This is a genomic window from Stenotrophomonas sp. Steno-C15, assembly GCF_056393265.1.
This window is the reverse complement of record NZ_JBWJPF010000019.1, coordinates 1-55788: the sequence shown is the minus strand read 5'-3', so window position 1 is coordinate 55788 and position 55788 is coordinate 1. Positions and strand designations below refer to the sequence as shown.

51 protein-coding genes, 13 tRNA genes and 1 other RNA gene (1 of these 65 only partly in view) are annotated in these 55788 nt (G+C 66.5%); 44 read left to right on the top strand and 21 right to left on the bottom strand.

The window, feature by feature from the left end; genetic code table 11:
• The 7 genes from AC06FB_RS14305 to AC06FB_RS14275 all read right to left on the bottom strand — a co-directional run.
• Window positions 1–697: the 5' portion of a glycosyltransferase family 4 protein gene (locus AC06FB_RS14305; RefSeq protein WP_478053803.1), read on the bottom strand. It extends 449 nt beyond the left edge of the window; only the first 697 of its 1146 coding nucleotides appear in the window; its start codon is at window positions 695–697; its stop codon lies beyond the left edge, outside the window.
• A gap of 166 nt (window positions 698–863) precedes the next feature.
• Window positions 864–3794 carry a TonB-dependent receptor domain-containing protein gene (locus AC06FB_RS14300; RefSeq protein ID WP_111186885.1) on the bottom strand — a complete coding sequence of 977 codons (2931 nt, stop codon included), beginning with the start codon at window positions 3792–3794 and terminating at the stop codon, window positions 864–866.
• Between the two features lie 292 nt (window positions 3795–4086).
• Window positions 4087–5613: an exopolyphosphatase gene (ppx, locus tag AC06FB_RS14295; RefSeq protein ID WP_053519439.1), complete on the bottom strand. Its 1527-nt coding sequence runs from the start codon at window positions 5611–5613 to the stop codon at window positions 4087–4089.
• Between the two features lie 365 nt (window positions 5614–5978).
• The gene (gene ppk1 / locus AC06FB_RS14290; protein ID WP_053519438.1) at window positions 5979–8066 is read right to left on the bottom strand and encodes a polyphosphate kinase 1; all 2088 of its coding nucleotides are present in this window, start codon (window positions 8064–8066) and stop codon (window positions 5979–5981) included.
• Between the two features lie 4 nt (window positions 8067–8070).
• Complete coding sequence (phoR, locus tag AC06FB_RS14285; protein ID WP_053519437.1) at window positions 8071–9399, bottom strand: phosphate regulon sensor histidine kinase PhoR; 1329 nt, start codon at window positions 9397–9399, stop codon at window positions 8071–8073.
• A gap of 106 nt (window positions 9400–9505) precedes the next feature.
• Complete coding sequence (gene phoB, locus AC06FB_RS14280; protein ID WP_053519436.1) at window positions 9506–10195, bottom strand: phosphate regulon transcriptional regulator PhoB; 690 nt, start codon at window positions 10193–10195, stop codon at window positions 9506–9508.
• Window positions 10196–10311: 116 nt separating this feature from the next.
• On the bottom strand, window positions 10312–11958 hold the full coding sequence (locus tag AC06FB_RS14275) for a M48 family metalloprotease (RefSeq protein ID WP_053519435.1): 1647 nt from the start codon (window positions 11956–11958) through the stop codon (window positions 10312–10314).
• Between the two features lie 142 nt (window positions 11959–12100).
• Between AC06FB_RS14275 and grxC the strand changes: the two genes are divergently transcribed.
• The 4 genes from grxC (at window position 12101) to AC06FB_RS14255 (ending at window position 14971) form a co-directional block, all read left to right on the top strand.
• Window positions 12101–12391 (top strand): glutaredoxin 3, encoded by a 291-nt coding sequence (gene grxC, locus AC06FB_RS14270; protein WP_004154541.1) that lies wholly within the window; start codon window positions 12101–12103, stop codon window positions 12389–12391.
• Window positions 12388–12780: a carboxymuconolactone decarboxylase family protein gene (locus AC06FB_RS14265; protein ID WP_053519434.1), complete on the top strand. Its 393-nt coding sequence runs from the start codon at window positions 12388–12390 to the stop codon at window positions 12778–12780. Before grxC ends, AC06FB_RS14265 begins: the two co-directional genes overlap by 4 nt.
• Before the next feature lie 227 nt (window positions 12781–13007).
• Window positions 13008–14012, top strand: coding sequence for an isocitrate dehydrogenase (locus AC06FB_RS14260; RefSeq protein WP_053520418.1), 1005 nt, complete (start codon window positions 13008–13010; stop codon window positions 14010–14012).
• Window positions 14013–14209: 197 nt separating this feature from the next.
• Window positions 14210–14971 (top strand): sulfite exporter TauE/SafE family protein, encoded by a 762-nt coding sequence (locus tag AC06FB_RS14255; protein ID WP_283219323.1) that lies wholly within the window; start codon window positions 14210–14212, stop codon window positions 14969–14971.
• 3 nt (window positions 14972–14974) lie between these two features.
• Here AC06FB_RS14255 and AC06FB_RS14250 read toward each other — a convergent pair whose 3' ends face one another.
• Window positions 14975–15595: a flavin reductase family protein gene (locus AC06FB_RS14250; protein ID WP_053520417.1), complete on the bottom strand. Its 621-nt coding sequence runs from the start codon at window positions 15593–15595 to the stop codon at window positions 14975–14977.
• A 75-nt stretch (window positions 15596–15670) separates the two neighbouring features.
• Window positions 15671–16426 (bottom strand): Bax inhibitor-1/YccA family protein, encoded by a 756-nt coding sequence (locus tag AC06FB_RS14245; protein ID WP_053520416.1) that lies wholly within the window; start codon window positions 16424–16426, stop codon window positions 15671–15673.
• A gap of 181 nt (window positions 16427–16607) precedes the next feature.
• Here AC06FB_RS14245 and AC06FB_RS14240 point away from each other — a divergent pair.
• From AC06FB_RS14240 to AC06FB_RS14220, 5 genes are all read left to right on the top strand, one after another.
• Window positions 16608–16684, top strand: a tRNA-Pro gene (locus tag AC06FB_RS14240).
• A gap of 39 nt (window positions 16685–16723) precedes the next feature.
• Window positions 16724–16800, top strand: a tRNA-Arg gene (locus tag AC06FB_RS14235).
• Between the two features lie 173 nt (window positions 16801–16973).
• Window positions 16974–17050, top strand: a tRNA-His gene (locus AC06FB_RS14230).
• 79 nt (window positions 17051–17129) lie between these two features.
• Window positions 17130–17205 (top strand) — tRNA-Lys (locus AC06FB_RS14225).
• Window positions 17206–17369: 164 nt separating this feature from the next.
• Window positions 17370–17445 (top strand) — tRNA-Lys (locus tag AC06FB_RS14220).
• A 44-nt stretch (window positions 17446–17489) separates the two neighbouring features.
• Here AC06FB_RS14220 and AC06FB_RS14215 read toward each other — a convergent pair.
• Window positions 17490–18149 (bottom strand): DUF2306 domain-containing protein, encoded by a 660-nt coding sequence (locus AC06FB_RS14215; protein WP_478053802.1) that lies wholly within the window; start codon window positions 18147–18149, stop codon window positions 17490–17492.
• Between the two features lie 144 nt (window positions 18150–18293).
• Between AC06FB_RS14215 and AC06FB_RS14210 the strand changes: the two genes are divergently transcribed.
• The 12 genes from AC06FB_RS14210 (at window position 18294) to AC06FB_RS14155 (ending at window position 27849) form a co-directional block, all read left to right on the top strand.
• Window positions 18294–18378: transfer RNA gene (locus tag AC06FB_RS14210), tRNA-Leu, on the top strand.
• Between the two features lie 189 nt (window positions 18379–18567).
• Window positions 18568–19863 (top strand): trigger factor, encoded by a 1296-nt coding sequence (tig, locus tag AC06FB_RS14205; RefSeq protein WP_053520350.1) that lies wholly within the window; start codon window positions 18568–18570, stop codon window positions 19861–19863.
• Window positions 19864–19939: 76 nt separating this feature from the next.
• Window positions 19940–20566, top strand: coding sequence for an ATP-dependent Clp endopeptidase proteolytic subunit ClpP (gene clpP, locus AC06FB_RS14200; protein WP_053520351.1), 627 nt, complete (start codon window positions 19940–19942; stop codon window positions 20564–20566).
• Window positions 20567–20692: 126 nt separating this feature from the next.
• Window positions 20693–21982 carry an ATP-dependent Clp protease ATP-binding subunit ClpX gene (gene clpX / locus AC06FB_RS14195; RefSeq protein WP_053520352.1) on the top strand — a complete coding sequence of 430 codons (1290 nt, stop codon included), beginning with the start codon at window positions 20693–20695 and terminating at the stop codon, window positions 21980–21982.
• Between the two features lie 142 nt (window positions 21983–22124).
• The gene (lon, locus tag AC06FB_RS14190) at window positions 22125–24575 is read left to right on the top strand and encodes an endopeptidase La (protein ID WP_053520353.1); all 2451 of its coding nucleotides are present in this window, start codon (window positions 22125–22127) and stop codon (window positions 24573–24575) included.
• Between the two features lie 217 nt (window positions 24576–24792).
• The gene (locus tag AC06FB_RS14185; protein ID WP_005408270.1) at window positions 24793–25065 is read left to right on the top strand and encodes an HU family DNA-binding protein; all 273 of its coding nucleotides are present in this window, start codon (window positions 24793–24795) and stop codon (window positions 25063–25065) included.
• Between the two features lie 11 nt (window positions 25066–25076).
• Window positions 25077–25151, top strand: a tRNA-Val gene (locus AC06FB_RS14180).
• 26 nt (window positions 25152–25177) lie between these two features.
• Window positions 25178–25254 (top strand) — tRNA-Asp (locus AC06FB_RS14175).
• A gap of 84 nt (window positions 25255–25338) precedes the next feature.
• A tRNA-Asp gene (locus AC06FB_RS14170) sits at window positions 25339–25415 on the top strand.
• Window positions 25416–25502: 87 nt separating this feature from the next.
• Window positions 25503–25579: transfer RNA gene (locus tag AC06FB_RS14165), tRNA-Asp, on the top strand.
• A 107-nt stretch (window positions 25580–25686) separates the two neighbouring features.
• Window positions 25687–25763, top strand: a tRNA-Asp gene (locus AC06FB_RS14160).
• 130 nt (window positions 25764–25893) lie between these two features.
• Window positions 25894–27849 carry a peptidyl-prolyl cis-trans isomerase gene (locus tag AC06FB_RS14155; protein ID WP_053519048.1) on the top strand — a complete coding sequence of 652 codons (1956 nt, stop codon included), beginning with the start codon at window positions 25894–25896 and terminating at the stop codon, window positions 27847–27849.
• 99 nt (window positions 27850–27948) lie between these two features.
• On the opposite strand, the gene AC06FB_RS14150 is transcribed toward AC06FB_RS14155, so the two are convergent.
• Window positions 27949–29154, bottom strand: a complete 1206-nt coding sequence (locus AC06FB_RS14150) for a lytic transglycosylase domain-containing protein (RefSeq protein WP_111187163.1) — start codon at window positions 29152–29154, stop codon at window positions 27949–27951.
• Window positions 29151–29915 carry a hydroxyacylglutathione hydrolase gene (gene gloB, locus AC06FB_RS14145; RefSeq protein ID WP_053519052.1) on the bottom strand — a complete coding sequence of 255 codons (765 nt, stop codon included), beginning with the start codon at window positions 29913–29915 and terminating at the stop codon, window positions 29151–29153. Before gloB ends, AC06FB_RS14150 begins: the two co-directional genes overlap by 4 nt.
• Before the next feature lie 11 nt (window positions 29916–29926).
• On the opposite strand from gloB, the gene AC06FB_RS14140 reads away from it, so the two are divergent.
• The 3 genes from AC06FB_RS14140 to dnaQ are packed head-to-tail and all read left to right on the top strand — an operon-like array spanning window position 29927 to window position 31773.
• Entirely contained in the window at window positions 29927–30571 is a 645-nt protein-coding gene (locus AC06FB_RS14140; protein ID WP_164152163.1) for a methyltransferase domain-containing protein, read from the top strand.
• A gap of 13 nt (window positions 30572–30584) precedes the next feature.
• The gene (gene rnhA, locus AC06FB_RS14135) at window positions 30585–31037 is read left to right on the top strand and encodes a ribonuclease HI (protein ID WP_053519056.1); all 453 of its coding nucleotides are present in this window, start codon (window positions 30585–30587) and stop codon (window positions 31035–31037) included.
• A gap of 4 nt (window positions 31038–31041) precedes the next feature.
• Window positions 31042–31773: a DNA polymerase III subunit epsilon gene (dnaQ, locus tag AC06FB_RS14130; RefSeq protein ID WP_053519058.1), complete on the top strand. Its 732-nt coding sequence runs from the start codon at window positions 31042–31044 to the stop codon at window positions 31771–31773.
• A 35-nt stretch (window positions 31774–31808) separates the two neighbouring features.
• Here the strand turns inward: dnaQ and AC06FB_RS14125 are convergent, their stop codons facing one another.
• On the bottom strand, window positions 31809–32513 hold the full coding sequence (locus AC06FB_RS14125; protein WP_053519060.1) for a PP2C family protein-serine/threonine phosphatase: 705 nt from the start codon (window positions 32511–32513) through the stop codon (window positions 31809–31811).
• A gap of 162 nt (window positions 32514–32675) precedes the next feature.
• Here AC06FB_RS14125 and AC06FB_RS14120 point away from each other — a divergent pair.
• Window positions 32676–32766: transfer RNA gene (locus tag AC06FB_RS14120), tRNA-Ser, on the top strand.
• A 133-nt stretch (window positions 32767–32899) separates the two neighbouring features.
• Window positions 32900–33304: a DUF6165 family protein gene (locus tag AC06FB_RS14115; RefSeq protein ID WP_053519062.1), complete on the top strand. Its 405-nt coding sequence runs from the start codon at window positions 32900–32902 to the stop codon at window positions 33302–33304.
• Between the two features lie 46 nt (window positions 33305–33350).
• Here the strand turns inward: AC06FB_RS14115 and AC06FB_RS14110 are convergent, their stop codons facing one another.
• A complete protein-coding gene (locus AC06FB_RS14110; RefSeq protein ID WP_478053801.1) occupies window positions 33351–34397 on the bottom strand; it encodes a glycosyltransferase family 9 protein in 1047 nt (348 codons plus the stop codon).
• A 20-nt stretch (window positions 34398–34417) separates the two neighbouring features.
• Here AC06FB_RS14110 and AC06FB_RS14105 point away from each other — a divergent pair, with 20 nt between their 5' ends.
• From AC06FB_RS14105 to AC06FB_RS14095, 3 genes are read left to right on the top strand one after another with little or no spacing between them, the layout of a single operon-like run.
• Entirely contained in the window at window positions 34418–35167 is a 750-nt protein-coding gene (locus AC06FB_RS14105; protein ID WP_263177706.1) for a 3-deoxy-D-manno-octulosonic acid kinase, read from the top strand.
• Entirely contained in the window at window positions 35167–35934 is a 768-nt protein-coding gene (locus AC06FB_RS14100; protein WP_065175949.1) for an MBL fold metallo-hydrolase, read from the top strand. Before AC06FB_RS14105 ends, AC06FB_RS14100 begins: the two co-directional genes overlap by 1 nt.
• Entirely contained in the window at window positions 35931–36320 is a 390-nt protein-coding gene (locus AC06FB_RS14095) for a nuclear transport factor 2 family protein (protein ID WP_053519070.1), read from the top strand. Before AC06FB_RS14100 ends, AC06FB_RS14095 begins: the two co-directional genes overlap by 4 nt.
• A 65-nt stretch (window positions 36321–36385) precedes the next feature.
• Here the strand turns inward: AC06FB_RS14095 and ffs are convergent.
• Window positions 36386–36482, bottom strand: an RNA gene (ffs, locus tag AC06FB_RS14090) — signal recognition particle sRNA small type.
• Between the two features lie 300 nt (window positions 36483–36782).
• On the opposite strand from ffs, the gene AC06FB_RS14085 reads away from it, so the two are divergent.
• Entirely contained in the window at window positions 36783–37100 is a 318-nt protein-coding gene (locus AC06FB_RS14085) for a DMT family transporter (RefSeq protein WP_053519073.1), read from the top strand.
• Between the two features lie 77 nt (window positions 37101–37177).
• Here AC06FB_RS14085 and AC06FB_RS14080 read toward each other — a convergent pair.
• Window positions 37178–37270, bottom strand: a tRNA-Ser gene (locus tag AC06FB_RS14080).
• A gap of 132 nt (window positions 37271–37402) precedes the next feature.
• On the opposite strand from AC06FB_RS14080, the gene dnaX reads away from it, so the two are divergent.
• The 4 genes from dnaX (at window position 37403) to AC06FB_RS14060 (ending at window position 40829) form a co-directional block, all read left to right on the top strand.
• Entirely contained in the window at window positions 37403–39418 is a 2016-nt protein-coding gene (gene dnaX / locus AC06FB_RS14075; RefSeq protein WP_478053800.1) for a DNA polymerase III subunit gamma/tau, read from the top strand.
• A gap of 6 nt (window positions 39419–39424) precedes the next feature.
• A complete protein-coding gene (locus tag AC06FB_RS14070) occupies window positions 39425–39745 on the top strand; it encodes a YbaB/EbfC family nucleoid-associated protein (protein ID WP_010483846.1) in 321 nt (106 codons plus the stop codon).
• A 60-nt stretch (window positions 39746–39805) separates the two neighbouring features.
• On the top strand, window positions 39806–40405 hold the full coding sequence (gene recR, locus AC06FB_RS14065; protein WP_053519077.1) for a recombination mediator RecR: 600 nt from the start codon (window positions 39806–39808) through the stop codon (window positions 40403–40405).
• A gap of 64 nt (window positions 40406–40469) precedes the next feature.
• Entirely contained in the window at window positions 40470–40829 is a 360-nt protein-coding gene (locus tag AC06FB_RS14060) for a histidine triad nucleotide-binding protein (protein WP_128989833.1), read from the top strand.
• Window positions 40830–40907: 78 nt separating this feature from the next.
• On the opposite strand, the gene AC06FB_RS14055 is transcribed toward AC06FB_RS14060, so the two are convergent.
• Genes AC06FB_RS14055 through AC06FB_RS14040 form a run of 4 tightly spaced genes read right to left on the bottom strand, consistent with a single transcriptional unit; the run spans window position 40908 to window position 45271 of the window.
• Window positions 40908–41432, bottom strand: coding sequence for a Slp family lipoprotein (locus tag AC06FB_RS14055; protein ID WP_065175952.1), 525 nt, complete (start codon window positions 41430–41432; stop codon window positions 40908–40910).
• Complete coding sequence (locus AC06FB_RS14050; RefSeq protein ID WP_478053799.1) at window positions 41429–43378, bottom strand: transglutaminase TgpA family protein; 1950 nt, start codon at window positions 43376–43378, stop codon at window positions 41429–41431. The genes AC06FB_RS14055 and AC06FB_RS14050 overlap by 4 nt, the downstream gene beginning before the upstream one ends.
• On the bottom strand, window positions 43371–44315 hold the full coding sequence (locus tag AC06FB_RS14045) for a DUF58 domain-containing protein (protein WP_478053798.1): 945 nt from the start codon (window positions 44313–44315) through the stop codon (window positions 43371–43373). Before AC06FB_RS14045 ends, AC06FB_RS14050 begins: the two co-directional genes overlap by 8 nt.
• A gap of 2 nt (window positions 44316–44317) precedes the next feature.
• Entirely contained in the window at window positions 44318–45271 is a 954-nt protein-coding gene (locus AC06FB_RS14040; protein WP_459062711.1) for an AAA family ATPase, read from the bottom strand.
• A 42-nt stretch (window positions 45272–45313) separates the two neighbouring features.
• Here AC06FB_RS14040 and AC06FB_RS14035 point away from each other — a divergent pair, with 42 nt between their 5' ends.
• A complete protein-coding gene (locus AC06FB_RS14035; protein ID WP_478053797.1) occupies window positions 45314–47155 on the top strand; it encodes a glycosyltransferase family 39 protein in 1842 nt (613 codons plus the stop codon).
• Between the two features lie 17 nt (window positions 47156–47172).
• Here the strand turns inward: AC06FB_RS14035 and AC06FB_RS14030 are convergent, their stop codons facing one another.
• Window positions 47173–47742 carry a Maf family protein gene (locus tag AC06FB_RS14030; protein ID WP_053519091.1) on the bottom strand — a complete coding sequence of 190 codons (570 nt, stop codon included), beginning with the start codon at window positions 47740–47742 and terminating at the stop codon, window positions 47173–47175.
• 113 nt (window positions 47743–47855) lie between these two features.
• Here AC06FB_RS14030 and AC06FB_RS14025 point away from each other — a divergent pair, with 113 nt between their 5' ends.
• From AC06FB_RS14025 to AC06FB_RS13985, 9 genes are all read left to right on the top strand, one after another.
• Window positions 47856–48365, top strand: a complete 510-nt coding sequence (locus tag AC06FB_RS14025) for a YceD family protein (protein WP_049404889.1) — start codon at window positions 47856–47858, stop codon at window positions 48363–48365.
• Window positions 48366–48472: 107 nt separating this feature from the next.
• Window positions 48473–48667, top strand: coding sequence for a 50S ribosomal protein L32 (gene rpmF, locus AC06FB_RS14020; protein ID WP_005408308.1), 195 nt, complete (start codon window positions 48473–48475; stop codon window positions 48665–48667).
• A gap of 93 nt (window positions 48668–48760) precedes the next feature.
• Complete coding sequence (locus AC06FB_RS14015) at window positions 48761–49738, top strand: beta-ketoacyl-ACP synthase III (RefSeq protein WP_478053796.1); 978 nt, start codon at window positions 48761–48763, stop codon at window positions 49736–49738.
• Between the two features lie 75 nt (window positions 49739–49813).
• On the top strand, window positions 49814–50596 hold the full coding sequence (locus AC06FB_RS14010) for a BUD32 family EKC/KEOPS complex subunit (RefSeq protein WP_065182460.1): 783 nt from the start codon (window positions 49814–49816) through the stop codon (window positions 50594–50596).
• A gap of 188 nt (window positions 50597–50784) precedes the next feature.
• Window positions 50785–51729 (top strand): ACP S-malonyltransferase, encoded by a 945-nt coding sequence (gene fabD, locus AC06FB_RS14005; protein WP_053519097.1) that lies wholly within the window; start codon window positions 50785–50787, stop codon window positions 51727–51729.
• A gap of 82 nt (window positions 51730–51811) precedes the next feature.
• On the top strand, window positions 51812–52555 hold the full coding sequence (fabG, locus tag AC06FB_RS14000; protein ID WP_053519099.1) for a 3-oxoacyl-ACP reductase FabG: 744 nt from the start codon (window positions 51812–51814) through the stop codon (window positions 52553–52555).
• 152 nt (window positions 52556–52707) lie between these two features.
• Window positions 52708–52947, top strand: a complete 240-nt coding sequence (acpP, locus tag AC06FB_RS13995) for an acyl carrier protein (RefSeq protein ID WP_053519101.1) — start codon at window positions 52708–52710, stop codon at window positions 52945–52947.
• Window positions 52948–53089: 142 nt separating this feature from the next.
• Window positions 53090–54352, top strand: coding sequence for a beta-ketoacyl-ACP synthase II (gene fabF, locus AC06FB_RS13990; protein WP_053519103.1), 1263 nt, complete (start codon window positions 53090–53092; stop codon window positions 54350–54352).
• Window positions 54353–54453: 101 nt separating this feature from the next.
• Window positions 54454–55788: aminodeoxychorismate synthase component I (locus tag AC06FB_RS13985; protein WP_478053795.1), on the top strand; the 1335-nt coding region annotated here is incomplete at its 3' end.

Here is a 55788-nt window from a genome sequence, read left to right as displayed (position 1 = left end):
GTGCCTTCGGCCGTATCTGCTGCAGGCGGCGGAACGCCTTCACGGCCAGTCCGAGGTTCTTCTCGGCGGCGATGCGGCCAACGTAGATCGCTGCCAGGCCGTTGCCGTCGATGCCCCATTCCTCGCGCAGGGTGGGGTCACGCCGGCCCGGGTCGAACTGCTGGCTGTCGACCGCGCGGGCCAGCAGCCGGACGCGCTCGAAGCCCTGTTCGGCAAGTAACTGTTGGAGCTCGCGGGTGGGCACGAGGGTGGCGTCGGCCTGGTTGTGGAAGCGGCGCATCCAGCGCATCGCAGCGGCCTGCAGCCAGGCGACCCCGTAGTCGGGCAGATACTCGTCGAAGCGGGTGTGGAAGCCACTGGCTACCGGGATGCCGAGGCGCCGCGCGGTACGCAGCGCCGACCAGCCCAGCGGGCCTTCGGTAGCGACATAGATCGCATCCGGGCGCTGCTGCTGCCAGTGGCGACCGAGCCGGATCGGGGCCGGCAGGCCGAACCGCAACCCGGGATAGCGGGGCAGGGCGGCGCCGGGCACCAGCAGGGTACCGGGAGCGGAATCCAGCGCTTCACTGGCCTGGCGTGGCCGGATCAGGTCGATCTCGTGCCCGGCCGTCCGCAGGCCCTGTTCCAGTCCCTGCACGGTCAGTGCGACGCCGTTGACTTCCGGCGGATACGTCTCGGTGACGATGGCATAGCGCATGGCGGGCCTCCGGTTTCCCGGCATGCTCGGGCCTGGCGATGTAGCCGACATGACGGCTTGGCGACACAGGCATGACAGACGCGCAGGAGTGCCGGCGGCGGGGCCGGGGCCAGAAAAAACCACGGCCCCGAAGGGCCGTGGTCGTGGAGCGTCGCAGTGCGATCGATCAGAAGCGCTGCTGGTACTTCATGTAGATGAAACGACCGATGTCGTAGCCACCGTAGTACGAGAACGCGGAGTTCGGCTTGCTGTACATGATCGGGCCGGACTTCTCGAACACGTTGTTGGCGCCGACGGCGACGGTCGCATCCCACGGCAGGTTGTAGCGGAACTGCACGTCGTGGAAGGTCACCGAACCACGCTCGTTGTAGTTGCGCGAGCCCTTGTACCACGGTGCATACACGCCCGGATCGGAGCACTCGTCCGGATACAGACCGATGTTGGAGCAGGTCTCCTTCACGCCCGAGTAGTAGCGCGCGGTCCAGGTCACCCCGAAGTCACCCAGATCGTAGCCCAGCGCCAGGTTCGAGCGGACGCGGAAGGCGCTGCCGATGCCGTTGGTGACGATCGGAACGATCGAGCTGTCGTTCGAGGTGCGGTAGGTCGCACTGGACACGTAGGTGGTGGCCGAATTCACGTTGAACTTGCCGAACCGGGTGTCCAGACGGTAGCTCACATCCAGGTCGTAACCTTCGGTTTCCATGAAGCCCGCATTGCGGTTGCCGAACTTCAGGTTGGTCACGATGCCCGTCACCGGGTCACGCTGGAAGCGCGTGCAGCGCGAATCGATGCCTGCTTCGTAGCAGTCCTGCAGGATCTGGGTCGGCGTATCGGCAATGATCGTGTTGTCGATGCGGATCTTCCACCAGTCCAGCGAGGCGTTGAAGCCCTGGATGAAGCTCGGGCTCCAGACCAGGCCCAGCGTCTTGCTGGTCGAGGTTTCCGGAGTCAGCAGCGGATTCGAGCCGGAAGTGAACGGCACCGGCGTGGCATCGGTGGAGGTGTTCACCGGAGTGCCGCCCTGGCGCAGCTGGCGGAAGGTATCGGCATTGGCGATGTCGCGGGCGCAACGCGAACGGACTTCGGCGCTGGAGGCCGAGGAACCGAAGCGGGTGTCGCACGGATCGCTGAACTGCGCGAAGGTCTCGGAGCCACCACCGAACAGATCGTTGATGGTCGGGGCGCGGAAGCCCTCCGCCCAGGTGCCACGCACCATCAGCGAGTCGATCGGCTTCCACTTGAAGCCGAACTTGCTGTTGAGGGTGTTGCCGAAGGTGTTGTAGTCCGAGAAACGGGTAGCACCGTTGAAGCTCAGTTCCTTCGCGCCCGGCAGATCGGCCAGCACCGGAACGTTCACTTCCAGGTAGGCTTCATTGACGGTGTAGTCGCCACCGGTCGGGCCAGCCGCGAGGTTGGTGGTGGCGCCGGTCTGGGCCAGGGCATCCGGGGTGTACTTGCCTTCTTCCTTGCGGCTTTCCACGCCGAAGGCGAAGCCGAGGTCACCGGCCGGCAGGGTCACGATGCTGCCCGCGATGCTGGCGAAGAAGTTCTTGGAGGTGGTGCGGCCCTTGGTGATCTCATCCGGGAACAGCCACGCCTGCAGTTCTTCGTTGCCATAGATGCCATCGGCAGCGGTGGTGCCGTACGGAACCAGCGGGTTCCACGGCTTGCAGACGTCGTAGGAGATCGGAGCAGCGGCCGTGCCGCACTGTACCTTGCCGGTGGCGGCGTTGAAGAAGGACGGACCTACGCCGGCCGCGACGCGACCCTTGTGCAGGTTGCCGGTCGCCACCGATTCCAGCTCGTTGCGGTTGTACTGGTAGCCCACTTCCCAGTCGAAGTAACGCTCGCCGATATCGAACGAGCCGTCGAACGACGCCACCGCGCGGTAGGTCTTCAGCTCGCTGGTGGTCACGCGCGGCACTTCCCAGGTGCGGCGGTTCCAGGCCACCGCAGTCGGGGTGGCGAAGCCGTGCTGGTTGCCGAACGGGTTGAAGTAGCTGTCGATCGACATGGAGCCGACACCGGCGGTGCTCGACTGCAGCGGATAGCCCGCGATCTGGCGGGTGGACTCGCGCTGGTTGTAGCCCAGCTCGGTGCGGAAGTTGACGTTGTCGGTGATCTTGAACCGGCCGTCGAAGTAGATCGAGTCGCGCTTGACCGGGTACATCACGTGCATCTGGTCGTTGGCGTTGCTCACGTCACCGGTGAAGGGCGTGGAGTTGGTGAGGTGGTAATTGGCCGGATTGGTCGGGTCCGTGCCACGGTTGAGCGAGTAGCCACAGCCTGCCGGAGGCGTCGCATTGCAGCCAGGACCGCGCACGCCGGTGAACTGGCCGTACTGGCTGATGGTGGTCCAGTTGCTGCTGTCGTTCGGGTGGCGATCGGTCATGCCGTACTGGCTGAAGCCGCGGTCACGTGCCCACACGCCCTTCTCTTCGGCATGCTCGGCCGACAGGGTCAGCGAGATGCGGTCGTTGTTCCAGCCGGCGACCACGTCGAAGCGGTCGCGCGCGCCGTCGCCCTCGCTGTACTGGCCGTGGTAGACGTTGGCGGTCACGCCGGTGACGTTGGAGCGGGTGATGATGTTGACCACGCCGGCCATGGCATCCGAACCATAGATCGCAGAAGCGCCGTCCTTCAGCACCTCGATGCGCTCCACTGCCGACACCGGCAGGGAGGAAACGTCCTGGTAGCCGGACGTGCTGATGCCCAGGCGCTTGCCGTTGACCAGCACCAGCGTGCGCTGCGTGCCCAGGTTGCGCATGTCGATGTAGGTGCCGCCCGCGTTCTCGCCCGCGGTCAGCGCGTTGGCGCGGCTGATTGCCGGGCTGCCCATCGCGGTGACGTTCTGCAGGATGTCGGCAACCGAGCTGAAGCCCTGGCGCTCGATATCGTTGCGGCTGATCGCGAACACCGGCTGGGCGGTTTCCACGTCGACCTGACGGATACGCGAACCGGTGATCTCGATACGGTCCAGGTTGGTCGGCGAAGCAGTGCTTTCGCTCTGGGCGAACGCGGGCAGTGCCGCCAGCGTTGCAGTGGTAGCCAGGGCATAGCGGATCGCCTGCCCCAGGGCGGTGGTGCGTGAAGTCATACGAGCTCTCTCTCTCAGGTCGTGCAACGGACGCCAAAAAGGGCGTCGAAGAAGCCGGAAGGTCGTGCGACCGGACCAGCAACCCGATAGTAGTCTCGTTGGTTAATGCTGTGTAAAGAGGGTGTGTCGAACAAATTAACGCTTTGTCACAAATCCTCACAAAAAAAGAACAAAAGCAATCGCTTACGGTGCCGTCGCGGATGGACCGCCAACGACCGGCTGACGCGATGCAGCAGGAAAAGCCGCCAGATTGCGCAAAGTGTCACCGAATGTAACGCCGAGGCGCGCGTATTCAGGCAACGAAGGGACGGAACTGGATGCCGAGGCCGGCGATGCCGTCGGTCTCGCCGATCAGGTCGGCGCGCAGCAGCGGCCGGGCGTCGATGAACGCCTGCGGCACGATCAGCGACAACCGGTTGTCATCGGCGGTCAGTTCCAGCGGCGGCAGCGGAGCGTCCTCATGGGCACGGTTGAGCAGCACCGCCAGGCGCAGCAGCGCGGCCAGCCGCCGCGCGGTCAGCAGCAGGCGCTCGGGCAGGGCGTCGAACGCGGTCTTGCCCACGCTGCGGCGATGGCTGCGGACCAGGGCCGCCAGCATCTGCTGCTCCTGCCGCGAGAAGCCGGCGATGTCCGAGTGTTCCAGCACGTAGCTGCCATGCACGTGATAGCCGCTGTGGGCGATCATCAGCCCCAGCTCATGCAGGCGTGCCGCCCAGCCGAGCATGCGGGCATCGTCAGCGTCGAGCTTCCAGCGTTCCTGCACCTGCTCCAGCAGCGACAGGGCGGTGTCCTGCACGCGGTCGGCCTGGACGGTGTCGATGCCGTAACGGTGGGTGAGCGCAGCGACCGATTCGTCGCGCAGGTCGTTCTCGCCGGCACGGCCGACGATGTCGTAAAGGATGCCTTCGCGCATCGCGGCCTTGCTGACCAGCAGCTTCTGCAGGCCCAATGCCTGGAAGGCCGCCTCCAGCACCAGGATGCCGCCCGCGATGATCGGGCGGCGATCGCTGGACAGGCCCGGCAGCACGATGTCGTCGATCTTCTTGGCCTTGAGCAGCTCGTCGCGCAGCTGTGGCAGGGCTTCGGCGGTGATCGCCCCCTTGCTCAGCTTCATCGTCGCGCAGATCTCGCTGATCGCCTTGTGGGTGCCCGAAGAACCCAGTGCCTCCTGCCAGCCCAGCGCACGATACTTGCTGGCGAAGGGCTGGAACTCGCGACCGATCTCGGCCAGCGCATCCTTCCAGCGCTTCTTGCTGAGCTTGCCGCCCGGAAAGAAGCGGCGGGTGCTGGCAATGCAGCCGGCCTGCAGGCTCTCGCGCTCGAGGGTCTGCATGCCCATGCCGATGATGAACTCGGTCGAGCCACCGCCGATGTCGATCACCAGCCGGCGCTCGCCCGGTTTGGGCGGCTGGGCATGGGCGACGCCCAGGTAGATCAGGCGCGCCTCCTCGCGGCCGCTCACCACTTCAATGGCATGTCCAAGCGCGGTTTCGGCGGGAACCAGGAAAGACTGCGGTGAACGCAGCTGGCGCACGGTATTGGTGGCCAGTGCACGCACGCGGTGCGACGGGACATTGCGGATGCGCTGGCCGAAGCGGGCCAGGCATTCCAGTGCGCGTTGCCGTGCCGCAGCCGACAGGCCCCCCTTGCCATCCAGACCGTCGGCCATGCGCACGGTTTCGCGCAGGCGGTCGATCACCCGCAGCTGGCCGAGCGTGTAGCGCGCGATGACCATGTGGAAACTGTTGGAGCCAAGGTCGATGGCGGCCAGCAGGTCGCCATCCTGCAATGCGGGCGGAGTCGTGGTGGTATGCGGCATGGGCGAATGTTAGCCGAAGGGGCGGTGTGCTCGTCACCGCATGGCCTTCACATTTTGTCGGGGGGGCGTTCGGTAGTGCCGGCCGCTGGCCGGCAAGGTCAACGTCAACGTCAACGTCAAAAGCGGGTTTTCTGAGGGATGGCGGGGTGGGTCCGGTTGAGGGGGACGCCGTAAACCCATCCATGGGGGCTTGGTCGCGGCATCCATGCCGCTCACACCCCCTCAACCGGACCCACCCTGCCTTCGACAGTTGGCCGCGGTCTGCCGGAACGACACGGGGTCGGATCCCGTTGCTGCGCAACGGGCTCTGACCCCGGTGTTCTACATTGGACGCATTGTGCCGACCAAGGCCGGCACCTACCGGGTCAGAGACCCTGCATCAATGCCATCTGCGCCGAATGCGGGGCCTCGTCGTGGGCCGGGGCACGCTTGTGATAGATGCCATCGGCATCCAGTTCCCAGGCGTTGAGGTTGTCGTCCAGATAGTTCTGCAGGACTTCGCGGTAGACCCGCTTGGCCAGCGTCGGATCCAGGATCGGGAAGCAGGTCTCGACCCGCCGCAGCAGGTTGCGCTCCAGCCAGTCGGCGCTCGCGCAGTACAGTTCGGGCGCACCATCGTTGCCGAACCAGTAGACCCGGCTGTGTTCCAGGAAGCGGCCGACGATGGAGCGGACACGGATGTTGTCGGACACGCCCGGGACGCCGGGACGCAGCGTGCAGGCGCCACGGATGATCAGGTCGATCTGCACTCCGGCCTGCGAGGCGGCGTACAGCGCGCGGATTACCTGGGCCTCGTTGAGGGCGTTCATCTTGGCGATGATGCGTGCCGGGCGGCCCGCGGCCGCGATGCGCGTCTCGCGCTCGATCCGCGCCAGGATGCCGGTATGCAGGGTGAAGGGCGACTGCAGCAGGCGCTTGAGCTTCATCTTCGAGGCCAGCCCGGACAGCTGCTGGAACAGCAGGTGCACATCATTGCCGATGTCCGCATCAGCGGTGATCAGGCTGATGTCGGTGTACGCGCGCGCCGTACCGCTGTGGTAGTTGCCGGTGCCCAGGTGCACGTAACGGCGCAGCTTGCGGCCTTCGCGACGCACGATCAGCAGCATCTTGGCATGGGTCTTGTAGCCGACCACGCCATACACCACCTGTACGCCGGCTTCCTGCAGGCGATCGGCCAGCCCGAGGTTGGCCTCTTCATCGAAGCGTGCGCGCAGCTCGACCACCACGGTCACATCCTTGCCGGCACGTGCAGCCTGGATCAGCGCATCGACGATCAGCGAATCCTTGCCCGTGCGGTACAGGGTCTGCTTGATCGCCAGCACGTTCGGATCCAGCGCCGCCTGGCGGATCAGGTCGAGGACCGCGGCGAACGCATCGAAGGGATGGTGCAGCAGCAGGTCCTGGCGCGCCACGGTCTCGAAGATGCCATCGGTGTCGCGCAGCGTGCGCGGCGTCATCGGCGGATATTTCAGGTCTGGCTGCGCGATGAGGTCGTACAGCTGGATGATGCGGTTGAGGTTGACCGGGCCGTCGATGCGATACACCGCGTTCTCGGTCAGGCCGAAGTTCTGCAGCAGGGTACGCACGATCTCGCGCGGCATGTCATGGGCGATTTCCAGCCGCACCGCCGGCCGGTAGCCGCGGTCGACCAGTTCATCGCGCAGTGCCAGCGCCAGGTTCTCCACTTCCTCCTCGTCCACCACCAGCTCGGAATTGCGGGTCACGCGGAACTGGTAGGCGCCCTGGACCTCCATGCCCGGGAACAGTTCATCCACGAAGGTGGACAGCACCGAGGACAGGAACACGAAGTTCTGCGAGCCACCGAGTTTTTCCGGCAGCTGGATGATGCGCGGCAGCGAGCGCGGTGCGCGCACGATGGCCAGGTGGCCGGCGCGGCCGAATGCATCGGTGCCCTTCAGCACGACGACGATGTTCAGCGACTTATTGAGGATCTTCGGGAACGGATGCACCGGATCCAGGCCCAGCGGCGACAGCACCGGCATGATCTCGTTGCGGAAGTAGGCCCGCAGCCAGCGCTTCTGCCGATGGTTCCACGAATGGCGGCCGAGCACGCCGATGCCGGCATCCATCAGGGCCGGGCGCAGTGTCTCGTTCCAGCAGCGGTACTGCTGGTCCACCAGTTCGGCGGCGCGTTCATGGATGGCGTTTAGGATGGCCTGCGGGCTCATCCCGTCCGGAGCCGGCGGCAGGCCGTATTCCTGCGCGTGGCGGACAGCGGCGGCCCGGATCTCGAAGAACTCGTCGAGGTTGGTGCAGGAGATGCACATGAAGCGCAGGCGCTCCAGCAGGGGCACCTGCGGGTCCATGGCCTGGGCCAGCACGCGGAAGTTGAAATCCAGCTGCGACAGTTCGCGGTTGATGTACAGCGCCGGATCGCGCAGCGGATCGTTGTCCGGGCTCACGGGGAGAGGGAGGGATCCGAGGCTGCTCATGGCTTCATTCTTCGACGGAGGTCAGGGGGGCGGACTCGCGCGGGCGCACGTGGTCGGCATCGAAATGACAGGAGAACACCGATCCTTTGCCGACCTCGCTTTCGATCTCCAGCCGCGCATGGTGCAGGCCGAGGATGTGCTTGACGATGGAAAGGCCGAGGCCGGTGCCGCCGCTCTCGCGCGAGCGGCTGCTGGAAACGCGGTAGAAGCGCTCGGTCAGCCGCGGCAGGTGGGTTGCCGGGATACCATAGCCGGTATCGCGCACGGCCAGCACCGCGCCATCGCCTTCGCGACGGAACTCGACGGTGATGCGGCCGTCGGCCGGCGTGTAGCGCACTGCATTGGTGACCAGATTGGAGAAGGCGCTGTGCAGCTCCTTGGTCGAGCCCTGCAGGTCGACGCCGGCAAGGTCCTCGATGCTGATCTGGTGGCGACCCTGGCTGTGGGCCTCGGCTTCGCGACGCAGCGTGGCCAGCATCGGCTGCATGGCCACGACTTCCTCTTCGGTGTGCTCCTGCGACTCCAGCCGCGACAGGGTCAGCAGGTCTTCCACCAACTGGGCCATGCGCTGGCTCTGCTTGCGCATCTCTTCAAGCATCGGGCCGGTGCCGGGGAAATCCTCCGGATCCATCATGTCCAGGTAGCCGTGCACCACGGTGAGAGGGGTGCGCAGCTCATGTGAAACATTGGCGACGAAATCGCGGCGGACCTGTTCCAGGCGCAGCAGCTTGCTGACATCACGGGCGATCAGCAGCCAGTAGTCCGACGAATACGGAATCAGACGGAGGTTGAGGCGGATCGCTGGATCGACCGGCGAGGGCACGTCCAGGATCGGCTCGGCGTTGCGACCGCCGGCCAGCCAGTGGGCCAGCGGCATCGGCTGCAACCGCTCGACAAGGGCCTCGCCCAGGTCGCCCGGATGGTGCAGGCCAAGCAGGGCCGTGGCCGCTTCGTTGAACCACTGCACGCGCTGGCTGTTGCGGTCGAGCACCACCACTGCGTCGGGCAGCGCGGCGGCCGCGGCGCGGTAGCTGCGCAGCATGTCCAGCAGGCGCCGCTTGCGCACGCGCATTTCGACCTGGTTGCGGTACAGCAGGCGATCCAGTTCATTCCACACGCCCGTGCCTTCGGCGGTATCCCAGCGCTGGCGCGCGGTCAGCCGGCGCAGCACGCTGCGCAAGCGCCAGTAATGCCAGGCCAGCGTCGCCAGCGCGCCCAGTGCGACGCACAACCACAGATGGCCCGTGAACCATCCCACCAGTCCGGCGAACAGCAGTACCGCGGCGACGGTAGCCAGCGTCTTCAACCAGGCAGAGCGGATGTGGCGGGGCATTGCGGTCTCGTCGATGAGGTGCGGTGGTTCACTGGAATGAACCAAGGGTTATAGCAGAGTTGCCGGCATCGGCACCCGCGGGTGCGCGATGCCGGCACGACGGGACTCAGGTGGCGGTCGAGAAGCGATAACCCGCGCCGCGCACGGTCTGCACCATGTTCTCGGCATTGAACGGTTCCAGCGTCTTGCGCAGGCGGCGGATGTGCACGTCGATGGTGCGCTCCTCCACGTACACGCTGCCGCCCCACACGTGGTCCAGCAGCTGGGCGCGGGTGTACACGCGCTCGGGGTGGGTCATGAAGAAGTGCAGCAGGCGGTACTCGGTCGGGCCGATCGGCACCGGCTGTTCGTTGGCGAACACGCGATGCGCGGCACCGTCGATGCGGATCGGACCGACCGCCACGCTGCCGTCCTCGTCGTCTTCGCGGGCGCGGCGCATGACCGCACGGATGCGGGCCAGCAGCTCCCGGGCCGAGAACGGCTTGACCACGTAATCGTCGACGCCGGCTTCCAGGCCGCCGACACGGTCGTTCTCCTCGCCACGCGCGGTCAGCATGATGATGGGCACCTCGCGGGTCAGCGTCTCCTTGCGCCAGCGGCGCGCCAGGTCCAGGCCGCTGGTGCCGGGCAGCATCCAGTCCAGCAGGATCAGGTCGGGAACACGGTCGGCGATCGCGGTCTGGGCTTCGCGGGCATCACCGGCGTGGACCGGCTCGTAGTCACCCTTGCGCAGGGCGAAGGCGACCATTTCGCGGATCGCGGGCTCGTCGTCGACGATCAGGATACGTTTCTGCACGAGGGCACCGTAGGGCTCGGTTACTGGACGGGTGCCAGTAGACTACGGTTTGATGACATGTTTGTGACCATCGGGCCGGAACCGCTCCCGATTGCCACGGACCGGTCATGCAGCGCTCAGCGGCGGTCCAGATCGGGGTCCTGCACGCCCTGCCGGCGCAGTTCCAGCACGGTCGGGGTGATCGATTCGATGCGCGCGTCGACCCGGGCCCGTCCTACGTAGTCCAGTGCGGGATTGCGCTTGAGTGCCTGCAGCTGCATCAGCGCCTGCTCCGGCCGGCCGCTGAGGAAGGCGGCCTCGGCGTAGGCCTCGCTGGCACGGACGCTGTCCCCGGCCAGTTCGCTGGCACGGGCGTAGCGCTGCTGGAACACCGGATCGTTACCACTTTGCGACAGCAGCGGCCGCAGCATGGCCTGCGCGCGCTGCCCCGCCTCGCGGTTGCCCTGTTCGTTGAGGATCTCGGCGTAGGTCAGCGCGACGGGCCGACTGTTGGGATGCTCACGCAGCAGCTGCTCGAAACGGGCATTGGCCTGCGTGGCCTGGCCCGAGCGCGATTCTGCCTCGGCCAGGGCCAGCGCCACCCACAGGCTGTCCGGGTGGGCCTGCAGCAGGCCGTTCAGGGTCTGCCGCGCCTCGCCGGCACCGCTGCGTCCCCCCCGCATCACCGCCAGGGCCTGGCCGTAGCGCTGGGCATCGTTCAATCCACTCTTCTGGCGTTTGCCCAGGTCGGCGTACTCGCGCTCCACCTCGCCGGTGGAGTCGGCACTGAGCACCCGCAACCGTTCACGTGCCCAGTCGAAGTCGCCGCTGGGGCCCCGGCTGAGCTGGCCAACCGGCACCCGCAGCACACTGCTTGGCAGCAGCGGGTTGCTGCCGCGCAGCAGTGGTTCGGACAGGGTCGGGTCGGCCGGGTCCACCCGTTCCCTGCGCTCGCCGCTGGGCGTGGTGGTGGTCAGCAGCACCGTGTCCTTCTTCATCTGCTCGGCGCGGGCCTTCGCTTCGCTGATGCGGGTGATGTTGACCGGGTGCGTGCGCAGGAACTCCGGCACGCTGTAGCCGCCCTCGTTGCCGCGCATGGCCGTCGACATCCGCTCGAAGAAGCCGGCCATCGCGTCCACGTCGTAACCGCTGCGTGACAGGGTGCGTATGCCCAGCCGATCGGCTTCCGATTCGTTGGAGCGGGTGTAGTTGATCTGCCGCTGCTGCATCAGGCCCATGCCCGAGCTGATCGCGGCCATGGTCGCATTGCCTGAAGAGGTGCTGTTGCTGGCCTGTGCCGCCACCACCGCCGCCAGCATGCCCAGCAGGATCGGGATCTGGTCGCGCTGGGCGCGCTCGACCCCGCGCAGCACGTGCTGCTGGGTGACGTGGGCGATTTCGTGTGACAGCACCGCGGCAACCTCGTCTTCGCGTTCGGCCGTCAGCACCAGCCCGGCGTTGACCCCGATGTAGCCGCCCAGGGTCGCGAAGGCGTTGATCTGGCGGTCCTTCATCACGAAGAAGGTGTAGGGCTGGCGCGGCTGGTCGCTGTTGGACCCCAGGCGGGTGCCCATGGTCTGCAGCCAGTCATTGACCAGCGGATCGTCCAGCAGGTAGCCATAGTTGCGCAGCTCGCGCAGCATCATCGCGCCGTACTCGGCCTGGCGGGCCGGGGTCAGCAGCTCGCCGGCCGAGGAGCCGATGTCGGGCAGCTTCTCCTGGGCCTGGGCCAGCGGCATGGCCAGGGCGAAGGTGACGGCGGTCGAAAGCAGCAGGGCTCGCAAGCGGGAGGTCCTCGGGCGGGGCGCGCCAAGCGTGGCAGGGCAGGGGGCAACCATTCGTTAATCCACAGTGTTGCGGTGGTAGCGTGGAAATTCCAGCGCACCGGTACCATATGTAGACCGTCGATCCATCGTGGAGTTTCCCGTGACAGCCCAGACCGCCGGCGGTGCCCCCGCCATCACCATCTATTCCACTGCCGTCTGCCCGTACTGCGTGGCCGCCAAGAACTTCCTCAAGAGCAAGGGCCAGCAGTGGACCGAGGTCCGCATCGACCTGGACCCGGCCGAACGCGAGAAGATGATGGCGCTGACCCGCCGCACCAGCGTGCCGCAGATCTTCGTCGGCGACGTCCATGTCGGTGGCTATGACGACATGATGGCGCTGCACCGTGAAGGCAAGCTTGAGCCGCTGCTGGCCGGGCAGGGCCAGGCATGAGCGCGGCCGACGACGGCAGCAAGGACCGCATCGCCGAGTTCACCGCGTTCCGCAAGCGCATGAACGAGCGCATCCTGGGCGAGCCGAACCAGGTGGTGCGCCGGTTCTTCGCGCTGGATACGCAGACCTACCAGGCCGGCGCGCTGGATGTGAAAACCAAGGAGCTGCTGGGGCTGGTGGCCTCGATGGTGCTGCGCTGCGACGACTGCATCAGCTACCACGTGGCCCAGTGCAAGGAGGCCGGGGTGACCCGCGAGGAGTTCTTCGAGACCTTCTCGGTCGGCCTGGTGGTCGGCGGCTCGATCGTGATCCCGCACCTGCGCCGCGCGGTCGATTTCCTCGACCAGCTCGAAGGCGGTGCCGCCGCCCCGGAAGCCCACGAGCACTGAGGGTAACGCCGGGCCATGCCCGGCGAATGACCGGACGCCCACCCGCCGGGCATGGCCCGGCGCCACCGGAATACGCGGGCAATTCTGCCTGAGCCGGGGACTGGGACCATGGTCTATTTGGGACCTCGGCCCCGGCTCAGGCATAATTGCCGGTGAAACTTCCTTTGCGCCGGCGTTTCCGGGCACGTCCGGACGGCGTTTTTTCCCCCTGTTCGGAACATCGATCAATGACGCAGAAAATTACGGTCATCCGCGGCGACGGCATCGGCCCGGAGATCATGGACGCCACCCTGTACGTGCTCGACCAGCTCAATGCCGGCCTGGAGTATGAAGAGGCCGACGCCGGCCTGGCGGCGCTGGAGAAGCACGGCGACCTGATGCCGGCGGTCACCCTGGACTCGATCGCGCGCAACAAGGTTGCCCTGAAGAGCCCGCTGACCACGCCGGTCGGCGGTGGCTTCACCTCGATCAATGTCAGCCTGCGCCGCCATTTCGACCTGTACGCCAACGTGCGTCCGGCCCACACCTTCCCGAACACCAAGTCGCGTTTCGACAACGTCGACCTGATCACCGTGCGTGAGAACACCGAAGGCGCCTACCTGGCTGAAGGCCAGGAAGTGTCGGCCGACGGCGAGACTGCCTTCTCCGGCACCCGCATCACCCGCAAGGGCTCGGAGCGCATCGTGCGCTACGCCTTCGAACTGGCCCGCAGCGTCGGCCGCAAGAAGGTCACCGCCGTGCACAAGGCCAACATCATCAAGTCGACCTCGGGCCTGTTCCTGAACGTCGCCCGTGAAGTGGCCGCGCAGTATCCGGACATCGAGTTCCAGGAAATGATCGTCGACAACACCTGCATGCAGCTGGTGATGCGCCCGGAACAGTTCGATGTGATCGTCACCACCAACCTGTTCGGCGACATCATTTCCGATCTCTGCGCCGGCCTGGTCGGCGGCCTGGGCCTGGCCCCGGGTGCCAACATCGGCAAGGACGCGGCGATCTTCGAAGCGGTGCACGGCACCGCGCCGGACATCGCGGGCCAGGGCAAGGCCAATCCCTGCGCGCTGCTGCTGGCGGCGGCACAGATGCTGGATCATATCGGCCAGCCGCAGAATGCCGAGCGCCTGCGCAAGGCCATCGTGGCGACCATGGAAGCCAAGGACTCGCTGACCGGCGACCTGGGCGGCACCGGCACCACCATGAGCTTCGCCAAGGCCATCGCCACGCGCCTGTAAGCGGTGGCGGGACCTTGTCTGGATTTCCAGCGGGGCGCCTTTGGGCGCCCCGTTGCGTTTGGGGGCCTGCGCATGCTCTGCGCAGCTCATGTGGTGTGGCGGCACCGAAAGTGCGCACGCTGGTCGAGCACCTTGCCACGCACTACGCTGCCCAGGCCGGCGTGGCAGCGTAGCCACGGGGTCGCAGCGAGGTGATGATGGATTCGGTGTATCTGCTGGTCGCACTTGGAGCGATCGTGGCGGGATTCGTGCAGGGACTGTCCGGCTTTGCGTTCGGAATGGTCGCCATGTCGTTCTGGGCGTGGGGGCTGGAGCCACGCCTGGCGGCTACGCTGTCGGTGTTCGGCGCGCTGGTGGGTCAGCTGGTGGCCGTGTTCACCGTGCGGCGCGGATTCAATCTGCGTCTGCTGCTGCCCTTCGTCTTCGGTGGCCTGGCGGGCATTCCGCTGGGCGTGATGGTATTGCCGCAGCTGGACATGGACTGGTTCAAGGCCCTGCTGGGCGGCTTCCTGGCACTGTGGTGCCCGGTGATGCTGATGGCCCGTTCGCTGCCGCCGATCACCACGGGCGGGCGCATCGGCGACACCGTGGCGGGCATGGCCGGTGGCGTGCTCAGCGGCATCGGCGGCTTCGCAGGTCCCGTGCCCACGCTGTGGAGCACGCTGCGTGGTTTCGGCAAGGAGGAGCAGCTCTCGGTCATCCAGAACTTCAACCTGGCGATGCTGTCGGTCACCATGGCCACCTACGTCGGCAGTGGCCTGGTCACCCGGCAGATGTTGCCGTACTTCGCTGTCGTCGCCCCGGCCATGCTGCTTCCGGCGCTGCTGGGCGCGCGGGTCTACATCGGCATCAGCGAGGCGCGGTTCCGCCAGATCGTATTGAGCCTGCTGACGCTGTCGGGCATCGCACTGCTCACGTCCTCGCTGCCGGCCCTGTTGGCGCGCCCGGTTACCGGCTGAGATTCAGGCCGGCCGAAACATGCGGAAACGCTGCTCGGCACTGACGCGGAAATAGTCGGCCGGTCCACCGCCGCGCAGGATCGGGTCGGCGGCTGCAGTGTCGTAGATGCCATCGACCAGCAGTCGTGCCTCGATATGGACGGCGACCACCTCGCCGAGCACCAGCCAGCCGTTGGTGTCCTGTCCGGCGGCGTCGCGCAGGCGGACGATCTGGGTGCAGCGGCATTCCATGCTGACCGGGCTTTCTGCAACACGCGGCGGCTTGACCTGCCCGGACGCCAACGGCGTCAAGCCGGCCAGCGTGAACTCGTCGACGTCCGGCGCGACCGCCCGGCAGCTCTCGTTCATGGCTTCGGCCAGGTCGAAAGTGGCCAGGTTCCAGACGAACTCGCCCGTCGCTTCGATGTTGTGCAGCGAGTCCTTGCGGCCCTGGCTGGAGAAACCAATGATCGGCGGCGTGTAGTTGAAGGCGTTGAAGAAGCTGTAGGGCGCCAGGTTCAACGCGCCGTCGGCAGCGCAGCTGGAAATCCAGCCGATCGGGCGGGGGCCGATGATGGCGTTGAACGGGTCATGCGGCAGGCGATGGCCGTCAGCGGGGCGATAGCTGTGGAAGAGGGCAGGCATGGCGAGGTCGAAAGGGGGAGGGGAACAGAAAGGGCGCCACGGAGGCGCCCTTTGTCGTTTTCAGCTTGACCGGAATCAGCGCTGCTGGATCTTTGACAGCAGGCGGAGGAACTCGACGTACAGCCAGACCAGGGTCACCATCAGGCCGAATGCGCCATACCACTCCATGTACTTGGGCGCGCGCTGGGCCACACCGCTCTCAATGAAATCGAAATCCAGCACCAGGTTCAGCGCGGCGACCACGACCACGAACAGGCTGAAGGCGATGCCCCAGCCGCTGGAGGAGTGGATCAGCGGGACTTCGATGTTGAAGAACGACAGCACGAACGACGCCAGGTAGAGCAGGGCGATGCCACCGGTGGCGGCGACCACGCCGAGCTTGAAATTCTCGGTGGCCTTGATGACGCCGGTGCGGTAGGCCACCAGCAGGGCAGCCAGCGTGCCGAAGGTCAGCAGCACGGCCTGGAATACGATGCCCGGGAACCGCAGCTCGAACACGGCGGAAATGGCGCCGAGGAACAGGCCTTCCACCAGCGCGTACAGCGGTGCGGTGACCGGCGACCATTGCTTCTTGAACACGGTGACCAGCGCCAGCACCAGGCCGCCGATCGCGCCGCCCATGGCATACAGCTTGGCGGCCGGCAGCACCTGGCCGAAGGCCACGGTCTGGTTCCAGGCGAAGGCTGCGGTCAGCACGGTCAGCAGCAACAGGATACCGGTCTTGTTGACGGTGCCGTTGAGGGTCATCGCCTGGTCGGGGCGGGTCACCACCGAGCCGTTGGCGAGGTCGAGGAAAGTCGACTCGGAAAGAGCCGGGTTGCCGCTGCGCATGCGCGTTCTCCGTGCGAATGAGGGATCAGGAAGGCCATCCGGCCGACGATGTCGAGCATAGCCGATGGCCACTGCCACTGCCGTGACCGCGCGCCCGGGACAGATCGCTGCGTTGACAGTTCGCCGCGTGCTTGGCGACAATGACCAACTCCCCGGGCCCGGCTCGAGGGGATTGCAAGACCGGGGTATAGCGCAGTCTGGTAGCGCGCCTGCTTTGGGAGCAGGATGTCGGGGGTTCGAATCCCTCTACCCCGACCAATCCCACGCCACGTCGGATTGGACGCCGTTCCGGTTCGGGCGCCCGTAGCTCAACTGGATAGAGCACCGGCCTTCTAAGCCGGCGGTTACAGGTTCGATTCCTGTCGGGCGCGCCATTGGCGAGGCACCGGGACCGCGTCGGCGGATGTGAAGAAAGGCTTGCAAAAGCGTGAGGACTCCACCAGAATATCGGACTCGCTTCGGCGGCCCGAACTTCGGTGACGGTCTCCAGGCAAGGCTTCAAAGCTCCAGCGCCAGCAGCATTGGCGATGAAGCGAATGTTTCAGTGGTGGCTGTAGCTCAGTTGGTTAGAGTACCGGATTGTGATTCCGGTGGTCGGGGGTTCGAATCCCCTCAGCCACCCCACTGATTCAACCGCATCGGCACAGCCGACATGGTGTTGCAATAAACAGAATGCACGCTATAATGTGCGTCTGAGTTTCACGGGCCGTTAGCTCAGTTGGTAGAGCAGTTGACTCTTAATCAATAGGTCCAAGGTTCGAATCCTTGACGGCCCACCAAGACAGAAGCCACCTGGTACCCCAGGTGGCTTTTTTCTTGCCTGCAGGCCGCGCAAAGGGCATGCGAAGCACCTTGGGTCGTGGCACGCATGCATCGATCAACGATGTTGAAAAAAAGCTTGCACCCCGTGTGCGCATCAGGTCATAATTCGCGCCCCGATTTCGGGCTGTTAGCTCAGTTGGTAGAGCAGTTGACTCTTAATCAATAGGTCCAAGGTTCGAATCCTTGACAGCCCACCAGACGAAAGCCACTTGGTCCTCCAGGTGGCTTTTTTCTTGGGTGTTCAGCGGCTGCCGGACGGCTCTGCGAGTGTGCCGATGGACACCAGGCGCCTTCCTGCTTCATGCACCAGCAACGGCAGGGCCCGGCTCAGCACCAGCAGGCTCGGCACCATCACCAGGGGCGATGCCAGCTGCATGAGCGCAGGCACCAGCAGCGACAGGCGGAACACCGCGGGTGACAGCGTCACCAGGTAGCTGCGCAGCATCCATCGCCGGTGCTGCTCGACGTCGCCACGCCGGATGCTGCGATAGCCGCAGAATGATGTGACCAACCACGCCAGGCCGGTCGCAGCGAACGCCATTTTCAGTGCCAGCCAGCCCTGGGTGGTGGCGATCAGGCCGGCGACAGCGGCACTCCCGAGCAGGATGCCGGCCAGGTAGATCCGTCCCAGCCAGCGATGCAGCCGGGGACGGTGTCGCCGCAGGGGACCGATGAACTGCGTGGCGCCGGCCAGCATGGCCAGGCTGCCGCCGGCGACATGCAGCCACAGCCAGTTGCGACGCTCCCAGAACATGCCATAGGCCTCGGCGCTGACCTGCCCGTAGCGCTGTGCGGTGACCCACAGGAAGTGCAGCGCGACTGCAAGACCGAGCAGCCAGACGAGTGTGGACCAGCCGGGCATCCGGGCCTGCAGGGGCGTGCGGAGTGGGGTGCGTTCCATCGGGGCAGACCGGGTGGCGGCAACGGCACGAGTCTACGCGCACGTGCCGGCGCCTGCGCGTGGGCGCCTGGACTGCGTATTCAGGTTTGTCACGCCTTCCGCTTTGTGCACCCGCCTGCGACAATGACGGCCTGTGCCGGCCACGCGAAAGTGGCGGAATTGGTAGACGCCCTGGATTTAGGTTCCAGTGCCGCAAGGCGTGGGGGTTCGAGTCCCCCCTTTCGCACCAGTGCCGGCCTGCCTCCGCCCCCGCCGGGCGTTCCCGAGGCGCTTGCCCGGCCTGCGCTGGCAGTGCACGCCGAATTGGGCGAAACTAAAGGGCTGCGGCAAGCAGGCGCGTCCCGGACGCCGTCACCTTACAACCGTTTCATCCATCATCGAGCCGGAGGCCAGAGCGCCACCGGTGGCAGGAGTCAACATGCAAGCTTCGATCGAATCCATCGGCAACCTGGAACGCCGCCTGAGCTTCTCGCTGCCGGAAGACCGTCTGCAGAGCCACATCAACGGCCGCCTGGGCGAAATCGCCCGTACCACCCGCATCAAGGGTTTCCGTCCGGGCAAGGTGCCGGCCAAGGTGATCGAGCAGCGCTTCGGCGCGCAGGTCCGTGGCGAGGCGCTGGACGGCCTGCTGCGCGAAACCTTCGACGCGGCCGTGCGCGAGCACGACCTGCGCATCGTCGGCAGCCCGCGCATCGACAAGGGCGACGAGGGTGAGTTCTCCTTCGTGGCCACCGTGGAGGTGGTGCCGGACTTCGGTGACATCGACGTCAGCAAGCTGACCGTGGTGCGCCACACCGCCGAGATCACCGACGCCGACATCGACCAGATGATCGAGAACCTGCAGAACCAGCGCCGCACCTGGGCACCGGTTGCGCGTGGTGCGCAGGATGGCGACCTGGTTGCGGTCGAAACCTGGTCCCAGGCCGGCGAAGAGCGCCTGCCGGCCGAAGGCACCGAGAAGGGTTCGATCGTGCTCGGCCAGGGCATGATGTTCGAGACCATCGAAAAGGGCCTGGTCGGCCTGGCCAAGGGCGAGGAAAAGACGCTGGACGTCGATTTCCCGGCCGACTGGCGCGTGCCGGTGCTGGCCGGCAAGACCGTGCAGGTCACCGTCAAGGTTGCCGAAGTGTCCGAGCCGGTGGTGCCGGCGGTCGATGAGGCCTTCATCAAGAGCTTCGGCGTGAAGGGCGGTGATGTCGAGCAGTTCCGCAGCGACATCCGCGCCAACCTGGAGCGCGAGCTCAAGGGCGCGCTGATGAACCGCCTGCGCCGTGAAGTGGGCGAGCAGCTGATCGCCGCCTATTCCTCGGTGGAAATGCCGCCGCGCCTGGTCGAGAACGAAGCCCGCGCGATGCTGGCCCAGCAGGTTGAGCAGATCCGCCGCAGCGGCCGCAACCCGGGCGAGATCCCGGCCGATGCCCACGAAGGTTTCAAGGACGCCGCCGCCAAGCGCGTGCTGGTCGGCCTGCTGGTCGGCGAAGTGGCGCGCACCAACGATCTGCGCCTGGAGCCCAAGCGCCTGAACGAAACGCTGCGTCTGATCGCCTCGACCTACGAAGAGCCGGAGCAGGTCATTGAGATGTACCGCAACGACCCCCAGCTGATGTCTGGTCTGCAGAACCGTGTGATGGAAGAGCAGGTGATCGACTGGATCGCCGAGCGCGCCCAGCACACCGAAGAGAAGCTGTCGTTCCAGGACGCGATCCGCCAGTAAGTCCGGGCGGATCACCGTATGCCCCGCGCCCCTGCCGGCGCGGGGTTGTTTCCCCCCAAGATAGGTACCTCACGTAATGGACAACCGAACCAAAGCCCTGAACCTGGTTCCGATGGTGGTCGAGCAGACCAGCCGCGGCGAGCGTGCCTACGACATCTATTCGCGCCTGTTGAAGGAGCGCCTGATCTTCCTCGTGGGCCCGATCGACGATCACATGGCCAACGTGGTGGTGGCGCAGTTGCTGTTCCTGGAATCGGAGAACCCGGAAAAGGACATCAACATCTACATCAACTCGCCGGGTGGCGTGGTCACCGCCGGTATGGCGATCTACGACACCATGCAGTACATCAAGCCGAATGTGAGCACCACCTGCATCGGCCAGGCGGCCTCGATGGGTGCCCTCCTGCTGGCTGCAGGTGAAGCCGGCAAGCGCTATGCGCTGCCGAATTCGCGCGTGATGATCCACCAGCCGCTGGGGGGTTACCAGGGCCAGGCGACGGACATCGACATCCACGCGCGCGAGATCCTGACGCTGCGTTCGCGCCTGAATGAGATCCTGGCCCGCCACACCGGCCAGTCGCTGGAAACGATCGCTCGCGATACCGAGCGCGACAACTTCAAGAGTGCGGTCGAAGCGCAGGCCTACGGCCTGGTCGACCAGGTCCTGGAGCGTCGCCCGGATGAGTCGGTCCAGGCGGGTTGAGCCGCCTTCACGGGGCCAGGCAGGCCTCGTTCCTGCAGGGTCGGGCGGGACTGGTGTCCCTCCGGCCCTGTGCTATTCTCGAATCGAACCCCCGTTCAGCGGGTGGGGTAACTGGGTAAGCGAAGCATGAGCGAAGACCGCCAAGGTCGTTCCACGGACACCGGCAAGATCCTCTACTGCTCTTTCTGCGGCAAGAGCCAGCATGAAGTGCGCAAGCTGATTGCGGGTCCGAGCGTGTTCATCTGCGATGAATGCGTGGAGCTGTGCAACGACATCATCCGCGAAGAACTTGAGGAGAAGGCGCAGTCGGCGCGCAGCTCGCTGCCGAAGCCGCGCGAGATCCTCGAGGTCCTCGACCAGTACGTGATCGGCCAGAACCGCGCCAAGCGCACCCTGGCCGTGGCCGTGTACAACCACTACAAGCGCATCGAGAGCCGGCAGAAGAACGACGACGTCGAGCTGGCGAAGTCGAACATCCTGCTGGTCGGTCCGACCGGTTCGGGCAAGACCCTGCTGGCCGAAACCCTGGCCCGCCTGCTCAACGTGCCGTTCACCATGGCCGACGCCACCACGCTGACCGAAGCCGGTTACGTGGGCGAGGACGTGGAGAACATCATCCAGAAGCTGCTGCAGAAGTGCGACTACGACGTCGAGAAGGCGCAGCAGGGCATCGTCTACATCGATGAGATCGACAAGATCTCGCGCAAGAGCGAGAACCCGTCGATCACCCGCGACGTGTCCGGCGAAGGCGTACAGCAGGCCCTGCTGAAGCTGATCGAAGGTACCGTGGCCAGCGTGCCGCCGCAGGGCGGTCGCAAGCATCCGCAGCAGGAGTTCCTGCAGGTGGACACCAAGAACATCCTGTTCATCTGCGGCGGCGCGTTCGCCGGCCTGGACAAGGTGATCCAGGCCCGTTCCACCGACGTGGGCAGCATCGGCTTCGGCGCCAAGGTGAAGAGCGCCGAGCGCAAGCAGGAAGTGGGCAAGCTGCTGGCGGAAGTCGAGCCGGAAGATCTGATCAAGTTCGGCCTGATTCCCGAGTTCGTCGGCCGCCTGCCGGTGGTGGCGACCCTGGAGGAGCTGGACGAGCCGGCCCTGATCAAGATCCTGACCGAACCGAAGAACGCCATCACCAAGCAGTTCAAGAAGCTGTTCGAGATGGAGAACGTCGAACTGGAGTTCCGTCCGGACGCCCTGTCGGCCATCGCCCGCAAGGCGCTCAAGCGCAAGACCGGCGCCCGTGGCCTGCGCACCATCGTCGAATCGGTGCTGCTGGACACCATGTACGACCTGCCTTCGCAGGAAAACGTCAGCAAGGTGGTGGTGGACGAATCGGTGATCGAGCACAAGTCCGAGCCGTACCTGATCTACCAGACCCCGGCGGCCCCTGAACAGAAGGCCGCAGGCGCCGAGTGATTCTTCCAAGTTGTTGATTGGAAAGAATTTTAAAGGAATGCCTTGCATCTGAAAGCCGATGGCCCCATAACGGGGCCATCGGCTTTTTTTGTCTCCGGAAGATGTCCTCCCGGAGGCGGTTTTCCCCTTCCCTGGAGCCCCCATGGCCCGTTCCCCAAGTGAAACCCTCGACCTGCCGGTCCTGCCGCTGCGCGACGTAGTGGTGTTCCCGCACATGGTCATCCCGCTGTTCGTCGGCCGTGACAAGTCCATGCACGCGCTCGAACAGGCAATGGAGGCAGACAAGCGCATCCTGCTGCTCGCGCAGAAGTCCGCCGAGACCGACGACCCGCATGCGGCCGATCTCTACCAGGTCGGTACGCTGGCGCAGGTGCTGCAGCTGCTGAAGCTCCCCGATGGCACGATCAAGGTGCTGGTCGAAGGCCTCTCGCGCGTGCAGGTGACCCATGTCGACGAACGCAACGGTTCGCTGCACGGCCAGGCCGTGGAGATCGACGCTGCGGACGAGCGCGAGCCGCGCGAGATCGAGGCGATCGCCCGCTCGCTGATGTCGCTGTTCGAGCAGTACGTGAAAACCAACCGCAAGCTTCCGCCGGAGCTGCTGCAGACCCTGGCCGGGATCGACGAGCCTGCGCGCCTGGCTGACACCATCGCCGCCCACATCAGCGTGCGCCTGGCCGACAAGCAGCGCCTGCTGGAAACGCTGGCCGTCGGCGAGCGCCTGGAGATGCTGGTCGGCCTGGTCGACGGCGAGATCGACGTGCAGCAGATGGAAAAGCGCATCCGCGGCCGCGTGAAGTCGCAGATGGAGAAGAGCCAGCGCGAGTACTACCTCAACGAACAGATGAAGGCCATCCAGAAGGAACTGGGTGACCTCGACGACGCGCCGGGCGAGCTGGAAGAGCTGGCCCGCAAGATCGCCGAAGCGGGCATGCCGAAGGCGGTGGAAGCCAAGGCGCGCAACGAACTGAACAAGCTCAAGCAGATGTCGCCGATGTCCGCTGAGGCGGCGGTCGTGCGCAATTACCTGGAGTGGCTGCTGGGCGTGCCGTGGAAGAAGCGCACGAAGGTGCGCAAGGACCTGAAGGCTGCGCAGGACACGCTCGATGCCGACCATTACGGCCTGGAGAAGGTCAAGGAGCGCATCCTTGAATACCTGGCGGTGCAGTCGCGGGTGAAGCAGATGAAGGGCCCGATCCTGTGCCTGGTCGGGCCCCCGGGCGTGGGCAAGACCTCGCTCGGCCAGTCCATCGCCAAGGCCACCAACCGCAAGTTCGTGCGCATGTCGCTGGGCGGCGTGCGTGATGAGGCCGAGATCCGTGGCCACCGTCGCACCTACGTCGGCTCCATGCCGGGCCGCATCGTGCAGAACCTCAACAAGGTCGGCAGCAAGAATCCGCTGTTCGTGCTCGACGAGATCGACAAGATGTCGATGGACTTCCGTGGTGATCCCTCCTCGGCGCTGCTGGAAGTGCTCGATCCGGAGCAGAACAACGCATTCAACGATCACTACCTGGAAGTGGACCTGGATCTGTCGGAAGTGATGTTCGTGGCCACCTCGAACTCGCTCAACATTCCGGGCCCGCTGCTGGACCGCATGGAAGTGATCCGCATCCCCGGTTACACCGAGGATGAGAAGCTCAACATCGCGACCCGCTACCTGGTGCCCAAGCAGATCAAGGCCAATGGCCTGAAGCCGGAGGAACTGGAAATCGGCAGCGATGCGATCCAGGACATCGTGCGCTACTACACCCGCGAGTCGGGCGTGCGCAATCTGGAGCGCGAGATCGCCAAGATCTGCCGCAAGGTGGTGAAGGAGATCGCGCTGGCAGGCCCGCAGCCGGTGAAGGCCAGGAAGGGCGCGAAGAAGGCCAAGGCGCTGGTCACGGTGACCGGCAAGAACCTGGACAAGTACCTGGGCGTGCGCCGCTTCGATTTTGGTCGCGCCGAGGAAGAAAACGAGATCGGCCTGGTCACCGGCCTGGCCTGGACCGAAGTCGGTGGCGACCTGCTGCAGATCGAATCGACGCTGGTGCCGGGCAAGGGCCAGTTGATCCTGACCGGCCAGCTCGGCAACGTGATGAAGGAATCGGCTTCGGCGGCGCTGTCGGTCGTGCGTTCGCGCGCCGATCGTTTCGGCATCGACAGCGACTTCCTGCAGAAGCACGACGTGCACCTGCACGTTCCCGACGGTGCCACGCCGAAGGACGGCCCGAGCGCCGGCGCGGCGATGGTGACCTCCCTGGTCTCGATGCTGACCAGGGTGCCGGTGCGTGCCGATGTGGCGATGACCGGCGAAATCACGCTGCGTGGGCGGGTCACCGCCATCGGTGGACTGAAGGAGAAGCTGCTGGCTGCCCTGCGTGGCGGTATCCGCACGGTCATCATTCCCGAAGAGAACCGCAAGGATCTGGCCGACATCCCGGCCAACGTCACCCGTGATCTGAAGATCGTGCCGGTGAAGTACATCGAAGAAGTGCTTGATCTGGCATTGGAGCGTCCGCTGGCACCGAAGAAGGCGCGCAAGAGTGCGCAGCGCGTCACGGTACGTAGCAAGGCGAAACCGAGTGGAAACGCGCGCGTCAAGCACTGACGCGCGTTGCCGAATGGCCCGAAACCCGCGTCGTTGCTGGCTTTCCAGCTTGCGTGGGGGTAGGGCCACTGGTATAAAAGCAGCACTCGCAAATGAGTGATCGCTGTTGGCGATCTCTGAATCGGCGAACCGTTTCCACATGGCGATCGCGCGCAGATGGCGTGCGGTTGCTTCCCTGTCGAATCCGCGGAACCCACCGCCAAAGGAGTTGTAGAGAATGAACAAGACCGAATTGATCGACGCCGTTGCTGAAGCTGCCGACCTGACCAAGGCCGAGTCCAGCCGCGCTGTCGATGCCGTCGTTGCTGCCATCACCAAGGCGCTGAAGGACGGCGATGCGGTCACCCTGGTCGGCTTCGGTACCTTCCAGGTCCGCGACCGTGCAGCCCGCACCGGCCGCAACCCGAAGACCGGCGACACCATCAAGATCGCTGCTTCGAAGAATCCGTCCTTCAAGGCTGGCAAGGCCCTTAAGGATGCTGTAAACTAAGCGGCTCGCTGGGGTGCTTAGCTCAGCGGTAGAGCGTCTCCTTTACACGGAGAGGGTCGGGGGTTCGAAACCCTCAGCACCCACCACAGCACCGCGGTAAAAGTTTGAGTGTGGAGCGGTAGTTCAGCTGGTTAGAATGCTGGCCTGTCACGCCGGAGGTCGCGGGTTCGAGTCCCGTCCGCTCCGCCACTTCAACGAGGCCTCCGGCCAAAAGCTGGAGGCTTTGTTTTCTCCCTGATCCTGATCGGGAAGAGAACACAAGCAGTACAACGCGGAGCGGTAGTTCAGCTGGTTAGAATGCTGGCCTGTCACGCCGGAGGTCGCGGGTTCGAGTCCCGTCCGCTCCGCCATTACATCGAGGCCCCCGGCCCAAAGCTGGGGGCCTTGTCTTCTCCCCGGCCTGTCCGGGACGAAGGCAGAAGGGTTGTCGCAAACACGGAGCGGTAGTTCAGCTGGTTAGAATGCTGGCCTGTCACGCCGGAGGTCGCGGGTTCGAGTCCCGTCCGCTCCGCCATTGCGCAGTTCTTAAGTCCCTGTGAAAAAACTTTGAAAAAAGTGTTCATCGGGCTGGGTTTCCAGGGTGTCTTCGGATATACTGGGCGCCTGCAAAGTTTCAAGCGCGGAGCGGTAGTTCAGCTGGTTAGAATGCTGGCCTGTCACGCCGGAGGTCGCGGGTTCGAGTCCCGTCCGCTCCGCCAACTTTCAAAAGCCCTCGGCGAATGCCGGGGGCTTTTTCTTTGCGCGCATGTCGCCCTTGGCGTTTTTGGTCCCTGCGACGAAGCGGGTTACACTGCCGGGCTCGCCAATCAGGCCTTGTGATTCCTCACCATGCTGCAGAAACTCCGCGACAAGACCTCAGGCTGGATCGTCACCGTGATCCTGGGGCTGCTGATGATTCCGTTCCTGTTCGTGATCGACAACAGCTACCTGGGTGGCGTTGGCGCACAGAACGTGGCCAAGGTTTCCGCACCGCCGACCTGGTGGCGTTCCGCGCCGTCGTGGTGGCCGGTACGCATGCTGTGGCAGCACCATGAGATCAGCGCGCAGGATTTCCGCACCCGTTTCGAGCAGGAGCGCATGCGTGAGCGCCAGCAGCAGGGCGAGAACTTCGACCCGCGCGCGTTCGAAAGCACCGAGAACAAGCTGGCGGTCCTGGATCAGCTGATCGACGAGCAGGTCGTGCGCCTGGTCGGCGAGCAGGCGGGTGTGGTGATTGGCGATGGCGCCGTGCGCGAGTACATCACGTCCATGCCGGCGTTCCAGGGGCCGGATGGCAAGTTCAACGAAAACAGCTACCGCCTGGCGCTGGCCGGCGGCAATCCTCCGCGTACCCCGACCCAGTTCCAGGAACTGGTGCGCGAGAGCCTGCAGCAGTCGGTGATTCCGGCCGGACTGCAGAACTCCGGTTTTGTCACCCAGGCCGAGACCGAACGCCTGTTGAAGCTGCTGGGCGAAACCCGTGATGTCGAGCTGGCTGCGCTGCCGCCGGTGCCGGCTGACACGGCCCCGGTGACCGATGCGCAGATCAAGCAGTGGTACGACAGCCATGGCAAGGATTTCCGCCAGGCCGAAACCGTTTCGCTGGAGTATGTCGAGGTCAACGGTGCCAACCTGCCGGCGCCGACGCCGGCCGACGAAGCCACCCTGCGCAAGCGCTACGAGGAAGAAAAGGCCAAGTTCACCTCTCCGGAGCAGCGCCAGGCCGCCCACATCCTGATTACCGGCGACGGTGCTGAGGCCAAGGCGAACAAGCTGGCGGCCGAGGCAAAGGCGGCCGGTGCCGACTTCGCAGCCCTGGCCAAGGCCAACTCCGAGGATCCGGGCTCCAAGGACCAGGGCGGTGACCTGGGCTGGGTGGAGCGTGGCGCGATGGTCAAGCCGTTTGAAGACGCCCTGTTCGCGGCCAAGGCCGGCGACGTGATCGGTCCGGTCAAGACCGACTTCGGATACCACATCATCAAGGTGGCCGCGGTACGCGGCGGCGAAGGCAAGTCGTTCGAGGACGTGCGCGATACGCTGGCCGCCGAACAGCTCAAGGCCGACGGTGAGCGCGGTTTCAACGAGCTGGCCGGCCGTCTGGTCGATGCCATCAACAAGAGCCCGAGCGACCTGGCTGCCGCAGCCAAGGAAGTGGGGCTGCCGCTGCAGACCCTGGGACCGATCACCCGCGCTACCGCCAGCGGCATCGCCAGCGACCCGGCCGTGCTGCGCGCCGCGTTCTCGGACGTGCTGGTGCAGGACGGGACCGCCAGCGATCCGATCGCCCTGGGAGGCGCCACCAACCACAGCGTCGTGATCCGCGTCGCGGCCCACACGCCGGAGCAGGCGCTGCCGCTGGAGAAGGCCCGCGAGCAGGTGATCGCCGCGATCCGTGCCGACCGCCAGCGCCAGGCCAGCGACAAGGCGGCCGAAGCGCTGCTGGCCAAGTTGAAGGGCGGTGCCACCCTGCAGTCGCTGGCTGCCAGCGAAAAGCTGCAGCTGAGCCCGATGCCGGGCCTGCCGCGTGGCCAGCCGGTGCCGACCCCGGAAATCAACAGCGCGATCTTCAGCGCGCCGGTACCCACCGCAGGCAAGCCGACCTACGGCAAGGTCGACGTCAACGGCCGTGCGCTGGTGTTCGCGGTGAACAAGGTCAATCCGGGCGACATCAAGGACGTGACCGCCGAGCAGCAGAAGCAGCTGAAGGAACAGCTGAGCCAGATCGACGGCATGGCCGCAGCCAAGGCCTACATCGACGCGATGCGCAAGAAGTTCGTGGTGCAGACCACCGAAGCGAATCTGTAAGCCCACGGCGGGCAGAACGGAAAGGCCCGGCATTGCCGGGCCTTTTTCGTGGGCGGGTGCCCGGTAGCAGGAGGATCGCGCGGTGCTGCTGTGCGCCGGTCAGTCTTCCAGGCGAAGCACCGCGCCCGGCTTGAGCACGCTGCTGCCACTCAGGCCATTCATCGACAGCAGCGCCTTGACCGGCATGCCGTAGCGACGGGCAATGGTCCAGGCCGACTCGCCGTTGCGCACCGTATGCCGACGGCTGCGCGGACGGTCGACGGCGGCGGCGACGGTGCGGGCAACCTGCGGCGCTGGCGAGGCAGCGGGGGCAGAGGTGGGCGAAACCGAGGCCGCCAGCGCCGTCGTGCTGTCCACCACGTCGGCGGTCGCCGCTGCGACAGGGGCCAGCACCCGGGTGGTGCCCGTGGGGCGGCCACCGGCGGCCAGGGCGGGATTCAGGCGGGCGATGCGTGCCGGGTCCAGTGAGCGCTGGGCGGCCCACTGCTGGACGCTGGTGCCGGCCGGCAGGGCATGATCCTTCAGCACCGGCACGGTGCGGTCCAGCGAGGCCATGACGCCCGGCTGTTCTTCCACGTCTTCCAGCACGCAGGCCAGGGCGTGAAGCTTCTCGACGTAGGCATAGGTGACCGGCGACAGTCCGGGCAGGGCTGAGGGCGTGGCGTTCTGCGCATTCATGCCTGCCTTGCGCAGCGCCTGCAGCACGCGATATTCGCCAGCGTTGTAGGCCATGGTGGCCAGCCGCCAGTCGCCGCCGAACATGCCGTGCAGGGTTTTCAGGTAGCGCACCGCGGCCTGGGTCGAATCCACCGCCGACAGGCGGCCGTCGTAGCCGTTGGCCATCGGCACGCGATGGTTGCGGGCGGTGGTGGCGATGAACTGCCACAGCCCGGTCGGTCCGCTGCCATTGCGGGCATTGGGCCGGTAGCCGCTTTCCACGAAGGGAATCAGCGCGAATTCGGTCGGCAGGTTGGCCTTGCGCAGTTCTTCGACCACATAGCCGAACAGGACCAGTGCATCGTCATCCTGGTTGGCCAGGCGCGAAGGGGCGTGCGCGAACTGCTTCTGCCAGCGCGGGCTGGTGGCCTCGGCGTCGCAGGTGGGTTCAGCCAGGCCATCGCGGAAGCTGGAGAAGATCTCCTGGCCATTGCGCACCGATGCAGGTGGCAGCGAAGAGGCGTCCAGGGGCAACGCAGCAGCGGCGGTGAGATTCTGGCCGATGCCAGCGCCCAGCGACTGCGCGCCTGCGGTTCCGGCCAGCCCCAGAGCGATGCCCAGGGCCAGCGGCAGACTTCGGCGCATCATGCGCGGAAGCCGTCTTTCCAATGCCGGAGACCGGCCATGACATCGACATCGTCAACGACGTCGCGCCCCAGGTGCGCCGACACCGCCGCGCGGATCGGCGCGGTGTGCACACGCAGGAACGGATTGCAGTCCAGTTCGTTGGCCAGGGTTACCGGCAGGGTGGAACGGTCATCGCGGCGCATGGCCAAAGCCTCCTCTTGGCGCTGCCGCAGGGCAGCGTTGGCGGGGTCGACATGCCGCGCGAAGACGGCATTTGACACGGTGTACTCATGGGCACAACAAAGCAGCAGTCGTGCAGGCAAGGTACCCAGCGTGCGCATCGATGCCAGCAGCTGGGACGGCGTACCTTCGAACAGGCGTCCACAGCCCAGGCTGAACAACGAATCTCCGCTGAAAAGATGTTCAGCAGTGTGAAACGCGATGTGGCTGCGGGTATGCCCGGGCACGGATAGTACGTGGAACGTCCGGCCCAGTGCCTGAACGCGTTCACCTTCGCCGACGCGTTCGGTGGCGGTGGTGATGCGTTCCTCCACCGGTGCGACCACCCGCGCGCCGGGAAAACGGGCACGCAGGGCCGGCACGCCACCGATGTGGTCGTCGTGATGGTGGGTCAGCAGGATGGTATCCACGCGCAGGCCCTGTTCGGCCAGCGCGAGCACCGGCGCGGCATCACCGGGATCGACGACGATGGCAGCGCCTTCATCATCGATCAGCACCCAGATGTAGTTGTCCGCAAATGCGGGCAGGGCAGTCAGTCGCATAGAATTGGACCATGCCCGCGCTGCAGAGCACCCGTCAAGCGAGCCTGGCCCCGTGGTTCGACAGCGAGCCGGCGGCGGCCCTGCGCGTGCTGGAGCGGCAACTGCTGTTGCCACAGCTGTCGGTGCTGCCCGCACAGCCCTGGATGTGGATCGCGCCGAGCGCTGCCTGGCTGGATGATGCGCAGCCGGGCGGGCGCGGCCTGCGCCTGTACCGCAATGGCGGCCGCTACGCCGGCGATGCGTGCTGCGGTCTGCCGCTGCCGCTGGCCACCGAAAGCGTCAATGCCATCGTGCTGCAGCACGTGACGGCCGCTGATGCCGACCAGCTGCTTGACGAGTGCGAGCGGGTGCTGATGCCCGGCGGCCATCTGTGGTTGAGCAGCCTTAATCCGTTCAGTCCGTTCCGCACCCACTGGCGCCAGCATGGCCTGACGGTGCGTACGCCGCAGCGGATCCGCCAGCTGCTGGGTCGTCACGGGCTGGACTGCGACGACATGCGCTACCTGGGCCCGCTCTGGCAGGGCGCCGGCAGTCGTGGCCGCGGGGGTTGGGCCCCGCTGCGCGCGGCCTGCCTGTTCCATGCCGAAAAACGTACGTTGGCCCTGCCCGGGCCGACACCGCTGCCGGTGCGCTGGCATGGCACCGTTGCTACCTGATTCTGGAGCTGTATTGAAAACCATCGAAATCCATACCGACGGATCCTGCCTCGGCAATCCCGGTCCCGGCGGCTGGGCCGCGTTGCTGCGTTACAAGGACCACGAGCGTGAACTGAGCGGCGGCGAAGCGCATACCACCAACAACCGGATGGAACTGATGGCGGCCATTTCCGGCCTGGAGGCGTTGACCGAGCCCTGCAACATCGTGCTGTTCACCGACTCCCAGTATGTGCGGCAGGGCCTGACCCAATGGATGCCGGGCTGGATCCGCAAGAACTGGAAGACCGCCGGCGGTGATCCGGTGAAGAACCGCGAGCTGTGGGAGCGGCTGCATGCGGCGACGCTGCGGCACCAGATCGACTGGCGCTGGGTGAAGGGGCATTCCGGCGATCCGGACAACGAACGCGTCGATACGCTGGCGCGCAATGCCGCCATCCAGATCCGCGATGCCAGCCCGGTAAACTGAGCCCATGCGTCAGATCATTCTCGATACCGAAACCACCGGCCTGGAGTGGAAGAAGGGCAACCGCATCGTCGAAATCGGCTGCGTGGAGCTGTTCAAGCGTCGCCCCACCGGCAACAACTATCACCAGTACATCAAGCCGGACTGTGAGTTCGAACAGGGCGCCCAGGAAGTCACCGGCCTGACCCTGGACTTCCTGGCCGACAAGCCCGAGTTCGCGCAGATCGCCGACGAGTTCCTGGCGTTCATCGACGGCGCCGAGCTGATCATCCACAACGCGGCATTCGACCTGGGCTTCCTCGACAACGAGTTGTCCCTGCTGGGGCCGCAGTACGGGAAGATCACCGATCGCTGCACCGTGATCGACACCCTGGCGATGGCGCGCGAGCGTTTCCCGGGCCAGCGCAACTCGCTCGATGCGCTGTGCAAGCGGCTGGGCGTGGACAATTCGCACCGTGCACTGCACGGCGGCCTGCTCGATGCGCAGATCCTGGGCGATGTCTACATCGCGCTGACGTCAGGGCAGGAAGAGATCGGCTTCGGTCTGGGCGAGGACGAGGCCGGCGCGGGTGGCGCGGTGCTGCAGGCGTTCGATGCTGCCAAGCTGCTGCCGCGTCCGCGCGTGGTCGCCACCGCATCGGAACGTGAAGCGCACGCCGCGCGACTGGAACGCCTGCGCAAGAAGGCCGGTCATGCGCTGTGGGACGGCCCGAAGGTGGAAGAGCCCGCCAGCGCGTAGACCCTCGGCGCAGGGTCCGCGTGCGGCCCGCTGGCTCAGTGGCAGCGGACCAGGATCACGCTGATGTTGTCGCGGCCGCCGCCATCAAGCGCGGCGGCGACGAGCGTATCCACGCATTCCTGTGCGCTGGCGTCGTCGAAGGCCAGCGTGCGGGCGATGCCACGATCATCGACTTCCTCGGTCAGGCCATCGCTGCACAGCAGCAGCTGCATGCCGGGACGAAGTTCGCCACGGGTGGTGGCCACGTTCAGGTGCGCCGGATCGGTCACGCCCAGCGCCTGGGTGACCACATTGCGGTGCGGATGCGCGCGCGCCTGCTCCGCGGTCAGGTTGCCCTGCGTGACCAGTTCCTGCACCACGCTGTGATCCTGGCTGAGCTGGGCCAGCTGGCCGTCGCGCCACAGGTAGGCCCGGCTGTCACCGACCCAGGCCACTTCGTAGCGATTGCCCTGCACGCGCGCGGCGACCACGGTGGTGCCCATCGGCAGCGTATCGTTGCGTCGCCGCGAAGCGCGGATGATCTCTTCGTCGGCCGTGCGGATGGCCTGCTCCAGCGACGCGCCGCGGCGGATCTCGCGGACGATGGCTTCGCGCGCCAGCGCGCTGGCGACCTCGCCGCAGGCGTGCCCGCCCATGCCATCGGCCACCAGCCACACGCCCAGCTCGCTGTCACCGTAATAGGTGTCCTCGTTGAGCTCGCGGCGCAGGCCGGGATGGGTGAGATGTCCGAATTCGATCATGGTGTGCGGGGCGGAGTAGCGCGGGGGAGAGGGCATCATCACGGCGTGACCGGCATCCGGCAAGGCATGGCGGCAGGAAAATTGCGCCGCAGGCCCCAGGAGACTTGTCGGCAGCCTCACTTCCTCGTATGATGCGCGTCCCCGGTTCGCCGGGGACCACCCGGAGAGGTGGCAGAGTGGTTGAATGTACCTGACTCGAAATCAGGCAGGCGTTTATAGCGCCTCGGGGGTTCGAATCCCCCCCTCTCCGCCAGATGAAGAAGAAAGCCGCCCCCCGGGCGGCTTTTTTCGTTGTCCGGCTGGCCGCGCGCGTTGCGGGGCGGCAATGGATCTCCCCTCGGGGTGCTGCGGGTTAACATGTACGCATCACCTGCTGGAGCTCCCCCATGACTGCTGAAATCCTCGTTCCCGTGTCCTTTGGCGAACTGCTCGACAAGATTTCGATCCTGCAGATCAAGTCCGAGCGGATCAGCGACGAGGGCAAGCTGGCCAACGTGCGCAAGGAGCTGTCGGCGCTGGAGCAGACCTGGATGGCGCACCCGGCCGCGGTCAAGGACATCGCCAAGCTGCGCGGTGAACTCAAGGCCGTCAACGAGCAGTTGTGGGACATCGAGGACGACATCCGCCTGAAGGAGAAGGCGCAGGCGTTCGACCAGGGCTTCATCGACCTTGCACGCAGTGTGTATCTGCGCAACGACGAGCGCGCTCGCATCAAGAAGGCGATCAATCTGGCACTGGGCTCTGCCTACGTGGAAGAGAAGTCGTACCAGGATTACGCACAGCGCGGGTGAGATGGATCCGCCGGGCGTGGCCCGGCGCTACCGATGATCCATCGACTCAGGTGAGGTGGTCGGTCACGTAACGTTCGAAGGCGGCGATGCCGTCCTCGACCGTGATCAGTTCCATCACATCATCGAACTCGATCTTGGTGCCCCACTTGAGGTCGGCGGCCTGCTTGCCGAGATACTTGCGTGCGGCGTCGTCATAGCGGTCCACGCAATAGCGGCGATCCGAATACGGGCCGCTGCGGTGCGGGTTGCTGGCCGCGTGCAGGCCCAGCACCTTCGCTCCCATGGCATTGGCGATATGCATCGGTCCCGAATCGGGTGTCATCACCAGATTGGCGCGTGCCAGCAGCGCAGGCAGCTGCTTGAGCGTGTCCTTGCCGACCAGGTCCAGTGCCGGCATGTGCAGCTGGGCCTGGATCGCGTCGGCCATGCTGCGTTCCAGTTCACTGCGCCCACCGCACAGCACCACCCGCCAGCCGCGCTGCGTGGCATGGTTGGCGACGGCCGCGTAGCGGTCGGCGTACCAGTTGCGGCGGACGTGGCTGGAGCAGGGCGAAATCATCAGTACCGGCCGGCCATCATCCTGCCACTGCGCCGCGGCCCACTCGAAGGCCGACTGCGGCACGGCCAGGTCCCAGCTCACGTCGGTCTGGCACAGGCCCAGCGGCTCGCAGAAGCTGCCGATCGCGTCCAGCACATGGATACCGGGGCGGTCCGGAATGCGTTCGTTGATGAACAACCCATGCAGGTCCTTCGAGCGGCTGCGGTCGTATCCGATGCGGCGTTCGGCCGGGATGAACGCTGACAGCAGGTTCGCGCGGAAGGCCACCTGCATCTGCAGCAGCGCCTCGAAGCGCCCCGGTGGCAGCTGCTTGCGCAGCTCCTTGACGCCGGCCATGCCGCTCTTCTTGTCGTAGGCATGGAAGGTCACGCCCGGCAGACCCTCGAGCAGCTTCTGCCCGGCCTTGTCGATGATCCAGTGGATCGGCGTGTCCGGGCGTGCGGCCTGCAGCGTACGCACCAGGGGCACCACGTGGGTGACATCGCCAAGTGCGGACAGGCGCAGAAGGCACAAGGATGAGGACGCTGATGCCATGTGTTGTTAGACTCAAAGAAATGGTCGCATTCGACGCCAATGAAGCGCTGACGCCATGCCGCGAGGGTCGCGGCATCGGGGCCATTCTGTTCGACCGCGAGCGCCTGCGGCAAGCCGACATCGGCCTGTTCGCTCCCCAACACTGGGGCAGCCGGGCCCGGCCGGTGGGCGAAGGGGGACGTGGCAGCGCCTGGTTCGTCGACGCGCCGTTCGGCCCCAGCGTGCTGCGCCACTATCTGCGCGGTGGCCTGGTGGCCAGGATCAGCCACGACCAGTACCTGTGGCGGGGCGCCGACCGGACCCGCAGTTTTGCCGAGTTCCGGCTGATGCGGGCCCTGCGCGCGCTGAAGCTGCCGGTTCCCCGGCCGGTGGCGGCTTTCTACATGCGGCAGGGCATGCGCTACCGGGCGGCGATCCTGATGGAACGGATCGAAGGGGTGCGTTCGCTGGCCGACCGCGCGCTGGTTGCCGGACGTGGCGCGCCGTGGGAAGAGACCGGTCGGCTGATCGCCCGCTTCCACCGTGCCGGCCTGGACCATGCCGACCTCAACGCGCACAACATCCTGTTCGACAGCAACGGCCATGGCTGGCTGATCGACTTCGATCGTGGCGTCATCCGCATTCCGGCCACCGCCTGGCGGGAGCGCAACCTCAAGCGCCTGCTGCGCTCGTTGATCAAGCTGCGCGGCGAGCGCAGCGTAGAGGACGTGCAGAAGGACTACGCGCGGCTGCGCCGCGCCTATGACATGGCCTGGAACCGGGGCACCTGATGGACTGGTCGTTGCGTTTCCTCGGCGTCGGCAATGCGTCGGCGGTCGAGTTGGGATCACCGATGTCGGTGATCGAGCGCGAAGGTCGGCCGTGGTTGACGATCGACTGTGGCGGGGAAGGCCTGACCGCCTTCAAGGCGCACTACGGCCACATGCCGCAGGCGCTGTTCATCACGCATGTCCACCTGGACCATGTGGCCGGTTTCGAGCGGCTGTTCGTGGATACCTACTTCAACGCGCAGCGGCGTGGGAAGGTGCGCCTGTATGTGCCGGCCACCGTGGTGCCGCTGCTGCACAGGCGCATCGGCGATTACCCCAATGTGCTGGCCGAGGGCGGTGCCAATTTCTGGGATGCGTTCCAGTTGGTCGTGGTCGGCGACGCGTTCTGGCATGAAGGCGTGCGCCTGGAAGTATTCCCGGCACGCCACCACTGGCCGGAGACCGCCTATGGGTTGCGCCTGCAGGGCGCGCTGACCTGGAGCGGTGATACCCGGCCGATCCCGGAGATGCTGGCGCGGTACGCCAGTGACAACGAGCTGATCGCCCACGACTGCGGCCTGCACGGCAATCCATCGCATACCGGGGTCGATGATCTGGAGCGCGAGTACAGCGCTGAGCTGCAGGCGCGGATGATGCTGTACCACTACGCCAGCGTGGCCGATGGTGCTGCGCTGGCCGCGCGCGGACACCGCGTGGCACAGCCGGGCCAGTGCGTGCCGCTGGCGACCCCGACCGCGCCGCACGTGCTGGCGCAGGATCCGCCGTGAATACCTCTGGCCAGCCTGCCGACGCGGCGCTGGCGGCCGAGCTGGAACATCTGGAACGCGCGCTGCACACCCCGCAGGTGCGCGGTGATCGCGCGCGGCTGTCGGAACTGCTGGATGAGGATTTCAGCGAGATCGGCAGCTCCGGCCAGTGCTATGGCCGTGCGGCTGCGCTGGCGGAGATTCCGCTGGAGCGGGCGCAGGTGCAGATCGAATCGGAGCAGTACGCGGTCTCGTTGCTGGCACCAGACCTGGCCCAGGTGCGTTATCGCAGCCGCTACCACCTGGATGGCCAGCCGCAGCGCTGGGTGCTGCGCAGTTCGTTGTGGCGCAGGCATGGGCAGGGATGGCGGGTGGTATTCCATCAAGGGACGCCCGAAGCACGGTAGCGCCGGCGAGGGGGCCAACCAGGGTTGACCTCTTACCAGAGCGCGGCACTGCCAGAAAGGCGATGGCCCCGCCGGCTGACCTCGGCGCCCGCGTCGATCGATACCGTTGCTGCCTTCCGGCCCTGGCGGGGTTTTCGACCTAGCGTCGCGAGGGGCCGACGGGGCCACCATAGAGACGTTGGCCGCCCGGAGGCGGCCTGTTCACGGATCAGGGGAAGCAGCGCAGGGTGCGCCGGAGACCACAGCCGGACTGCACATCGGCTGGCCGATGGCAGGCGCGCATTCTAGCGCAGGCATGCGTATCGACGCCAGCGCCATGCGCTGAATCTGCTGTAACCCGCGGCGCGTATTCGCGGCCGGGCGGCGCGGGCGTTGCTAGAATCCCGGGCCAGGAGGAACGACCTCCCCCGCATCGGGAATCAATGACCAGGACGGCCTGGCCCTGCCAAGAGGAGGGCCGTCATGGCCTGGATCTATCTGTTGTTCGCTGGCCTGCTGGAAATCGTCTGGGCCGTGTCGATGAAGCAATCGGAAGGCTTCACCAGGCTCACTCCCACCCTGGTCACTCTCGCCGGCATGATCGCCAGTTTCTGGCTGCTGGCCGTGGCCATGCGCAGCCTGCCGCTGGGAACGGCTTACACGATCTGGACAGGCATCGGCGCGGTCGGTGCCTTCGTGGTCGGCATCGTGTTCCTGGGTGAACAGGTCAGCCCGATGCGGATCGGCGCGGCGGTGTTGATCGTGTCGGGGCTGGTGCTGATGAAGCTGTCCAGCAGTTGAGGCTGGGGGCAGTTTCCTGGACAACCGACTGCCCACCAAATAAAAAAGCCGCCCGATGGGCGGCTTTTTTATTTGTCTGGCGGAGAGAGGGGGATTCGAACCCCCGAAGCGCGGTTTAGACGCTTACACACTTTCCAGGCGTGCTCCTTCAACCACTCGGACACCTCTCCGGATCCCTGCCATCGGCAAACGCCTCAGCAGGGGCGCAGATTCTAGCGGGCGGCGCGGCAGGACACAAGCACCCATTCAGGGCGCCTCGCAGGCGGAGGGGGATGGACAGGCGTGGCACAATGGAGCTTCCGATGGAAGACGGTGGCCTGATGTCCTATCTCGTCCTTGCCCGCAAGTGGCGTCCGAAGCGTTTTGCCGAGCTGGTGGGCCAGGAACACGTGGTCCGTGCGCTCAGCAATGCGCTGGACAGTGGCCGGGTCCACCACGCGTTCCTGTTCACCGGTACCCGCGGTGTGGGCAAGACCACCATCGCGCGCATCTTCGCCAAGTCGCTGAACTGCGAGCAGGGCACCAGTGCCGATCCGTGCGGCCAGTGCCCGGCCTGCCTGGACATCGATGCCGGTCGCTACATCGACCTGCTGGAGATCGACGCCGCGTCCAACACCGGCGTGGATGACGTCCGTGAGGTGATCGAGAACGCGCAGTACATGCCCTCGCGCGGCAAGTACAAGGTCTACCTGATCGACGAAGTGCACATGCTCTCGAAGGCGGCGTTCAACGCGCTGCTGAAGACGCTGGAAGAGCCGCCGGAGCACGTCAAGTTCCTGCTGGCCACCACCGATCCGCAGAAGCTGCCGGTCACCGTGCTCAGCCGCTGCCTGCAGTTCAACCTCAAGCGCCTGGATGAGGACCAGATCCAGGGCCAGATGACCCGCATCCTGGCGGCCGAGGAAATCGAAGCCGACGGCAGTGCCATCGTGCAGCTGGCCAAGGCCGCCGACGGCAGTCTGCGCGACGGTCTGTCGCTGCTGGACCAGGCCATCGCCTACGCCGGTGGTGCGCTGCGCGACGATGTGGTGCGCACCATGCTGGGGACCGTCGATCGCACCCAGGTGGCAGCGATGCTCGATGCCCTCGCCGAAGGTGACGGGTCGCGCCTGTTGCAGGTGGTGGCGGCACTGGCGGAATTCTCGCCGGACTGGAGTGGCGTGCTGGAGGCCTTGGCCGAAGGCCTGCATCGCATCCAGGTGCAGCAGCTGGTACCGGGTGTTGCCGCCGCAGGTGAAGGCCTGGACGCGGCAGCGTTCGCCGGGCGGCTGCGTCCGGAGGTGGTGCAGCTCTGGTATCAGATGGCCCTGAACGGCCGTCGCGACCTGTCGCTGGCGCCGAGCCCGCGCGCGGGCTTTGAAATGGCCGTGCTGCGCATGCTGGCGTTCCGCCCGGCAGCGTCGGTGCCGCCGGTGCCGCGTTCGGTGGATGCCGCCGGCGGTGCCGCCGGGGGGGCGATGCCCGGTGGTGGGGCGGGTGCTGGCAGCCAGGAAACGGCCCCGGTGGCCGCCGCTGCCGCGATCCCGGCCCGCGTGCCTGCGCAGGCCGCCCCACGCGAACCCGACCCGGAGCCAGAGCCGGCGCCCGAACCCGAACCTGATCCGGCGCCTGAGCCGAAGCCGGTTCCGGTCGAAGAACCGGTGTCGCCGCCGCCGGTCAAGGCCGACGGCATCCCGGTGCCGGTGGCCGTCGATGATCTTCCGCCGTGGGCCACGGACGAGGCCGAGGCCCGCGACCAGGCACTGGCTGCGGATGTCGCCACGCCGGACGCGGCCATGGTCGCGCCCTGGCATGAGCCGTCGCCTCCTGTCGCTGCATCAGCCGCGCCCGAGCGTCCGTTCCGTTCCGAGGGCATCGTCATCGCTCCACCTGCGCCCGTCGCGTCGGCGGAGACGGGCGCGCGGGCTGACATCGGCGAGCTGGCGACGGCGGAAGACTGGCTGGACCTGGTCGCCAACAGCGGCCTGAGCGGGCCTTCACGGCAGCTTGCGGCCAATGCCGCCTTCATCTCCTGCCGGCAGGGGACCTTGAAACTGGGGCTTTCGCCCGGATTTGAGTACCTGCGCTCGGAACGCGCGCTGGCCGCTCTTGGCGAAATGCTGGAAAAGGCCTTGGGGCACGCGCTGAAGATCGTGGTCGAGACCGTGGAAACCGAACACGTTCCGGCCGAGACCCTGCACCAGCGCGCCGATCGCCAGCGCGGCGAGCGGCAACAGGTGGCAGAGGCTGTTTTCATGGACGATCCGGAAGTGCAGGTGCTGATCCAGCAACACGGCGCCCGGGTCGTTTCCGATTCCATCCGTTCTTTTGACGAGTAAGACACTATGCGCGGCAACATCGCCCAACTGATGCAGCAGGCCCAGAAGATGCAGGAGAACCTGCAGAAGGCCCAGGAAGAAATCGCCAGGATCGAAGTGACCGGCAGTGCCGGCGGTGGCATGGTCAGCGTGACGCTGACCGGTGCCAAGGAGTGCCGCAAGGTGCGCATCGACCCGTCGCTGGCCAGTGACCCGGAGATGCTGGAAGACCTGATCGCCGCGGCGTTCAACGATGCCTCCAACAAGATCGATGCCGAATCGAAGTCGAAGATGGGCTCGGCTACCGCCGGCATGCAGCTTCCGCCGGGCATGAAGCTGCCGTTCTGATCGTCAGCGCGGTGCCCGCGTTGCCGGGTGCCGCGCACACCCATAAAGCCAGAAGCTGCCGTGTCCGCACCCCTGCTTGAACAATTGATCGATGCGCTGCGGGTGCTGCCTGGCGTGGGCCAGAAGACCGCGCAGCGCATGGCCTACCACCTGCTGGAACGCGAACGCGACGGCGGCCAGCGCCTGGCCGAGGTGTTGGCGCTGGCCGTAGAGCGCATCGGCCACTGCGCGCAGTGCCGCGATTTCAGTGAAACCGAACTGTGCCCGACCTGCGCCAACGGTAGCCGCGAGCGCAGCCAGCTGTGCGTGGTGGAATCGCCCGCCGACCGCCTTGCCATCGAGAATGCCACCGGCTTCCGGGGTGTCTACTTCGTGCTGCAGGGGCGTCTGTCGCCGCTCGACGGCATCGGTCCGCGCGACCTGGGCCTGGAGCAGCTGGAGCAGCGCCTTGGCGAAGGCGAAGTGCAGGAGCTGATCATCGCCACCAGCGCCACCGTCGAGGGAGAGGCCACCGCGCATTATCTGGCGCAGCTGGCGCGGGCCCGCCAGGTCCGGCCGAGCCGGTTGGCGCAGGGGCTGCCGCTGGGGGGCGAACTGGAATACGTGGATCGCGGCACGCTGTCGCACGCGTTCGGCACCCGCAGCGAATTCCGCGATTGACGGCCTGGCCCTTTGAAGGGCGGGGGTTGCCTACAATGCAGGCGACATTTCACCGAGGCCGACCATGAGCAACGAAACCCTTTTCAGCAGGATCATCCGTCGCGAGATTCCGGCCACCATCGTCTATGAAGACGAGGACGTGCTGGGCTTCAAGGACATCGCGCCGCAGGCGCCGGTGCACGTGCTGTTCATTCCGAAGAATGAAATCATTCCGACCCTGGACGACCTGCAGCCTTCGCAGGCGCACCTGATCGGCAAGCTGGCCCTGGCGGCGGCCGAGTATGCGCGCCGCGAGGGATTTGCCGAGCAGGGCTACCGCATCGTGATGAACTGCCGCGAGGATGCAGGGCAGACCGTGTTCCACATCCACATGCATCTGCTGGCCGGCGCGCCGCTGGGCCATTTCGGCGCGCCCGGGAAGTAAGCGCCGGCCGGCGCGATGCCGTGCAAGCAGAAGGCCGCCCGGTGGGCGGCCTTCTGCGTCATGCGTACCGGAGGGGGGTTACCACCAGCCCCAGCGGCCGTAGCCCCAGTACGGGCCATACGGGCCCGGGCCCCAGGGGCCATAGGGGTAGGGCACGACGTCGACCTGTCGCTGCTCCGGCCACAGGTAGATCACATCGGCCGACAGCTTCGGCAGGCGATAGTCGTACTCGCCGATGCGGGTGTTCTGGTAGCCATCGATCTTGCCGATGAAGGTCACGTCACGGCCGGGTTCAAACACCGCCGGATCGTAGAAGCCGGAGCGGCAGGCGATGAAGCGGCCGTCGCTGGCATCGGACGAGGTGGTGTTCGGCCGGCCGGAGGCGTTGAGCGGGCGCGAGATCATCTGGAAGCAGGTCTCGCCCTGGCCGGGCTTGGTTTCGATGATGCGGCCACCCCAGCGCACGGGCGTGCCGACCTGCTGGGTAGCGACCGAGTCGCGCGGGGAGACCAGGCTGAACTGTCCCTGCAGCGGCTTTGGGGCCGTGGCGCAGGCCGACAGGGCCAGCGTGGCCACAGCGGTGAGAAGGAACTTGGTGTTCATGGGGAGGCTCCGGAAGTCGGGCGATGCCTGCGCAGGTCCCGCAATAATGAAGCGAGGTCGGTGCAAGTTCCAGCGTAGCGCGCGTCGGCGAAACGCTGGCTGAGTGCCAGCAGGGCCGGATCGGGCCGGCACGCATGGACGCGACGGGCCCAGAGCAGTGCCGGCTCGTGAGGTTCGCGGGCCAGGCCGAGCCGGGCGTAGCGCCGGCCCAGGCGGTGCCAGGCGCGCAGCAGCGGGTCGCGTTCGCGCTCGCCCCGGGCCAGCAGCCATGCCATCCACAGCACGGCTGCCAACGCGGCCATCACGAAGCCTGACAGCAACTGTCCCGGCTTGATGTCGTCCAGGCCCAGGGGCTTGAACAGCTGCTGCTGGCGGCGCGCATCGAAGGACAGCACCAGGTCGTTCCAGCCACTTCGCAGCCAGTCGCCCATCTGACCCAGCTGCAGCCAGCGCTGCTGCAGCGGATTGACGGCGTCTGCCAGCAGGCGATCGTCGAGGGTGTCCAGGATGCGTTCGGGGGCGACGGCGGCCGTGGGATCGACCCGCACCCAGCCCCGTTGCGGCAGCCAGACCTCGGCCCAGGCGTGGGCATCCATCCGCCGCACAACCCAGTAGTCGCCCACCCGGTTGCGCGTGCCGCCGGCGAAGCCGGTCACCACGCGGGCCGGAATGCCTGCGTTGCGCATCAGCACCACGAAGGCCGAGCTGAAGTGCTCGCAGAAGCCTGCCTTGTAGCCGAACAGGAATTCATCGATGGGGTCGCGGCCGGCCACGGGCGTGTCCAGCGTGTAGGAGAAATCGGTGGTGATCCACTGCAGTGCGCGACGTACCACGGCCTCATCATTGCTGCCCGCCTCCTGCCGCCACTGCCGGGCGAGGGTGGCGGTGCGTGGATTGAAGCCGGCCGGCAACTGCAGCGCTGCGTGTCGCAGGTAGGGGGGGAGCGCGCTGTCGAAGTGCTGCGGCGGCGCCGACTGCAGGCGCCACCGGCTCAGCGCCGACAGCGTGCGGTCGCTGAGCAGGCTCATGTCCGCATCCAGCGTGCTGCCTTCCGGCGCACGGGTGGGCAGATCCAGTGCCACCAGCTGGCGGTGGTCGGTCGGTTCGTAGTCGATCTGGTAGTCCCAGCCGCGCGCACCGGCATCGACGATCGCGGGTGGGCGCTGCGTGCGGGCAGGGTCACGGGTCCAGCGTCGGCCATCGAAGTCGGTCAACACCGGTCCTCGCCAGTAGCGCTGGTCCGGCTCGGGTACGGTGCCGAAGAACTGCACCCGCAGCGCAGGTGTGTCGTCGGCCATCAGGTCCAGCCACTGCCCCGGCTCCATGCTGTCGGACAGGCCCGGCGTACTGACCGCGCGTTCGGGTACGCCCCACAGCGGCGTGGACAGACGCGGAAACAGCCAGAACGACGCCAGCGCCAGTGGCAGGCCCAGCGCCAGCAGCCGGCCGACGCCCTTCAGCTGGCCGCGCAACGGCAAGGCATCGGCGTGGCCCTCGCCCTGTGCCAGGCGCTGCAGGGCCAGCAGTGCACAAAGGCCGGCCAGCGCCGCCAGCAGCGTGGTCAGCGGGCCCTGGTCCAGCAGGAAGGCGGCGAATGGCGAGAACAGCGCAAAGCCCAGCAGGCTGCGTGCATCGCGCAGGCTGCGCAGCTCGCTGGACTTGATTGCAAGCATCGCGGCGAGCAGTGCACAGCCGGTATCGCGTCCGGGGCGGACCAGGCCCATCTGCCAGACGATGGCGGCCAGCATGCCCAGCACGAGCAGCAGGCGCACCGGCATCGGCAACACGCGTCGCCACGACAGCGCAGCCGTCAGCAGCGCAGCCAGCGCGATCACCGTGGCCAGCATCGGCGGCAACTGCAGCAGCAGTGGCAGCAGCGCAAGCGCAGCGCTGGCCAGGGTCCAGGTGCGGGCGTTGCGGTCGAGCGTGGGCGCGGCGTCAGTCATGCGGCATCAGCGCCAGCGCGCGCAGGCAGAGATGGTGATGGCTGGCGCCCTGTCCTGGCCCCAGTGGCGGATGCGAGGGCAGCAGCAGGGTGTAGCGGCGACCGCCGCGTTCGGCCATGTCGATCCAGCGCGCCAGGCGTGCGATGCGCGCTTCGGTTGGCAGTGGCGCCAGCGTGTGCCAGTCCAGCACGACCTCGATGCCGACCGGCTTTTCGTACTCACGGACCAGCAGGCTGTCGCGGCGCGCGGAGTGCTTCCAGGCAATGCTGCGTGGCGCGTCTCCGGCGCGGTAGGGGCGCAGCTGGTGCAGCTCTTCGCCGCTGGCGTGGGCGCGGGTGTGCAATGGATCGTTGCCGCGCTCCTGCAGCGCGGGGGCCAACGCTTCGGCCAGGGGATACACCAGCAATGGCTGTTCCGGCCACACCCACGACCACGCACGGACCAGGCCCAACGGTTGCGTGGTGGACAGGCGGATGCGCGACAGCTCCCGCCAGCCGCGACGTTCGCTGGGGACGTCCAGCTCCACTTCGCCGCGCCCCTGTGCCGGCAGCGAGGTCCAGGCCTGGCTGTCGCCCAGTTGCAGGTGCAGCCCCTGTCGTGGCCGCGGATCACGCAGCGACAGGTCCACGCGCAGCCGCAGCGGCTGGCCGGCAGGCACCGGCTCGGCGGAGATCGCATCGATCTGCACGCCCGACAACTGCAGGTGCGCGGCAATGGCGCTGGCGATTGCCGCCGCCGCCAGCAGCAACGCCAGCAGCAACGCGGGGTTGTTGTTGTAGTTCAGCGCACCCAGCAGCATCGCCGACAGCAGCGTGGCGACGAACAGGCCGAAGCGTGTCGGCAGCACGTAGATGCGGTGGCGGTTCAACCGCTGCGGCAGTGCTTCCGGCGCACGCGGGCGTGCCAGCAGCTGCAGCCGCGCCCAGCGCGAGGCCACGCTCAGTCCACCGTGACGGTCTGCAGGATCGCGCGTGCCAGCGCAGGCCCGGAGCTGGACTCGGCTTCGGCCACCAGTCGATGCCCCGCCACCGCCACGAACAGCGTCTGCACGTCTTCGGGAATGACATGGCTGCGGCCGAGCAGCAGCGCATGCGCCCGGGCTGCACGCAGCAGCGCCAGTCCGGCACGAGGCGACAGCCCTACGCGCACGCCTGCATGCTGGCGGCTGCGTGTCAGCAGGGCCTGCACGTAGTCGACCAGCGCGTCGCTGGCGTGGACCTGGCCTACGGCCTCACGCAATGCCCGCACCTGCACTTCGTCCAGTTTTGGCATCGCACGTGCGATCAGGTCGCGGCGATCGGTGCCGCGCAGCAGCTCGCGCTCGGCCTGCGGGCTGGGATAGCCCATCGCCAGCCGCAGCAGGAAACGGTCCAGCTGCGAGTCGGGCAAGGGGAACGTGCCCGACAGGTCCACCGGATTCTGGGTGGCGATCACGAAGAAGGGGGCCGGCAGCGCATGCGTCTGTCCATCCAGTGTCACCTGCTGTTCGGCCATGGCCTCCAGCAGCGCGCTCTGCGTGCGTGGTGGCGCGCGGTTGATTTCATCGGCCAGCAGCACATGGGTGAACACCGGGCCGGGATGGAACTGGAACTGGCGACTGCCTGCCTCATACACCGATACGCCAAGCACATCGGCCGGCAACAGGTCCGAGGTGAACTGCACGCGCTGGAAGCCCAGGCCCAGACTGCTGGCCAGCGCGTGGGCCAGCGTGGTCTTGCCGAGGCCGGGCAGGTCCTCGATCAGCAGATGTCCACCGGACAGCAGAGCGACGAAGGCGAGCCGCACTTCCGGAACCTTGCCCAGCACCAGCGCGTTGACCTGATCCTGGGCCTCCCGCAGGGACTGGCGCAGTTGATCGGTTAGCATGCTGGGACTGGGGGACGAAGCTGGCATGATCGTCTCTGATCTGGAATCTCCTCGATTATCCATAGAGCAATGCAGGGCGAACAGCGCGCACGGACGATTTTTCTCTGGTTATGGACGCTGGTCACAGCGGCCAAGCTGGTGGTGGCCGCGCGCCTGCCACTGTTCGTCGATGAAGCGTTCTACTGGCAGGAAGGCCAGCACCTGGCGGCGGCCTATTCCGATCTGCCGGGCCTGACCGCGTGGATGGCCCGGCTGGGCGTGGAGATCGGCGGTCATCACGTGCTGGCCCTGCGCCTGCCGTTCCTGGCGATAGGTGCGTTGCTGCCCTGGCTGGTTTCGCGCATCGCCACGCGCTGGTTCGGTGCCGTGGCCGGTTGGCAGGCAGGCAGCCTTACTCTGCTGATGCCACTGTCGGCCACGCTGGGGCTGCTGGCGGTGCCGGACGTACCCATGGCGCTGGCGGCCGTGCTGTGCCTGCACGCGGGTGCGCGCCTGCTGCACAACGTGGACGCATCATCGGCGATGAAGCTGGCGTTGGGCCTGCTGATCGGTGCGCTCAGCCACTATCGCTTCATCGGCGTGATCGGCGTCGGCTTCATCGCGTTGCTGGCGTTGCCGCAGGGCCGGCGCATGCTGGCCGATCCGCGGGTCTGGGTCGCGCTGGCCATCGGTGTACTGGCCTGGTTGCCGTTGCTGGCGTGGAATGCGGACAACCACGATGCCGGGCTGAAGTTCCAGGTGGTCGAGCGCCATCCCTGGGCGTTCGAGTGGGGTGGGCTGTGGTTCCTGGTGATCCAGCCGATGCTGGTCACCCCTATCCTGTGCATCGCGATGTGGAAGGTGGCGCTGGCCGGCACGCGCAGCGGTGGTGGTGCGCGCGTGCAGTGGCGCTACTTCGGGCTGGTGGGCGGCGTATCGACGCTGGGCATCTTCCTGCTGGGGTTCTTCACCGATGTCGAGCGCATCAGTTTCCACTGGCCGCTGCCGGGCTACCTGGCGCTGCTGGTCGCGGTACCGGTGGTGCTCAATGGATGGCCGCGCTGGCTGCGCAGGACAGGGTGGTGGCTGGCAGGGCTGGGCATGGTGCTGGCGTTCGGCTACTACCTGATGGCATCCACGCCGGCACTGCGCGAGCAGATGGCCGGCAGCAAGTACTACCCGCGCAATTTCGCCGGCTGGGAGCCGTTGGCCGCGGCGGTCCGCGAGGAACTGCAGCAGATGCCGGAAGGCACGCGTGTCCTGGCCGGCAACTTCAAGGTGGGGGCCGAGCTGGGCTTCCAGCTGGGCGATGGCGATATCGAAGTGTTGCCGCACCCGCTCAACGACAAGCATGGCCGCACGGCGCAGCTGGCGCAGTGGAACCTGGTGCATGCCGGTGAGCGCACCGCGCCCATGCTGCTGGTGCTGTCACCCAGCGACCAGCGGTACCGCGAGCTGCTGGACCGCTATCACGCGGTCTGCGAACAGGTGGGGCCGCTGCCGGCACCACGGATTGTTAGCAGTGACCACGGCTTCCAGCGCTTCCTGCTGTTCCGCCTGCCGGCGCAGCGCGCGCCGGGGCCCTGCGTGACGCCGGCGATGGCGTGGCTGGATGCGCCGTCCAATGGCGAGAAGGTGTCCGGCACGCTGGCGATCCGGGGCTGGGCCTTCAAGGACGGCGTCGGCCTGGCGCGCGTGGAGGTGCTGGTCGATGGCCGTTCGATCGGCGATGCACGCTACGGTCGCGAGTTCGACCTGCGCCCGGCCTGGCCGGACAGCACCGATCCGCAGCATCCGGCCGTGGGCTTCGATGCCAGCCTCGATACCTCCGTGCTGGCACCGGGCAAGCACTGGCTGGGCCTGCGCCTGTACGGCCACGACGGCAGCGTGGAAGCATGGCAGGAGCAGCCGTTCGTGTTGGAGAAGCGCTGAAGGCGCTACCGCGGGGCTCAGGGCACCCGGAATCCGGCCCTGCGCAGCACGCCGCACAGGGCGATCAGGGGCAGGCCGACCAGCGCAGTGGGATCGCGGCTGTCGATGGCTTCGAACAGGCTGATGCCCAGTCCTTCGCATTTGAAGCTGCCGGCACAGTCAAGGGGCTGCTCGGCAGCGACATAACGGGCGATTTCCGCGGCATCAAGATGACGGAAGCGCACTTCGGTCAGATCCAGCGCTGCGAAAGATTCTCCGTCCCGTGTGAGATTGAGGGCGGTGTGGAAGCGTACGGTGCGTCCGGCCATGGCCGCCAACTGCGCACAGGCGGCATCGACCGTGCCTGGCTTGCCCAGCGGCCGGCCTTCCAGATCGGCGACCTGGTCCGAGCCGATCACCCAGGCGCCCGGGTGGCGGGCGGCCACATCGGCCGCCTTGGCCGCGGCCAGGCGTACCGCCAGATCCAGCGGGGCTTCACCGCTCAACGGCGTTTCATCCACCTCCGGGCGCGCGCACTCGAACGGCAGGGCCAGCCGCTGCAGCAGTTCGCGGCGGTAACGGGAGGTGGAGGCCAGGACCAGGGTCATGCAACAATACCGGGGCAGGGTGCGGCAGTCTGGCCCGGCCTGACTGCCAGCGGCAAGCCTCATGTGGCGGGCATTTGACAGCCGCCGCCCGGATCCTTAGTATTCAGCGGCTTATGTCCGCGAACGTGCCCGAAACGCTGGATGCCTGGCGGATGGTTGTAGCGCGAAGGCGCTTCGACGGTCAGGTGTCCCTGGCTGAATTGACCCGCCTGCAGGGGTTGGTCGCAGATACCGACGGCGAGTGCGTGTACTCGCTTGAGTTCGGTCGCGACGACGTCTTGCGGGTATCCTATGTGGAACTGACCATCGACACCGCGCTGCCGCTGACCTGTCAGCGCAGCATGCAGCGATTCCTGTTGCCGGTGAAGGTGACCCAGAGGCTTGGCCTGATCCGCGACGAGGACGAGGAATCGTCCCTGCCGGAGGAATACGAGGCGTTGCTGGTGCCGGAAGATGGCCAGCTGCGTCCGCTGGACCTGGTCGAGGACGAGCTGGTGCTGGCGGTGCCGGTGGTGCCGCTGTCACCCGACGGTGAAGCAGTCGACAAGGACTGGGCACCGAGCGAAGAAGAAACGAAGAAGGCCAACCCGTTCGCGGCGTTGGCGGCGTTGAAGAAACAATAGCAGCCGGTTGTCGTCGGCGGCTGCGGCGAAAGCGAAAAGTGTGCTGGGCGCTGGCGTCCTGTGCGACGAAACGACGAAGCAAAACGAACCGAGTTTGGAGCAATCCCATGGCTGTCCAGAAATCCCGTGTTACCCCGTCCCGTCGCGGCCAGCGTCGTTCGCATGACGCCCTGAGCGCCAAGCAGCTGTCGACCGACCCGACCACCGGTGAAGTGCATCTGCGTCACCACATCACTGCCGACGGTTTCTACCGTGGCAAGAAGGTCATCCAGACCAAGACCTCGGCCGTCGAAGAAGATTGATGTGCCGGGAAGGCCGCTGCCCGACGGGCAGCGGCCTTTGCCTTCTTTCCCCGGGCGTGCCGGTGATCGGCGGCCCGCGCAACAGGAAACATGATGAGCAAGCGGATCTACTCGAGGATCGCGGGCACCGGCAGCTATTTGCCGGAAAAAGTCCTGACCAACGCCGACCTGGAAAAAATGGTCGAAACCTCGGACGAGTGGATCCAGACGCGCACCGGTATTCGTGAGCGGCACATTGCGGCCGAAGGCGAGACCACCAGCGATCTCGGCTACCAGGCTGCGCTGCGTGCGCTTGAAGCGGCGGGCATCGACGCTTCCCAGCTCGACATGATCGTGGTCGGCACGACCACGCCTGATCTGATTTTCCCGTCCACCGCGTGCCTCATCCAGGCCAAGCTCGGTGTGGCCGGTTGCCCCGCCTTCGACGTCAACGCGGCCTGCTCGGGCTTCGTGTTCGCGCTGAGCGTGGCCGACAAGTTCATCCGTTCCGGCGACTGCAGGCACGTGCTGGTGATCGGCGCGGAAACCCTGACCCGCATCGTCGACTGGAACGACCGCACCACCTGCGTGCTGTTCGGTGATGGTGCTGGCGCCGTCGTGCTCAAGGCCGACGAGGAAACCGGCATCCTCAGCACGCATCTGCACTCTGATGGCAGCAAGAAGGAACTGCTGTGGAATCCGGTTGGCGTTTCGGCCGGTTTCAAGGACGGCGCCAATGGCGGCGGCACCATCAACATGAAGGGCAACGACGTGTTCAAGTACGCCGTCAAGGCGCTGGACTCGGTCGTGGACGAGACCCTGGCTGCCAATCGCCTGGACAAGTCGGACCTGGACTGGCTGATCCCGCACCAGGCCAACCTGCGCATCATCGAAGCCACCGCCAAGCGGCTGGAAATGTCGATGGACCAGGTCGTGGTCACCGTCGACCAGCATGGCAACACCTCGTCCGGCTCGGTGCCGCTGGCGCTGGACGCTGCGGTCCGCTCGGGCCGCGTCGAGCGCGGTCAGCTGCTGCTGCTGGAAGCCTTTGGTGGCGGCTTCACGTGGGGTTCGGCCCTGTTGCGCTATTGATAGTGCAAGTTACGACAACGTGAAGTCTGTCGTTGCGGCCCTCCGGGGCCGTAACGCGTTTAAGGAGGTCCTGTCATGGTTGAGCCCATCGTCATCGACGGGCAGCGCGCCTGGCTGAAGCAGTACGGCAAGGGAAGCCGAGCCATGGCCCTGGGCCTGCTCAATTTCGTCGCCCGCCGGTTCCAGCTGGACGCGCTGCGCCCGCCGCCGCACCGGGGCGGAGACGCCGCACGCGAGGTCGAGGCCCGCCGCCTGGGCGAACTGCAGGCACAAGGGGTGAACGTGCCCGACGTGATCGGCAGCGGCCATGCCGCGCTGGTGATCGGGGACAACGGCAGCTCGTTCAACACCTGCCTGCGCGAGGCCGACGACGCCGGGCGGGACCGGCTGGTGATGGCCGCAATGCGGGCACTTGCCGAAGCACACAGCCGTGGCGCCTATTTCGGCCAGCCGCTGCCGCGCAACCTCACCTGGGATGGCGAGCGGGTCGGTTTCATCGACTTCGAGGAAGATCCGCTGGAAGTGATGGATCTGGCCGAAGCCCAGGCGCGCGACTGGCTGATGTTCGGCTATGGCGTGGCCAAGTACTACGCCGACCGGCCTGACTGCCTGCAGGCGATGATGGCCGAGGCGATCGGCACCGTGCAGGCGCCGGTACGCGAGCACGTGCACGCTGTGAGCGGCCGCCTGCAGCGCCTGGCCCGGGTCTGCATGAAGCTCGGACGCTCGGCGCGCACGCTGGCCCATTCGATCTTCATCGCGCACGGCGCCACCACCATGGGGGTGCTGATGGTGGTCGGGCTGTGCATGGACTTCTTTGCCGATGGCGAACTGGACATTCTGCAGTTGTTCTGCTGATTGCATCCGCCGGGCATGGCCCGGCGCTACCGGAATCGTTCGCCGGGCATGGCTTGGCGCTGCCGCAACCGTTCGCCGGCCCGGCATTGCTGGCGCGCTCCATACGCCCTGCATACGCGCACGTACAGACGACACGGCGGATTCACCCTTATCATGGCCCGCTTCGATTGCAACAAGCGGATGACCGCGTGACCGTATCCACCCTCGCTTTTGTCTTCCCCGGCCAGGGCTCGCAGTCTGTGGGCATGGTGGCCGAGCTGGCCGAGCTGCACCCGCAGGTGCGTGAGGCCTTCACCGAGGCATCCGATGGTGCCGGCGTCGACCTGTGGGCGCTGTCCCAGGGTGGCCCGGAGGAAATGCTCAACCGTACCGAATACACGCAGCCGGCCCTGTTGGCGGCGAGCATCGGCGTGTGGCGCGCCTGGAACGCCGTGGGTGGTCCGCGCCCGTCGGTGCTGGCCGGCCACAGCCTGGGCGAGTACACGGCGCTGGTCGCCGCTGGCGCGCTGAGCCTGCATGACGGTGCGCACCTGGTGCGCCTGCGCGGCCAGCTGATGCAGGACGCGGCTCCGGCCGGCGTGGGCGCCATGGCCGCCGTGCTCGGCGCCGAAGACCAGCTGGTGCTGGACGTCTGCGCCGAAGCAGCGGGCAGCCAGGTGGTGGTACCGGCCAACTTCAACTCGCCCGGCCAGATCGTGATCGGTGGCGATGCGGCAGCAGTCGACCGCGCGCTGGCGTTGCTGGCCGAAAAGGGCGTGCGCAAGGCAGTGAAGCTGGCCGTCAGCGTGCCCTCGCATACCCCGTTGATGCGCGAGGCCGCCAACCGTCTGGCCGAAGTGATGGCCGGGCTGTCCTGGCAGGCTCCGCAGCTGCCGGTGGTACAGAACGTCGATGCCCAGGTGCACGACGGCGTGGATGCCATCCGCACCGCGCTGGTCCAGCAGCTGTACCAGCCGGTGCAGTGGACCGGTTGCGTGCAGGCCCTGGCCGCCCGTGGCATCACCCAGGTTGCCGAATGTGGCCCGGGCAAGGTGCTGACCGGCCTGGTCAAGCGCATCGACAAGGCCATCGACGGCCGTTCGCTGGCCACCCCGGGCGACTTTGAAAGCGCCCGCGAGGCATGGTCGGCCTGATCGCCCCTGTTCCTGTCGACCCTGCCAGTGGCCGCTGCACGCGGCGCGGGTGGGGCGGCTGCCCCCGTCTGAGGAAACCATCATGAGCAAGCCCCTGCAGGGTGAAATCGCACTGGTCACCGGCGCCAGCCGTGGCATCGGTGCCGCCATTGCCGATCTGCTGGCCGCCCAGGGCGCCACCGTCATCGGCACCGCCACCACCGAGTCCGGCGCTGCTGCGATCGGCGAGCGCCTGGCGGCCCACGGTGGTCACGGCCGCGCGCTGAACGTCACCGATGCCGCCGCACTGGACAGCGTGCTGGATGGCATCGCCAAGGAATTCGGCCCGATCTCGATCCTGGTCAACAACGCCGGCATCACCCGCGACAATCTGCTGATGCGCATGAAGGACGATGACTGGGCCTCGATCATCGACACCAACCTGACCAGCGTGTTCCGCACCAGCAAGGCGGTCATGCGCGGCATGATGAAGGCACGCAAGGGCCGCATCATCAACATCGCCTCGGTGGTGGGCGTGACCGGCAATGCCGGCCAGGCCAACTACGCGGCCGCCAAGGCCGGCATCATCGGCTTCAGCAAGTCGCTGGCCAAGGAGATCGGCTCGCGTGGCGTCACCGTCAACGTGGTCGCGCCGGGCTTCATCGACACCGACATGACCAAGGCACTGCCGGAAGAAGCGCGCACCGCGCTGATCAACGACATCGCCCTCGAACGCCTGGGTTCGCCGGAAGACATCGCCCATGCGGTGGCCTTCCTGGCCAGCCCGGCTGCCGGCTACATCACCGGCGAAACCCTCCATGTGAACGGCGGCATGTACATGCCGTAAGCAAGGGGCGCACGGATTGCGCCGCAAGTGGTTGATCTGCGTGGATTTTTGCTGCAATGCAAGGGCGCGCCGGTTTCCACTACACTATCCCACGGCCATCGCCCTTGATGGCGACCACTTTTGAACCACAACTCCATCTGGAGCGAGATCCCATGAGCACCATCGAAGAACGCGTCAAGAAAATCGTCGTCGAACAGCTTGGCGTCAAGGAAGAAGAAGTCACCACCAGCGCATCGTTCGTCGATGACCTGGGCGCTGACTCGCTGGACACCGTCGAGCTGGTGATGGCGCTGGAAGAAGAATTCGAGTGCGAAATCCCGGACGAAGAAGCCGAGAAGATCAGCACCGTGCAGGCCGCCATCGACTACATCAAGGCCCACGTCAAGGCCTGATGTCAGACGGCAGTGCGCGTGCGGGCATCCGCCCGGCGCGCACCGCACCCCATGGGGCCGCTGTTGCGGCCCCGTGTGTTTGCGCATCACACCGAAGCAAACCGCGTTGCCCGAAAGCATCTTCGGGTCAGGAGAATCAGCAATGAAGCGTCGCGTCGTCGTAACCGGCCTGGGTATCGTCTCGCCGTTGGGCAATGATCTGGCCAGCAGCTGGGAAGGTATCACCCATGGTCGTTCGGGCATCGGTCCGCTGACCAACGTCGCCGATTCCTACCTGGAACGGTTCACCACCAAGATTGCAGGTGAGGTCAAGGGCTTCGACATCACCGCCGACAATGCACTGTTCGGCAAGTATCGGGTCAGCGGCAAGGATGCCAAGAAGATGGACCCGTTCATCCATTACGGCCTCGGTGCCTCGTTCATGGCCCTGCATGATTCGGGCCTGGAGATCACCGACGCCAATGCCGAGCGCATCGGCGCCATCGTCGGCGCCGGCATCGGCGGCCTGCTCGGCATCGAAGAGCAGACCATCGAATTCCACGAGGGCAAGAAGATCTCGCCCTTCTACGTGCCCAAGACCATCATCAACATGCTGCCGGGCCAGCTGAGCATCATCACCGGCCTGAAGGGCCCGTCGTTCTCGGCGGTTTCGGCCTGCGCCACCTCGAACCACTCGATCGGCACCGCCATGCGCATGATCCAGTACGGCGATGCGGACGTGATGGTGGTGGGCGGCGCCGAGCGCGGCTCCTCGCCGACCGCCGTGGGCGGCTTCTGCGCGATGAAGGCCATGTCCACCCGCAACGACGCACCGGAACAGGCCTCGCGCCCCTGGGACAAGGACCGCGACGGCTTCGTGCTGGGCGACGGTGCCGGCATCCTGATCCTGGAAGAGTACGAGCACGCCAAGGCCCGTGGCGCGAAGATCTATTGCGAGCTGGCCGGCTTCGGCGCCAGCTCCGACGCGTACCACATGACCGCGCCGAGCGAGAACGGCGAAGGCGCTGCCCGCTGCATGACCATGGCGTTGAAGGACGCTGGCCTGAATCCGGAACAGGTGGGTTACCTCAACGCACATGGCACCTCCACGCCGCTGGGCGACCTCGGCGAAACCATGGCGATGAAGACGGCCTTCGGCGACCACGCCTACAAGATGATGGTCAGCTCCACCAAGTCGATGACCGGCCACCTGCTCGGCGCGGCCGGCGGTGTGGAGGCGATCTTCTCGGTGATGGCGCTGCAGGACAACGTCATCCCGCCGACCATCAACCTGCAGGAGCCGGGCGAAGGCTGTGACCTGGACTACGTCCCCAATGAAGCGCGCCAGGCCAAGGTCGACGTGGTGATGTCCAATGGCTTCGGCTTCGGCGGCACCAACGGCACGCTGATCTTCAAGCGCGTCTGACCGGGTTGTCGCGTCGGGCCATGCTCGACCGGACGTGCTCCACGCACAAGGAAGCCGCCGCAAGGCGGCTTCCGTGTATCTGAATTCCCCTGCAGGCCACCATGACCCACGCCCCGCTGATCCACCCGCTGCCGCATCCGATCGATCTGCTGGCCCTGCAGCAGCAGGCGCCGGAACGTTTCCCGCTGCTGATGGAGTCCACCGCTTCCGGCACCGCGCAGGGGCGCTGGAGCCTGCTGTTGGCCGCACAGGGCGACACGCTGCGCCTGGATGCCGATGGTTGCGTGCGCGACCAGCAGGATACGGTGCAGCCCGGCAGCTTCCTGCAGGCGCTGGACCGCGCCTGGCAGCAGGCACGGCTGCCGCACGATGGCAGTCACAGCCTGCCGTTCCGCGGCGGCTGGGCCTTGATGCTCGACTACGAAGTGGCCAGCCAGATCGAGCCGGTGCTGCAGGCGCGTGCGCGCGATGATGGCCGGCCGACGGCACTGGCGCTGCGCTGCCCGGCGGCCGTGCTGCACGATCACCAGAACCACGCCAGCTTCGTCATCGCCGAAGCGGGCGAGCAGGCGCTGCTGGACTCGCTGGTGGCGCTGGCCGCGCAGGCGCTGCCGGAGGCGGGGCAGGGCTGGCAGCCGCCGCAGTCGGTCGGCGAAGACGCGCCGCAGCGCTTCACCGACGGCGTGCGCCGGGTGATCGACTACCTGCGCGCCGGCGATGTGTTCCAGGTGAACCTGTCGCGGCGCTGGAGCGCGCAGTTCGCCACGCCGGTCAGCCCGCAGGCCCTGTACGCACAGCTGCGCCGCGCCAACCCCGCACCGTTTGCCGGCCTGTTCAGTGCGTTTGGGCGGCACGTGGTCAGCTCCTCGCCGGAGCGGCTGGTATCGGTGCATGCCGGCCACGCGCAGACCCGGCCGATCGCGGGCACGCGCCCGCGTTTCGAGGGTGACGATGATGCCGCGCGCATCCAGGAGCTGGTCGGGCACCCGAAGGAGCGCGCCGAGCACGTGATGCTGATCGACCTCGAACGCAACGATCTGGGCCGCATCTGCCTGCCCGGCACCGTGGTGGTTGATGAACTGATGACGGTGGAGAGCTACGCCCATGTGCACCACATCGTCAGCAACGTCAGCGGCCATCTGCGCCCGGAGGTCACCCCCGGCGAAGTGATCGCCGCAACGTTCCCCGGCGGCACCATCACCGGCTGCCCGAAGGTGCGCTGCATGCAGATCATCAGCGAGCTGGAGCAGGTGCCGCGCGGTGCCTATACCGGGGCGTTCGGCTGGCTGAACCGTGATGGCGACCTGGACCTGAACATCCTGATCCGTACCGCCGAGGTGGACGGCCACGAGGTCAGTTTCCGCACCGGCGCCGGCATCGTGGTCGATTCGGACCCGGACAAGGAGCTGGACGAGACCCGTGCCAAAGCGCGTGGC

Coding starts and splice junctions, on each gene's coding strand:
- AC06FB_RS14110 (WP_478053801.1), bottom strand. CDS start 34,397: ATGGCATCAGCGTCCTCATCCTTGTGCCTTCTGCGCCTGTCCGCACTT.
- rpmF (WP_005408308.1), top strand. CDS start 48,473: ATGGCTGTCCAGAAATCCCGTGTTACCCCGTCCCGTCGCGGCCAGCGT.
- AC06FB_RS14245 (WP_053520416.1), bottom strand. CDS start 16,426: ATGCGCAGCGGCAACCCGGCTCTTTCCGAGTCGACTTTCCTCGACCTC.
- phoR (WP_053519437.1), bottom strand. CDS start 9,399: ATGCCCCGCCACATCCGCTCTGCCTGGTTGAAGACGCTGGCTACCGTC.
- AC06FB_RS14155 (WP_053519048.1), top strand. CDS start 25,894: ATGCTGCAGAAACTCCGCGACAAGACCTCAGGCTGGATCGTCACCGTG.
- ppk1 (WP_053519438.1), bottom strand. CDS start 8,066: ATGAGCAGCCTCGGATCCCTCCCTCTCCCCGTGAGCCCGGACAACGAT.
- tig (WP_053520350.1), top strand. CDS start 18,568: ATGCAAGCTTCGATCGAATCCATCGGCAACCTGGAACGCCGCCTGAGC.
- AC06FB_RS14150 (WP_111187163.1), bottom strand. CDS start 29,154: ATGATGCGCCGAAGTCTGCCGCTGGCCCTGGGCATCGCTCTGGGGCTG.
- AC06FB_RS14250 (WP_053520417.1), bottom strand. CDS start 15,595: ATGCCTGCCCTCTTCCACAGCTATCGCCCCGCTGACGGCCATCGCCTG.
- AC06FB_RS14140 (WP_164152163.1), top strand. CDS start 29,927: ATGCCCGCGCTGCAGAGCACCCGTCAAGCGAGCCTGGCCCCGTGGTTC.
- AC06FB_RS14185 (WP_005408270.1), top strand. CDS start 24,793: ATGAACAAGACCGAATTGATCGACGCCGTTGCTGAAGCTGCCGACCTG.
- acpP (WP_053519101.1), top strand. CDS start 52,708: ATGAGCACCATCGAAGAACGCGTCAAGAAAATCGTCGTCGAACAGCTT.
- AC06FB_RS14085 (WP_053519073.1), top strand. CDS start 36,783: ATGGCCTGGATCTATCTGTTGTTCGCTGGCCTGCTGGAAATCGTCTGG.
- AC06FB_RS14060 (WP_128989833.1), top strand. CDS start 40,470: ATGAGCAACGAAACCCTTTTCAGCAGGATCATCCGTCGCGAGATTCCG.
- dnaX (WP_478053800.1), top strand. CDS start 37,403: ATGGAAGACGGTGGCCTGATGTCCTATCTCGTCCTTGCCCGCAAGTGG.
- clpP (WP_053520351.1), top strand. CDS start 19,940: ATGGACAACCGAACCAAAGCCCTGAACCTGGTTCCGATGGTGGTCGAG.
- AC06FB_RS14050 (WP_478053799.1), bottom strand. CDS start 43,378: ATGACTGACGCCGCGCCCACGCTCGACCGCAACGCCCGCACCTGGACC.
- AC06FB_RS14010 (WP_065182460.1), top strand. CDS start 49,814: ATGGTTGAGCCCATCGTCATCGACGGGCAGCGCGCCTGGCTGAAGCAG.
- AC06FB_RS14125 (WP_053519060.1), bottom strand. CDS start 32,513: ATGATCGAATTCGGACATCTCACCCATCCCGGCCTGCGCCGCGAGCTC.
- AC06FB_RS14255 (WP_283219323.1), top strand. CDS start 14,210: ATGGATTCGGTGTATCTGCTGGTCGCACTTGGAGCGATCGTGGCGGGA.
- AC06FB_RS14105 (WP_263177706.1), top strand. CDS start 34,418: ATGGTCGCATTCGACGCCAATGAAGCGCTGACGCCATGCCGCGAGGGT.
- AC06FB_RS14100 (WP_065175949.1), top strand. CDS start 35,167: ATGGACTGGTCGTTGCGTTTCCTCGGCGTCGGCAATGCGTCGGCGGTC.
- AC06FB_RS14055 (WP_065175952.1), bottom strand. CDS start 41,432: ATGAACACCAAGTTCCTTCTCACCGCTGTGGCCACGCTGGCCCTGTCG.
- clpX (WP_053520352.1), top strand. CDS start 20,693: ATGAGCGAAGACCGCCAAGGTCGTTCCACGGACACCGGCAAGATCCTC.
- fabG (WP_053519099.1), top strand. CDS start 51,812: ATGAGCAAGCCCCTGCAGGGTGAAATCGCACTGGTCACCGGCGCCAGC.
- ppx (WP_053519439.1), bottom strand. CDS start 5,613: ATGCCGCATACCACCACGACTCCGCCCGCATTGCAGGATGGCGACCTG.
- AC06FB_RS14025 (WP_049404889.1), top strand. CDS start 47,856: ATGTCCGCGAACGTGCCCGAAACGCTGGATGCCTGGCGGATGGTTGTA.
- AC06FB_RS14260 (WP_053520418.1), top strand. CDS start 13,008: ATGACGCAGAAAATTACGGTCATCCGCGGCGACGGCATCGGCCCGGAG.
- AC06FB_RS14115 (WP_053519062.1), top strand. CDS start 32,900: ATGACTGCTGAAATCCTCGTTCCCGTGTCCTTTGGCGAACTGCTCGAC.
- dnaQ (WP_053519058.1), top strand. CDS start 31,042: ATGCGTCAGATCATTCTCGATACCGAAACCACCGGCCTGGAGTGGAAG.
- AC06FB_RS14015 (WP_478053796.1), top strand. CDS start 48,761: ATGAGCAAGCGGATCTACTCGAGGATCGCGGGCACCGGCAGCTATTTG.
- fabF (WP_053519103.1), top strand. CDS start 53,090: ATGAAGCGTCGCGTCGTCGTAACCGGCCTGGGTATCGTCTCGCCGTTG.
- AC06FB_RS14215 (WP_478053802.1), bottom strand. CDS start 18,149: ATGGAACGCACCCCACTCCGCACGCCCCTGCAGGCCCGGATGCCCGGC.
- AC06FB_RS14035 (WP_478053797.1), top strand. CDS start 45,314: ATGCAGGGCGAACAGCGCGCACGGACGATTTTTCTCTGGTTATGGACG.
- gloB (WP_053519052.1), bottom strand. CDS start 29,915: ATGCGACTGACTGCCCTGCCCGCATTTGCGGACAACTACATCTGGGTG.
- AC06FB_RS14070 (WP_010483846.1), top strand. CDS start 39,425: ATGCGCGGCAACATCGCCCAACTGATGCAGCAGGCCCAGAAGATGCAG.
- lon (WP_053520353.1), top strand. CDS start 22,125: ATGGCCCGTTCCCCAAGTGAAACCCTCGACCTGCCGGTCCTGCCGCTG.
- AC06FB_RS14300 (WP_111186885.1), bottom strand. CDS start 3,794: ATGACTTCACGCACCACCGCCCTGGGGCAGGCGATCCGCTATGCCCTG.
- AC06FB_RS14265 (WP_053519434.1), top strand. CDS start 12,388: ATGAGCGCGGCCGACGACGGCAGCAAGGACCGCATCGCCGAGTTCACC.
- AC06FB_RS14030 (WP_053519091.1), bottom strand. CDS start 47,742: ATGACCCTGGTCCTGGCCTCCACCTCCCGTTACCGCCGCGAACTGCTG.
- AC06FB_RS14040 (WP_459062711.1), bottom strand. CDS start 45,271: ATGCCAGCTTCGTCCCCCAGTCCCAGCATGCTAACCGATCAACTGCGC.